Raw genomic sequence first — 52,026 nt, forward strand, 5'->3', positions numbered from 1 at the left:
AGTTGTAGTGAAGACTTTTTGACCCCTTCTATTGAAAATACTAAATTTAGATCCAGCAACTGCGGAAGTTGGGCTAGAAGCCGTAGAGCACTTTTGGCACTTGGGGCATATTCTGCTTCTCCCAAACTCGTGATTTATCGGATACATGATTTTTGGGATAGCCACTGACGCCCACTTCTTCCGGCGTTTTGCGACTTTGCCTTTTGGCGCCCTCACCCCGAATTTGCGCAAAACTTATTTGGCTTGATATTCGTGCATCTGCGATTGCCCTTCCCGGACAGTTTAGAGGGATAATTTCGATCGCTCTGAAACATTCATTCAGCTCGTGCCATCGTGAGTTTTCCTTCAAATTTTGGCATTCTGATTCCACTGACAATCAAAAAGATCAAATCGCTTCGGATTGACGCACATGCGGCAAATTTTGCAGAAGTCTGGCCCGCAACCCGATGAGAGTTAGTCCCACAACTTCATTGGAGGTTGCATCGTAACGGAGAATCACCCCCCTCGCCAATGTCAATGCCCAGAGCGGGTTGAGGCTTGCCAAGAGAGAGATAAAGAACATCCGATTCTTCATCATAATCCCAATCGACGGCTGTGGGTTTTTCCAAAATCTTTACCGCTTCCATAGAACTTTCCTCCGTGCTGAAGGTCGACCCGTCAAATAGGCCGTCACAATGAAACCGTCCGATGTCCCGATCTCCCGATAGGCAACCGCGAAATACTTGCGCGTCAACGGCGTCTATGAATAGAAACGAATGGCATGCAATTCACCGAAATCACCCGCTGGTATCATCTCGGGTTCCGCCACTGTTTCTAATACATGGTTCTTCTGGTCCAGCATTTCCACGTGACGATCAACGATATGTTGCCACCGCTCGTCCGTCAAACGGATTGGAACACCGTTGTGCGAATACACGATCAGCATCTTACCCGCCCAGGTATAACGCTCTGCTCAGCATTCCGGCTTCAATCAAGCATTTTTTCCGCCGACACCACGGTTCCCGTCTTGCCTTGCCAGGCCTCTTCAAACGCGTCGATCGAAGTGATCACCACGCGCCGGCCGCCGCCTTCCAGGAAATTGATCGCCCCGCGCATCTTCGGACCCATGCTGCCCGCCGGAAAATGGCCTTCGGCGTAATAGCGCTTCAGCTCGGCCAGCGTGATGCCATCGAGCCATTGTTCATTCGGTTGGCGGTAGTTGATCGCAACCTTCTCGATGGGCGTCAGAATCGCCAGCTCGTCCGCGCCAATGTCCTTGGCCAGCACCGCTGCGGCCAGGTCCTTGTCGATCACGGCGTTGATGCCTTCCAGCAGCTCTGGGCGTTCGTGTTGATCATAGTAAACCGGAATGCCGCCGCCGCCCGCAGCAATCACGATGTGCCCGAGATGCACCAGCTCGCGGATGACCTTGCGCTCGACAATTGCCACCGGTTCGGGGGAAGGCACCACCCGGCGCCAGCCGCGACCAAGATCTTCCTTCATTTGCCAGCCGTAACGTTCGCGCAGCTCCGGCACTTGCTCCGCGGTGTAAACCGGCCCGACGAATTTGCTCGGCTGCTTGATGGAGGGGTCATCCGGATTCACCACCACCTGCGTCACCACAGTCACGACGTCCCGCTGCAGGCCGTGCCGGTGCAGCATGTTTTGCAGCGATTGCTGAATCATGTAGCCCATGCCGCCTTGCAGATCGGCGACGATCACACCCAGCGGCAAGGGGGGCACGAGATGGCGCGAGGTTTCGACGCGAATGAGCGCATTGCCGACTTGCGGGCCGTTGCCATGCACGATCACGACGCGATACCCTTCCGCAATCAAGCGCACCAGGCTCTTGAGGCTGCGGCGCGTGTTGGCAAACTGCTGGTAGATGTTGCCGTCTTCAAACTCGCGCGTGATCGCGTTGCCGCCAATGGCGATGACCATGCACTTTTCATTCATAGCTCAGGCGAACCGCTGCAAGACCTCGGCGAGCGTCGGCCGGCCGATTTCCTGCAATTCATAGGTGACGCGCGTGCTGGGCTTGTTGATCTGCAACAGTTGCCGCAAGTCAATCGGCGTCGCGATGATCACACTGTCGCAGTCCGTGGCATTGATAGTGGCTTCGAGATCGCGAATCTGCTGGTCGCCATAGCCCATGGCCGGCAACAAGGTCCCGATACCCGGATAGCGCCGGAAGGTTTCGACCAGACTGCCCTTCAGGAAGGGCCGGGGATCGACCAGCTCCTTTGCGCCGAAGCGCCGGGCCGCCACGATACCGGCGCCCAGCGTCATCTCGCCGTGCGTCAGCGTGGGGCCGTCTTCGATGCACAACACACGTTGATTCCGAATGACCTCCGGCTGCGCCACGGTGATGGGCGAAGCGGCATCCACAATGATGGCCGCGGGATTGTGCTCGCGCACCGCCTGCCGCACCCGCTCGATGTTCTCCGGCGTTGCCGAAACCTCCTTGTTGATGACGACCACATCCGCCATGCGCAAATTCGTCTCACCGGGATGATAGCGGGTTTCATGGCCGGGCCGCAACGGATCCACCACGACGACGTGCAAACTGGGCTTGAAAAAAGGCGTGTCATTGTTGCCGCCGTCCCACAACACGATATCAGCCTCCTGCTCGGCACGGGCCAGAATCGCGGCATAATCGACGCCGGCATAAACGATCGTGCCCATGTTCAAATGCGGCTCATATTCCTCCCGCTCTTCGATCGTGCAGTTGTGCGCCGCCAGATCCGCGAGGCTGGCGAAGCGCTGCACGGCCTGGGCGGCGAGGTCGCCGTAGGGCATCGGATGCCGCACCGCCACCAGTTTCTTGCCGAACCCGCGCAGGATCTGCGCGACCCGCCGCGTGGTTTGGCTCTTGCCGCTGCCGGTGCGCACCGCGCAAATGGCGATCACCGGTTTGGCGGAAGGCAGCATCGTCGCGCCTGTGCCCAGCAGCGTGAAAGAAGCGCCCACGGCATTAACTAGACTCGCCTGGTGCATCACATATTCGTGGGAAATATCGCTGTAAGAAAAAACCACTTCATCGATGCGTTCGCGACGGATCAAATCCACCAGCTCACTCTCCGGATGGATGGGGATGCCTTGCGGATAGAGCTTGCCGGCCAGGGCCGCCGGATAGCGCCGGCCGTCGATGTTGGGAATTTGCGTTGCAGTAAAAGCCACGACTTCATGAGATTCGCGCTCACGGTACGTGACATTGAAATTGTGGAAGTCGCGTCCCGCAGCTCCCATAATCAGCACTCGGGTTCTCGCCATGATGAAATTCCTTCTGTGGTTGCCGTCACTGTTCAGCCCGGTTCACCTCGCGCAACGTGAACAGATGAGATTCGGGATCAAAATGAACGCGGGCAATATAGCGGAAAATGACGTGATTTGCAAGCTTGGGAGACGATCGGACGAAGGCAGCAAGGCCGGCAGCGTCGCGAAAATTCCAATTTTGCATTTGGAACCGCGCTCTTGCAAAGCTCTGCCACAATCGCAGCCGCCGCGTGATCACTGCGCCGTCTCATTCTCTCCTGTTGCACCGCCTGCAAGCACTTTCAAAATACCGGATTTGTATGAGGGACGATCGCCATGCGCCGTTGCCGTCGAACCAGCCGAAACACAAACGCCGGCCTCGCTGTTTTTCGCGACCGAAGAGGAGTTTGCGACGTGATGCGAGGAGGACACCAAAGCCGATTGCACCGATGTAGAGATCATTGTCATGTCGCCGGAATCAACGTGGACCAGCAGGCAGGAAACGTGGTTTGCCACCTTGTTTGATTTGTTTGCCTCCCAGAACGGCCTGGGCTGGGGGTTTGCCGTCGGAAACGTGCAAGTTCGTTTGCGCCCCGGCCTGCGGCGCAATCCTGACGCGATCTTTTTTGAAAAATCCCGCAATCATCTCATCCACGAAACCCACTTCGAGGGCGCGCCCGATGTGCTGGCGGAGTTCGTTTCCCTGGCAAGCACGCTTCACGATTGGCATGAGCAATAGCTCGAATGCGAGGCCGCCGGCGTGCGGGAGTATTGGATCAGCGATCGGCAAGAACAGCGGGTGGCGGTTTATTCACTGGGTGAGGATCGGCGCTATCATCCGATTGCGCCGCTGGCAGGCAAGATTCATTCGGTGGCCGTGCCGGGCTTTTGAAGCAAGCGCGAATGGCTGCGGCAGGGTCCTGAGTTTGACACGTAGGCGAGGGCAAAAGAGATGGGCATTCTTGCTTGAATTATCTTCTTCCTTTCTCCGGCTTTCAAAATTCCCACTGCGCCGACAACCGGATCTCCTCCCCGTTTGATTTCACCCCCAGCGCCGGAACATAGGCTGCGGCCTGCTTGGGCTGCTCCAACCGTGAGTTGTGACGATTGGCCAGCCAGGCCGCATGAATGCCGCTGATGATGTGATTGGCGATGATGCCGGCAATCACCAATTCGCCGCGATTGAAAGCGCGCTCGCTGCGCAAACGCGTGCGGTCAAAGCGTGCGCGCTCGGCTTCGGAATCCCAGCGCCAATAGTGGGTGGCCGGATCATACAGCGAAGCCACGTCACGGCGCTGCAAACGGGACTGGTTGTAATCTTCCAGGCTGGCGTAATTGCCAACATCGACGAAATATTTGTCGCTCTTTCCTGCGGCCTTCACCTGCGCATGCTCCACCGCCAGCAGGCGATAATCATCCCGGAGCCAATTGCCGTACACGTTGAATGAGATCACGCCAATCCAGAGCGTCACATCGGCGACGAAGTAATTCCGTGCGGCCGTGCGCGCGCCCACGACCTTCTGCCCCCAGCCGGGAATCAGCGCGGAACGCAAAAACGCGCTGCCAATCCCGATGCGCTTGCCCGTCGCCTCTGGCGGCGTGGCTGCGTCCGCAGCGGCCAGATGCGCTTCTTGCCCGGGCACCGCCGCGGCCCGCGGAGAAGTGTGAGTATCTTGCGCTAAAGCCCAACCGGGGCCAAGCAACATCGCCGCAACAAGAATTCGATTGAGATTCATTGGATTTCGTCTTTCGCAACGGAATTCACCAACGCCTACCACACCACGCGCACCGCCAGCACCGGCATCAATTCATCGTGGTGTTTCTTCAATTTCATGCCGAACGAAGTGCCCTTGGTCTGCGCCTGATTGAATTTGTGCGCCGAATAGGCTGCTTCGACCATGCTCACCAAGTGGTTGACCATGACTACGCTCGAAGAAAGCGTAGCCTTGCGGAATTGATCATTGGCCAGACGCCGCATGGTGGTGTAAGCCAGGCGGTTTTGCGAATCGCGCTGCAGAATTTCGCCGCTGATGCTGTCATCCCAACCGGCATTGAATTGATCGTATTTGCCGATATTCTCATAGTACGTCTGGTTCTTCGTATCCGGCAGATAGTGACTGAAATTCTCGCGTTCCTTCTGCTTTTCACACTCGCGATCGCTGGGGCTGCAGCCGAAGGCGCGGTCAATCGAGGCCCAATATTCGCTTTCACTCCAATGCTGATCCGCGAAGCGCTCGAACTGGTCAGTTTTCCTGTTGCCGCTGCTGTTGTATTTGGCATAGGCCGCCCACGCGCCCACTTCCACTCCCAGAAACAAAAGCCCTTTGAGATAGGAACGATTGTAGACCTGGCCCGCACCGGGAAGAACGGCCGAAAAAATCGCCGCGCGCGCCACCGATCGGCGCACGGCCGCCGGCTTCTCTTCCTGAAACATGGCGTGCAGCGCGAGATCAGGCGTATGATTGCTCCAGACCAGATCCTGCTGGGCAGCCTGACACCAGGCCGCGAGCGGAAATTCCAACGTAGCCACGGCGGTGGCATCGGTTGCCGGTTGCGCGTGACTGGCGGCGGCAAGGGCGCCGATCAGCAAGAACAGCCGCCAGATAGACTTCGAGTTGCGCATATGAAGTATCCTGTAGTCGAATGGGTGAAGCAAACGGTGTCGTCGAGCGAGATTTGATGATGCCCTTGGCATTGCCCGGCCTCGGCACCGCCGAGGTTGGGACATTCCCGGACGAACGCTAATTGTCCAGGAAATCGAAGGCGACCGTCAGGTAATAGCGCCATTCCTTGCCGTAAGTGAGAGGAGCATAGCCCTCGCGGCGCAGAACGAATTTGTCGAAACCATATGCGGCATCGAACGAAACCCGCGTCGGAAAGCCGTAGAACGAAAACATCTCCGAGCGCAATTGCAGATTGACGCTGTCGTGCAGTTTGTCGCTGAAACCCTTGGTCTTGGAAAATGCGCCGCCGTAATCGTACGACACGGCGAAGTAGATTTTGTCGAGATAAAGATGCAGCAACGACAAATCGAGATGGCGAAACAACGGAAAGCGATAGGTCAGGCGACCGTGCAGCAAATAGCGGCCTTCCATGCTGTAGTAAGGATAGCCGCGCACACCATCCAGGCCGCCGGCAAAAAAGTAGAAGAAGCTGTTCACGTCTCGATCCAGCCAGCCGCCGCGGCCATACAGCGTCAGGCCCGTGCGCCCGGGCAACGGCAGACGCTCGGTCCAATCCAACTCAACGCGATGCACGTTGTGCGGCTCATAGTTTTCGACGAACGTGCCATAATCCGTCAACGTAAAAGCTTTTTCGGGATCGGAATTGATGAAGTCGTTGAACTCGCGCGTGTAGCGCAATTCAACCTCGCGGCCCATGCGGGGATTGATTTCGCCGTCCACCGCGCGCACCCGCTGGTGAAAAGAATGACGAAAAGCCAGGGCTTTGCCTTGATAATAGGTGTATCCGAAGCTCTGCTTCAGGCCGCGATCGACGAACGAGATCTTGGCATTGTAGCGGCTGTAAATGAAACTGAGCTGGGAATGATGCTGGCTGTTCCACGCCCGCCGCGTGCCCAGATCGACTTCAGTCAAATTGTAAAGAAATCCGTAACCGTCGGCGCCGGCGTGGCGGACTTGATTATAGGCTTCGAGAAACAACTGCGGCCCGAGCTTGTAATAGTCCACCAGCAGAAAAAGGTCATAGTCCTTGTCGCGATTGATCGCCGCGCCGCCAATGAAGCTGAGGTTATCGAGCATTTCACTGGAGTAGAAATAGCTGCCCAGCTTCACCGTGCCATAATCCATCATCACGCGCGGCAGAACTGCAATGGCCGAGTAGTGATCCTGGTAAGGCTTGGCTTCGAAATTGGGAATCTGCTTGTCGTCATAGGCGCCGTGCTTAATACCGCTCAAGTTGAGATGCGCAAGATCACCGTTGACCGCGGCCAGTTGTATGTTCTTGCCGGGAGAAGGCAGATACTGTGTGACCTCGGGCGGCACCGGCTGTGGTGTTTTGAGATGCGCGATTTTGTAGCCCTCGGCCACAAACGTACTAAACACCAATTCGCCGTTGCCGTTGACGGAAGGCATGAACGCACCGCCCACCACATTTGTCAGCGGCGTGACGTGTTGGGTGGCGAGATCATAGCTGTAGAGGTTGAATATGCCGGTCACATCCCAACTGAAATAGATCTTCTGGCCGTCGGGACTGAACACCGCGTCGCGCGCATCGCTGGGCTTGGCGCCCGATGATTCACCCATGATCGCATGTCGCAAGTTGACCGGAGTGATTTCGCCGCTCGCGACGTCGTAAAGCTGCAAATTGCGACCGCGCGCATGCGAATAGGAATACAAAAGCTGCCGGCCGTCCGGCGACCATTGCGGCGTGTAGGCTTGTTCCTGGGTCTTGTGAGAGGTGATGAGCTTGAGTCGATCGGCCGCGATATCATAGAGCGCAATGTTTTGACTGCCGTCACCATTGACCACACAAGCAAGCATTTTGCCGTCGGGCGACCAACTTGGACTGTGTGCGCGCGCGGCATGCGTCAGGCGCTTTTCTTTTTTATTCTTGATGTCGTAGAGATACAAATCATACAGGACCGAGTGATGCGGATTTTTTCCAGATTTGCGCGAGTAGCCGAGCTGGGCGCCGTCAGGCGACCAGGAAAAAGCGTAATGCACACCGGCCTTGATCAATCTATCCTTGCCGTCAACGCCCTCACGCAACACCAACGAGGTCTGGCCCAAATAATCCGCGCCGACATTGCTGAGATAAGCCAGTTTGCTGCCGTCCGGCGACCAGCGCGGGTAGAAGTTGCCCGAGCCTTTGGCCTGCACCCATTCGCCGGTTACGGTATGCCCCTGAATCTCGCGCAATTGCTGCGCATAGGCTTCCTGCAGGTGTTGCTTCCACTCGTCATAAATTTGATCGCCGCTTTTGCCGGTGGCTTTTTTGATGGCGCTGTCAAACGAAAAACGCAACGGGCTGCGCATGTTGGCGGCAATCTGCTGCAAGGAAGCCTCGCCGTAGTCCCTTGCGATGTAACCCGCCAACGAATAGCCCTGATTGTAAACCCGCTCGCTGCCAATGCTGTTTTTTCCGAAGACGTTCATTTCGGAATAGGTCAGCAGCTTGTTTTCCACCACCGCGGTGCGCAGCAGCATGTCGCGATGTGCGTCCCACAAATCATATTCCAGCTCGGGGCGCTGATGCTGCGCCACGCCTTCCGCGAACCAGGGCGGCATCACGGTGAAAGGCAGCGGGTAGGAGAGAATGCGATTGGGGTAGCCGTAAAGCACATCCGGGCGCTTTTCGTCCTCGTACCCGAGCCACTGCACATAGGCCGCCGGAATATGCCGCGTGATTTTGCGCGCCGCGCCCAGCGAAATCATATGCGTGTATTCGTGCGTGATGACGTTGCGCAGCCAACTGTGCGTACCGCGCAATTCAAAATCCATCGCGCTCGCCCAGATTTCGACTTTGTTGTCGAGATAGTAGGCCGCGCCGTTGGAAAAATCATCATAGTCTTTGATGATGAAATGCACCTTACCGTCAGGCTCATAGCCGTACAGCGAGGTAATCGGTGTGTAAATCTCCTCGGCGATCTTGGCCGTGAGTTTTCCGGTTTGCTCGGCGCCGTCGTGAAAATGGACGAAGAAGTGTTCGGTTTCGATGGTGTTCCATTTCAGCTCGGGATGGGTCCAGCGCGGCTCGTCCTGGGCGTGAGCAAAGGTTGCGAACACTGCCATAACGCCAACTGCGGCGATGGCAGAACATTTTTGCAAACGATTCACGGCAATCGCCTCATGTTGAAATCTGAATCCGCATTGCTGCCAAATCTCATTTCCATATCTCTGTTTAGCAGTTCCAGCGCTATTTCACCACTGCAATTTTGATCACCTTCATCACCTTCTCGGTTTCGCCCTGGGCTTCGACTTTCGCCAGATATACGCCGCTTTGCACGCCCTCGAGCTGCCATTCCACCTCATTGTCGGCTTGCGCCAGTCCCGGACCTTCAAGCTCAGTCACCAAATCGCCGGCGGTATCAAAGATCGAGATTTTCACTTTCGCGGTGCCGTTCAGGCGATAGCGAATACGCGTGGAACCCTCGCGCGCCGGATTGGGGTAATTGTAAACCGATTGTTCCGGCATCAGCTTGCCTTCTGCAATCACCGGTGTTTCGCGCGCCGGATTGAGGCTAGTTTGCGCAGCATCGCGGTGATACATCAGCCAATCCGCTTGCCCACTGCTTTCGGGCATGCGCCACACATGCACAAAACCGCTACCGGAAGCGCCGACGAGTTCGAGCTTGCCGTCATTGTCGAGATCACCGGCCGCAAGAGAGCCGTGACCCGGCCCCGGCAGCGCCAGCGGAAATCCTTCCACCAAAGAGCCATTACCGCGATAGGCATAAACGTTGCCGTCAACGCCAGGCACGATTATTTCCCGCCCGCCGCCGCCATCCACATCTGCGATGATGGGCGATATCAAATCCTGCGCTGCATTGGCAGTTTTCTGTTGTGCGCCAATTTTGCGAGGAAAATTCTCGGTGAGCACGCCGTTGTAGTTCACGGCAAACAGTTGATTCCCGGCAGCCAGCACAACTTCCTTGCGGCCGTCGCGATTGAGGTCGCCAATCGCCAGTCCGCCAATAGCGTCGCCGAAATCCAACACAACTTGCTCAGCGCCTTGATTGGTCGGAAAAAACAACCGGCCATCCTGCTCCGCAACCAAACCTTCGATTTGGCCATCATTGTCGACATCAGCAATTGCAAATGCGCCGTTGGGCGCCGGCCCGCGCGAGAGCGGCAACGGTGGGTTACTGAAAACTGCAACGCCCTCCTCGCTCAAGATAGCCGAACCATTATCCAGGGCCACCAGCAAACCATTTCCCAGCAGAGAAAGACCCCGCACCGGCCGTTGCAGCGCGGTTTGCCAACGCAATTCCCCGGCGCCGGTAAATGAGAAAACCGTGCCGGCTTCATTGCCGCAAAAAATATTCTTCGTCTCTGCACGCACAACCACGTTTGACTGGGTTGCGCCCACCTCAACCTGCCAGGCCAAATCCGCACGGCCATTGCCATCGTCATCTTTTGCCTGCCAGACCTGGAGTTTCCCCTCTTGCAACAAGGCAATGATTTCCGCGCGGCCGTCGCCAACCACGTCGGCAAGCGCGGGCGGAGAAGCCAACGGCCCGCCCTCAACAAAGGTTGCGCGCGGAATCTGCGCCGTCAAACCGTTGGGTTGGGTGACGGTTGCCACGTCACCGTTTGCGATGACTTTGCTGCCGTCCGCCTGCCACGCGAATATCTCTCCGGAAACAGTTGCCGCGACAATGTCCGTTCTGCCATCGCCGGAGAGATCCGCCAGCATGGGCGAAAGCACCACAGCCGCACTGCCTCCGGCATATTGCGGAAAGTTCGGCACGGCAAATTGATTGCGCAGGGAGAATGTCATCACCGGCGCAATATCGGAAAAATTTGTGATCACAATGCCGGTATTCGAGCCGTTGTTCGCGGCAGTGCTCGGAATGGTTTTGGGGCCAAAACTCACCGGCTCATCGGGCCGCAAATATTCCGTGATCACCGGGTTCTTCGACCACCAGGCGTCTTCGGGCAAACCCAGCTCGCTGCCGGAGCCGGGATCGAGAAAGCCATAAAAACGCCCGATGTCCTGCGCGCCGTCAGCTTCTTCGAGATCGACGCCGCGGTGATCAGCGTCGGCATTGACGCGGTTGCTGGCGTAATTCGCGCGAATGATGCTTTCATCAATATGCCAAATCAAAATGCCGGGGCCGGGCAAGGCGCGGTTGTTTTGATCAACGGTGTACGGCAAACCGAAATCGTATTCATCGACTTGCGTAATCACGCTGATGGCCTGCTCCGCGGCAAAATCATTCTCGCGAAATTGAATGCGCACGCCGTTGACGTCGCGTCCGGAGGCAATACGATCGCCGTTGACGTCGCGCGAGCGGTTTTCCAATAGAAAGTATTCGCTGTCGGTGATCGGGATTTTGTAGATCTTATTGGGATTGTGGGCCAACGCTGCCGCGATTTCAAAATTCTCGCCGCTGGTGATGACAATTGGCTCTTCCCAGCCGAGAAAAACCTTGGACCAGGCCTCGGGCTGCGCCGGAATCAAGCCTTGATAGTTGTTCGAGCCTTGATCCATCAAGCCAAATTGCCCAATGCCGGAGGCGCCGGTTTCGGTATTGAATAGATTTGGCAAACCGAGCTGATAGCCAAACATCAACGTCGAGGTGCCGAGCAAGCCGAACTCGATCAAGCCGCTGCCGGCAATCTCGCGCGATTGGGTTTCCGGCAGCAGAATGCCATCTTCGACAAAGAATGTTCCGTTTTGCACCGCGATGCCGCGATAGCCCGGATCGTTGTTGCCCAGGTCTTTGCGCAAATCATTCAGGTTCAAAAAGGCGCTGGAAATGTCATTGGGGGTATTGTCGATCTCTTCGTCGAAATCCTCGCCGATGCCGGCGTGAAAAACGATGAAGCTGTCGAAGCGCGAGAAATCCACCCCGCCGGCAGCATCGGCAGCGTTAATGGCGTCGCGCAGCAGCTCGGCCAGGCGGCGGTCGCGCTCGGCGCTGTCGCGGCCCGGGCCATAATACTTCATCTCCTGCGCAAGCTGATAGCCGGCGTTGTCATCGTTCGGCCACACTTCGAACGTCAGCGTGACCTTGCCCTGCGAGACGTTTTTGTAGTAGTTCGCCAGGGCGGTGAGCTGGGCGGCGAAATAGGCGCGATTGTGCGGCGGCGGATCAATGGTCTTGTTGGGATCCGCCGCGAGCATGAAGCCGCCATCGCCGGTGGTTTGCTCGCTGGCATCGCGCTGAAACTCGACGCGCAGGGCGAGAATGGCGAGCGTATCTGGCAACACGGCTGCTGTGAAAGCGGAAGAGGATTTTGCGAGAAGCGCTGATTGCAGCAGGCGCTGACTGGGCTGGCTGGCGCGATAATGCGGGCGCAAACGCGCACGCGGGGATTGCCAGCCGGTCGAATTTGCCTCAGGTGCGGAGCTGGCAAAACTCAACCAGGGTAACAACAGCAAAACCGACAGAGCGGATCCGAACAGGCGATTTGGCATAGGTGATTCGAACGGGCGGTCAAAGTTCACAGGCGAGAGAAGAGCATTGATGGATTCTGGCATCGCTGGAGTGATGGAACGTCAGGGCAGTCAACCGGCAACGCCGCAATTCCCAACCGCGCCGACCTTCCATCAATCCAACGATTCCACGCTCCCCGCGGTTTTACAGGCCAATGCCGAGCGAGATGCGCATGGTGTTGCTCAACGGGTGGCCTTCACCGGCGGAGATGTAACCGAAGTCCAGACCCAAACTGGAGTATTTCAAGCCCGCACCGAACGAAACATATTTCACGCGACCGACTCGGTCATAATGATACCCGGTGCGCAAGGCGACGAAGTTGTTGTACCAATACTCCGCGCCGACATTGTAGATGATGTGCTTCAACTCATCCTTGAGCGGCTCGTCGGTCCAGGCCGTGACCAGGGCTTTGAACACGGGATCAGCGCCGCCCTCCGGATTGGGCGCCACCAGCAGGCGGTCGAATTCGGTGGCAATCGTCAGGCTGTTGAATTCCTGCTTGATCAGATGATAGCTGAAACCCAGGCGCAGGTTGGTGGGCAGCGGGTCCGCTTGCGCGGCATCGATGTAGCTGATCTTCGGCCCGACATTGGTCAGGTTCACGCCGAAGTTGAAGCGGTCGAAGAAAAGATTGCGATGCAGGTAGCCCAGATCGACCGCAAATGCCGTGGCGCGGCCATCGCCCTGCTCCGCGCCGGCGCCGCGCGGCGCCAGGTTGCTGTAGATGAATTTCAGCGTCACACCGGCGGCACTATTGGCTGAAAGCTTGGTGCCGTAGGAGCCCGCCAGTGCCAGCTCATAGCTGCTGAATTCACCCAGCGGGTCGGGGCTGGTTTCACCGGTGATAATTTGGGTGCCCAGGTTGATGAACGTGAGCGACAGGCCGGCAGTGCCGACATTTCCCATTGGGCGCACGACGGTGGCATAGTCATAATACAAATCACTCGCGAGCTCCGGCAGCCAGTTGGAATGCATCAGCGCGAGCTGGGATTTCTCCTGAAAAGCCAAGCCCGCCGGATTCCAGTACGTGGCAGTGGCATCATCGGCGATCGAAACGAAAGATTCGCCCATGCCGGCGGCGCGCGCTCCCGGCGCAATCAACAGAAACAAGACACCGCTGCTGCCCGGCCCCTGCGCCAAAGCGAGTGACCCGGGAAGCAGCAAGGCACACAGGCTGAAAAGCATGATCGTCTTTTTCATAATCAAAATCTCCTGACTTGGAAGATGAAACTGGTTTGGCAAATTCTATAAACAAAAAAACCGAAAACGCGGGCGTCACGACGCAGCCCTCAGGGTGTCTTTGCTGACTTATTCGCCGCCCATTCTGCGATTCGGCTAGAAGTCAGGCACCCAGCGTTTCGGTTCCAATCAGCCGCCACCGAACACTCGCTTCGTCGGGATTCAACTACGCTTGTTTCAAATGAGAAGACTGCAAATTCCTTCATTGAATCCCGTAGCGAACGTCGAATAGGCTGGCTCCAAGAAATTGAACAGGTCAGGTAATGAGTTGTTTCGATTTCTGAACGGCGCAAAAGTAGAAATTTGGGCAGTGATTGTCAAGGGCTTTTTTGGTGGCGGCAGCGGCCGCATTGCCCTCTGCCGGCGGCCTGGTTTGGCCAGGCACGGCAGCCTGCGCCATGCGGGCCCGCTTTCCCCCCTGGCAAATCACGAGTCTATACCTGCACTGCGGCGCGGCTGCAGAGACAGGGGAATCGGGGTCAGGACGATGCCGCTTGGCCAGCGCGGGTGGCAGACCGGCATGCCCCTCCACTGCTGGAATCCGGGGGCGTGGGCATGAGGCGGGGCTGGTGGCCCTGCCCTCTCGCTTCAGGCGATCAGTTTCTCATAGTCCGAGGCCGCGAGCAGAGCCTGACGCTCCCCGGGGTTGGAAGTTTTCAATTTGATCATCCAACCCTCGCCGTAGCAGTCTTGATTGATCAGCTCCGGCTTTTCCGTCAGGGCGGGATTGACCTCCAGCACGGTGCCGCTGAGCGGGGCAAACAAGTCCGAAACTGCCTTGACCGCCTCGACGGTGCCGAAGGGCTGCATCTGCGTGGTCGTGGCGCCCACGGCCGGCAACTCAACGTAAACGATGTCGCCCAACTGGCCCTGCGCATAGTCGGTAATTCCAATGGTGGCGACTTCACCTTCGATCTTGACCCACTCATGCTCTTTGGTGTAGAGTAGATTCGTTGGGATAGCCATGGGTTGCTCCTCGCCGGATGAGATTATTTGGACTTGGCAGTCGCCGCCGTGCGGCTAAAGAAGTTTTCCACGAACTTGACATTGAGGCTGCCGGATTGAAAAACGGCGTCTGCCATGACTTTTTGATGGAAGGGAATGGTGGTGGCAATGCCTTCGACGACGAATTCTTCCAGGGCGCGCTCCATGCGCTCGATGGCCTCCGCGCGCGATTTGCCATGGGCGATCAACTTGGCGATCAGGGAATCATAGAACGGCGGGATCATGTAGCCGGCATAGGCATGGGTGTCGACGCGGATGCCGATGCCGCCGGGCACGTGCCAGGTGACGATGCGCCCCGGGGACGGGCGAAATTCCTTGTCCGGGTCCTCCGCGTTGATGCGGCACTCAATCGCGTGGCCGCGCATTTTGAAATTGGGGTTGAGATTGTCGATTTTTTCCCCGCGCGCCACTCGAATCTGCTCCTTGACCAAATCGAGGCCGAACACCGATTCCGTCACCGGATGCTCGACCTGGATGCGCGTGTTCATTTCCATGAAGTAGAACTTGCCGTTGTCGAACAGAAACTCGATGGTGCCGGCATTCTCATAATTGACACTCTTGGCCCCGCGCACCGCCGCCTCGCACATTTGCTGGCGCAATTCCTCGGTAAGCGCGGGCGAGGGCGCTTCTTCGATGAGTTTCTGATGCTTGCGCTGAATGGAGCATTCGCGTTCGCCCAGCGCCACCACATTGCCGTGGGAATCGCCGATGAGCTGGATCTCGATGTGACGCGGCTGCTCGAAATACTTTTCCACATAGACCGCGGGGTTGCCGAAGGCCGCGCCGGCCTCCGACTGCGCCTGGTCGAAGGAGCGCGCCAGCTCGCTTTTTTCGCGCACCACGCGCATGCCGCGCCCGCCGCCGCCGGCGGAGGCTTTGACGATGATGGGATAACCAAACTCCTCCGCAAAGGCCAGCGCTGCTTCGGCATTGGGCAGAATGCCGTCGCTGCCCGGAATGGTCGGCACGCCCGCCCGGCGCATGGTTTCCTTGGCCAGCGCCTTGTCGCCCATGGCGTTGATCATTTCGGGGGTTGGGCCGATGAAGCGAATGTTGCAGGAGGCACAGATTTCGGCAAAGTGGGCGTTTTCGGCGAGGAAGCCATAGCCGGGGTGAATCGCGTCCGCGTTGGTCACCTCCGCGGCGCTGATCAGGCGCGGAATATTGAGGTAGCTTTCCTTGCTGGGTCCGGCGCCGATGCAAACGGCCTCATCGGCAAAGCGCACGTGCAGCGAGTCTGCGTCTGCTTCGGAATACACCGCCACCGTCTTGATGCTCAGTTCCTTGCAGGCACGGATGATGCGGAGCGCAATCTCGCCGCGATTCGCGATCAGAACTTTTTTCAAAGTTTTTCGACCCGGAAAAGAGGTTGGTTGTACTCGACCGGCTGACCGTTTTCCACGAAAATCTCGACGATGCGGCAGGCAAACTCCGCCTCGATCTCATTCATGAGTTTCATCGCTTCGATAATGCACAAGACGTGGCCCTTGGAGATGGTGTCGCCGGTGTTGACATAAGGCTCGGCATCAGGCGCGGGCGAGCGGTAGAAGGTGCCCACCATCGGTGATTTGATCTCGATGAGGTTCTTCTGGCTGGCGGGTGCCGGCGTGCTGCCGGCTGGCGGCTCCTGCCCTGCTGCCGGCGAGAGGGCACCAGGAGCCGGCACGGGCTGCCGCAGGGATTGATCCGGCACGAAGAAGTGGCCGGCAGCCATGGGCAGGGGCGCATGCGCATTGCCGGGATACTTTGAAATCCGAACCTTGCTGCCGCGCTGGGTGACTTCCAAGTCCACGATGCCGCTGGTTTCAACGATCTTCACCAGTTCTCTGATTTCATCCAAATTCATACCGCCTCCAGATGATTTCGATGTGGCGGTTAAGCCATTCTCTTCCTCGCTCGCAGCGCCGTCGGGCAACTTGCGTCCGGCCGGCAGGCTATTCCGGTCTGATGATGCTTTCTTGGCAGATTTTTTTTGCACGTTCATGAGTTTTTCCAGCCCGATCATTGGTTGAAGATGAGGCCTGCACCCGCCCTCGGCAAGCCCGGGTCGCGATGAGACCGATTCCGGCAAAAACGCAATTGGTGCGCCCTGGCCTGCGCCAGAGGAAGCGTGGTGTGCTGCGCGGCAAGGCACTCCCAAATGCAAAGCAGGCAGCGACACCCGTGTCACATTCGCCTCGCGATCCCTCTTACAAAACAGGCGCAAAATATAACCGAACTTTTCTGAAAGTCAAATAGAAATCTTGGTGGCGGCAGGCCGCATTGGCTCATAAATATTGTTACCGAAGGTTTTTTGAAATGGCGTCGTTGCCTCATAATATGTGTTACCCAATCGTGGAGCCATACTATGAGCAAGAAGTCAATTCACGAGTACGTGCAGGCTATCCTGGAGCGCTATCGCCGTGCCGGTCGCAACACCAAAAAAGCCCTGCTCGATGAGTTTTGTCAGATTTGTGGTTTTCATCGGAAACATGCCATTCGACGGCTCAATCAAGCGCTTCGTTCACGCAGTGGTGTTCAAAGTCGGCGGCGTCACAACCATGTCGGGCGGCCCGCCAAATATAATCACCCTGAAGTGCTGGAGGTGTTGATGCGCATCTGGCGCGCGATGAATTTGCCGTGCGCCAAACGCCTGCACGCCGCTTTATCGCTCTGGGTGCCAGCTTATGTCCAACACTTCGGCATTCGGCTCTCCAAAGGCGTTTTAGCGCTTTTGACGAGCATTTCGCCGGCGACGATCGACCGACTCTTAGCACCGCAACGCCCAAAGTACCAGCGCTTGGGTTTGGCCACCACCAAACCGGGTTCACTGCTGAAGAAGCACATCCCCATCAAAACCAATCAATGGGATGAAACCCGGCCGGGATTCTTGGAGGCCGACACCGTGGCCCATTGCGGCTCCACCACGGCAGGAATGTTTGTTTTTACTGTGAATATCGTCGATATCGCCACCGGCTGGACCGAGCAACGCGCGGTCTGGGGTAAAGGCGAACGCGATGTGCTGGCGGCACTTCAAAGCATCGAAGCAACCTTGCCTTTTCCCATCCGAGGCTTTGATTGTGACAATGGCTCGGAGTTCTTAAATCATCACCTGCTCAAATATTTCACGCAGCGCAAAAATCCTGTGTCGCTGACCCGCTCTCGACCGTATCACAAAAACGATAATGCCCATATCGAAGAAAAAAACTGGACTCAGATCCGACAATACCTCGGTTATGCACGCTTTGATCAGCCCGAAATTACCGCGTTGCTGAATGATCTCTATTGCCACGAATGGCGTTTATTCTTAAACTTCTTCATCCCCTCGGTCAAACTCCTGGAGAAAACACGGAAAGGATCAAAAATCATCAAAAAACATGATGCTCCGAAAACCCCACTCGCGCGGGTACTCGGCGCAACCGAAATCAACAAAAAGACCAAAGGACGGCTCCAAGCACAATACCAACTCTCCAACCCGTTTCACTTACAAGAGCAGATGAAAACAAAGATCAAAAGCATTTTCACTGTCGTTCACCAAAAGACAACAGCAAAAGAACAATAAATCAAAATCACCCCAGTTCTCACAAATTTGGGTAACATTTAATTTTGAGGCAACGGGGGAAGGCGGTTCGTTGCAGACGGCGCAACGGATGAGTCTCGCAAGGTACCCGGGGCTGCGCCCCCACTTCGCAGGATCTCCGCGCCGCTCTCCGTTCTACACTCGCCTCACACCGGATAACAGGTGTCTACTCCCCGCCTTCCACGATTTTGATTTCTTCTTCGCTGAGGCCGTACAATTCATAAACAACTTGGTCGATTTGTTTGTCGGTGGCCTCGATTTGGCGCTGCAGGGCGGTTTTGTCGTGGCCGATTTTGACGGCGGCGAGTTGTTGGTGCAGGCCGAGCATGCGTTCGACCAACACGTCAAATGATCACAGAGTTTCGATCTCTTTGATCAGAGCAGGCAAATTTGGTTGCTCAAAACTCATCGCCGGCGCGGGAATACGATGATGCTTTATGTCAGGTGGAATATGCTTATGATGGGGATGCGTGCTTTGCAGCGTGGAATCGTTGGGGTGTGGCTGCGAATCATACCAATAGAGTTTGTGCTCGCCCTGCCAAACTTCATAACCGTACCAGTCGATAGCTATGGGAAGACGCTGATACACAACTCGTTCACGAATCACCAGTCGGATATCGTTATCGAAATGCAACTCTCCGGTCACGCGCGCAAGCGTTGAGCCCTGACGAATAAGGGTAACGTTTGAATTCCGCACGGCAGGGTAATTTTCGGCAAGCGTGTATAAAAAAAGCTCGTAATCTTCAAGTGTGCGAAACGGATCGTTCATGCTGCTGCCACCCGAATCAGCCCCGCCAAACTCGGCGCTTGTCGTTGCAGCCTTTGCACTTCGTTGCGATATTCGGCTTGGCGCGCCAGCCAGGTACGGTAAATGCTGGCCCACTCGCCAAAATCGAGAACCCAGGCTTCCTCCTCCGGCTCTTCGCCGCTTTGATACGCAGCGTAAAGCGTTTCCGAGCGAATGCCGTATTTGCGCTCGAATCGCAGCAGCTCCTCCTCCAGCGCATGAATATCGGCCAAGATTTCCTGCAAGCTCATGATGTGCCTCCATCATTTGGATGAAGCAAAATACGAATCTCACGGAGACAAGGCAAGCAATTGTTTATTCCCCGTCTTCGACGATTCTGTCTTCTTCTCTGAAATGCCTGGCATTGCTCCAGCATCAGCGCGCCCTACCGCCGGCAAACCGCTTGCTTTTGACTTCCCGGCGGACTACTTTTCTCGCCCGTTTGCCCTGTCAATTGAGAAGGCCGCGTGCGGTTGAAATGTGATCGCCCGGGAAAGGAATTGCCACCGTGTACAAGATCATGCTGCTGCTGTCCTTCCTGCGCCGCTCGCCGCGCTGCATCGAGCTGGCCCTGCAGATTGCCGCCGAGCGCAAAGCCGAGTTGGTGGTGCTGTTCGTGCTCGACGCGGAAATTCCCCGCATCGTCTCACGCAAGCTCACCGAAGAAGGCTGGATCGGCGGCAAGCCCTCCGAACAGTTTCTCGCTGCCCTGCATCAGGAATACCTCGAGCAAGCGCAAGAGAAAATTCGCGAAGTGGAAGACGCGGCCCAAGCCAAGGGCATTCGCGTGCGCTCCTTTATTCGCCGCGGCAACTGGGTGGAAGAAGCGCTGGCTTTGCTCGCCAGCGAAAAAATCGACCGGATCATCGTCACCCGCCGCAAACGCTCGCGCCTCTCGCGCTTTCTCTTCGGCTCGGCGGTGTCGGACTTAATGGCGCGCGCGCCCTGCCCGGTGGCAGTGATCGATGAAGAATGAGCCGCGGCCGGCCTCCGCGCCGGCCGGCCTCCCGTCTTGCCCCTGATGATTTGGTTCTCTGAACGGATCAGAACGGTACGGCCAATCATGTCAATGACTCCCGACATTCCTCGCACGCTCGACGGCATCTTCAAACCGCGCTCGGTGGCGGTGATCGGCGCCTCGCGGCGCCTCGACTCGATCGGGCGCGCTTTGTTCGACAAGCTCCTGCGCGCGGATTTCAACGGCCCGGTTTATCCCGTGCATCCGCGCGCGGAATACGTCGGCGGCGTGAAAGCTTATCCTTCCTTGCATGAAGTTCCGGGCCCGGTGGATTTGGCGGTGATCGTGGTGCCGCGGCCCGAAGTGTTGGCCGCGGCCCGGCACTGCGGCGAAAAGGGCGTGAAGGGCTTGATCGTGATCACCGCCGGTTTCAAGGAAATCGGGCCCGAAGGCGCAGCGCAGGAGCAGGAGTTGCTCACCATTGTGCGGCGTTACGGCATGCGCATGATCGGCCCCAACTGCATGGGCGTGATCTGCACCGATCCCGGCATTCGCCTGGACGCGACCTTTGCCGGAACCTATCCCGAGCGCGGCAACATTGCCTTTGCCTCGCAAAGCGGGGCGCTGGGCGTGACCATTCTCGACTACGCCGCCAGCCTGAATCTCGGCGTGTCGATGTTCGCCTCCATCGGCAACAAAGCCGACATCAGCGGCAATGATTTGCTGGAATATTGGCGGGACGACGATTCCATCAATGTCATCTTGATGTACCTGGAAAGCTTTGGCCGGCCGAGCAAGTTCGTGCAGCTCGCGCGCGAAGTGACGCGCACCAAGCCCATCGTCGTGGTGAAGGCGGGCCGCACGGAAAGCGGCGCGCGCGCGGTCAGCTCCCACACCGGCGCGATCACCGGCTCCGATGCCGCCTTTGACGCGCTGTTTGCGCAATGCTGCGTGTTGCGCGCCAATTCCATCGAAGAGATGTTCGACTTTGCCATGGGGCTGGCCAATCAGCCGCTGCCGGCGGGCAACCGCGTCGCCATCATCACCAACGCCGGCGGCCCGGCGATCATGGCCACCGATGCCTGCGAGAACCTCGGCTTGCGCCTCGCCAGCTTGAGCGCGGCCACCCAGGCCAGGCTGCGCGAGAAATTGCTGCCCGAAGCCAGCGTGCGCAATCCCGTTGATTTGTTGCCGGCGGCCGGCGAGCAGGATTTCACCTTTGCGCTCGAACAGGTATTGCGTGAGGAAGAAGTGGATGCCGCCCTCGTCATTTTTGTGCCGCCGCTGGTAACGGGTGTGTTCGAAGTCACGCGCGGCATTGCGCAGGTGGCGGGCAGCTTCAACAAGCCGGTGGTGGGCTGCCTGATGGGCATGCGCGGCGTGGCCACGGGATTCGCCGAGCTGAAGCGCAATCGCATTCCCGCGTTTCCGTTTCCGGAATCCGCGGTGCGCTGCCTGGCGGCCATGGCGCGCTACGCGAGCTGGCGCCGCAGTCCGGTCACGGTGGCGCCGCGTTTTCCGGTGAAGCAAGCCGCGGTGCAGGAAATTGTGCAGCAGGCGCGCCGTGAGCGGCGCGAGCATCTGCACGACAGCGAGGCGTTTCGCGTGCTGCAGGCCTATGGCATTCCGGCAGCGGGCGTGGCGCCCTGCCGCGATTGGGAGGCGGTGCAGCAGGCCGCTTTGCAGCTCGGCTACCCCGTGGTTTTGAAACTCTCCAGCAGCGAAGTGCTGCACAAAACCGAAGTGAAGGGCGTGCGCCTGAACTTGCGCACGCGCGACGAATTGGCCGCGGCGTTTCTCGACTTGCAGGCCCAGGTGAGCGCACTCGGCCTGGCCAAAGAGCAGACGCGGTTTTTGGTGCAGCGCATGTTGACCGGCGGCCGCGAGGTGCTGTTCGGCATTCATGCCGTGCCGAACTTCGGCGCGGTGCTGGCCTTTGGCCTGGGCGGCATCTATGTCGAAGCGTTGAAGGATATCATTCTGCGCGCGGTGCCGTTGAGTGTGGAAGATGCGCAGGCGATGGTGCAGGGCATTCGCGGCGCGGCGATTCTGCAGGGCGTGCGCGGCGAGGCGCCGGTGGCCTTCGCCCGGCTTTCCGAGGTTTTGCTGCGGCTGTCGCAACTCGCCGAGGATTTTCCCGAGCTTGCCGAAATGGATATCAACCCGTTTCTGGCATTCCCGGAGGCGGAAAAATGCGCGGCCGTCGATGTGCGAATGCGAATCAAGCTGGATTAGTACTACAACGTCGGGTCGAATTCTATTGCACCGACACATAGCCCCAAGGGGCGAAAGGTAGCAGCGCAGGGCAATGCCCTTGGAAAGAAAGCTGTAATCAGGAAAAATCACCATGCCCTTCGAGGCGCCATAGAACCACGTCAGGCATACCGCCCCTCAGGTCTAAATGTGACCAATCGTATCAGTTCCCCGGCCGCTGCCCGTGGGCGATGACATGCGACCCCGTCGGGGTCAAGCTGGCCTTCTATGACGATGAGAGTGTATACTTGACGTTGTAGTCAGTTCTTGAAACGAAATCGCGGCTTGAGAAATAAGAAAGTCTCTTCAGCGGATGGAAACAGCCAACTGATAAAGAGTTTTTTCATCTGCTGGATTGTTTTCAATCCGTTGACGATTTCCTTTGAGCCGTGGAGTGCGCTGAGAATTCGGCGCGTCTTTTCGGCAGGATCGATGGGCTTGAGTGGTTGAAGTCCAGATTCTGTTCGTCCTGATCATCCGGCAAAAAAAATCTCCCGGACTGGTGTTTGATGAGGGAAATGTTGAGTCCAGTTCATGCCTGAGCTTCCTGAAGTCGAAACCGTGCGGCGCGGTTTGCAGGCCGCGTTGATCAACAAGAAAATCACTGCGGTGAAGGTTCGCGAAACTCGGCTGCGCGTGCCGGTGTCACCCGGCCGCTTGCGCCGTTGGATCGCCGGTCAGCGGGTGGTGGAGGTCACGCGCCGCGCGAAATACCTCCTGTGCCGCATGCAGAATGAGGCGCACCTGATCATTCACCTCGGCATGAGCGGCCGCGTGTTGTGGTGTCCGGCCGCGCGCAGGCTGGACAAGCACGATCATCTGCGTTTCATTCTGGATGACGGCAAGGAACTGCGTTTTCGCGACCCGCGGCGTTTTGGTTTGGTGGAGGCGGTGGCTCCGGGCAAGCTCGCCGGCTGCGCGCATTTGCAGCATCTCGGCCTCGAGCCGCTCTCGCCGCAATTCCAGCCCGAGCTGCTGCATCAACAAACGCGCGGGCTGGCGCGGCCGATCAAAAACTATTTGATGGATGCGAACAAGATCGTGGGAGTCGGCAACATCTATGCGAATGAAGCCCTGTTTCGCGCCGGCATCCGGCCGCAGCGGCCCACCGGCAAGCTGAAGCTGGAAGACTGGCGCCGGCTGGCGGCGGCGGTGCGGGCAACCCTCGAACTTGCCATCGCCAACGGTGGCACAACGCTCAGTGATTTCTACAACAGCAATGGCGAGGTGGGCTACTTCCAGCAGCATTTGAAAGTGTACAGCCGCGCCGGCGAAGCCTGCCTGACTTGCGGCGCGACCATCAAGCGGATGGTGCACGTGGGACGCAGCTCGTTCTTCTGTCCGCGCTGCCAAGAGTGAAGGCGGGAGCCAATCGACCCGCAGGCACGGCGCGGCCGCGCCTGCGGGCGTGTGATTTCACTTCACGCGCTGAGCGCGCCGCCGAGAACCTTCCAGAATTCCGAATCCATCTCCCCTTCGTGGCGGCAATAGCGCGCAATGATCGAAGTCATCTTGCCGTGATTGCGAGTCGCCGGATCGAAGCGCAGCGCCTTGCGGTACACGTCGATCGCCCGCTCATCCTGGCGATCCAGCGCCGAATAGATGTTGGCCAGCGTGAGGTAGAGTTTGAAATCCTCGGGCCGGCGCTTGAGTTTGCGTTCGCAGACTTTTGCCGCCCGCGCATAGTCGCCCTGCCAGATGAACAGGCGCAGGCGAAACGTGCTGGAATAGGTGGCGCCGGTGAGGAGAATCACGACGGTCAACAGGGCGATCACCGTCTGATGCAACACATTGCGCGCCGGCAACAGGCTCAGATCATCCTGCGCCTCAATCTCCCTCTGGCGCAGAGGCTGCGCCGGAGCGACGGGCGCTGGCGCGGGGCCCGCAGGCGAAATCGCCGGCTGGGATTCCGTTGCTGAAGCGGCAGTGGATTGACGCCATGATGCCGCGGCAAGCAGCCCCGCATGTGCCGCCGCAACGGTCGCGCGCTCGCTGCCGTAACTTGCTGCGATTTCGTTCGTCAATGTGACCGGTTGAATTGCCACGGGCAGGCCGCCTGCATCCGGCCGCCTCGCGCTGAGGACTGCAGACTGCGGGGGCATTGTCACTGACGCTCCCGATTCCTGAGCGTCGGCGCTGCGCAGCATGAGGAGCAGGCCCAGGGCCGGCAGCCACGCTGCTTGCGGTAGAATTCTTCTCACGGTTTGTCCTTTCGTCCTGAAGTTGTTTGGCTGGCAATGAAAACGGCGCACCCGGTGTTTGAATGTGTGAGCGGCCTCGTGCAAAGCGAGGTGCCGGAGGTATGCAAGCGGCCCACGATGATTTTGGGGGAGTGGGGTCCTGGCAAGGTGATCGTTTGAGAGGTGCACATGCCGCGTGCAAGCGACAGCAGAAAAGATGCCACGAACAAGGTGCCGTGAAACCCTTTATTTTCGCATCTCAAATGCATGGCCGGCGGTGGCTGCAATCTCCGTGGAGGTAATTGAAATACAATTTTGCGAGGCGCCCCCGGTCGAACGATGCTGTAATTCCGGCACCGGTTCGCCAGTTCATTAGCACTACAACGTCAAGCATACACCCTCATCGTTACAGAAGGCCAGCTTGATCCCAACGGGGTCGCATGTAATAGCCCACGGGCGACGCCCTGGGAATCGATAAAATCTGTTGCGCATAGCCCTGCAGGGGCGGCATTCCTCTCTGGCGCCCCGCATGGGGCTTGGTGATATCTCATGATTACCGATCTCCCAGGGCGTTGCCCTTCGCTGCTACATTTCGCCCCCATTGGGGCTATTTGTCTGCGCACTAGAATTTGACTTAACGTTGTCGTATTTGCGCGCCAGAAATATCACAACACCGATGGTTCCAGAAGATCATATATTTCGTATTCATTCGATCATCCGCGGATTCAAAACGGAAAGGAAATGATGGCCGACAACGTCTCCGGCCCGCATCAGGGCCAGCCGGTGCGCACGCTGGGCGCGCCGCTCGCGCGCGCCCATGCCGCCATGATCATGCTGCATGGCCGCGGTGCCACTGCGGAAAGCATTCTCCTCCTGGCTGAGGAGTTTCAGCATCCGGATTTCGCCTATCTTGCCCCGCAAGCCGCGGCATACACTTGGTATCCCAATCGCTTTCTCGCGCCGCTGGCGAGCAACGAGCCCTGGCTTTCCTCGGCGCTGGCTGCGGTGGCTGACACCTTTGTGATGGTGGCTGCCGCCGGCATTCCCGCAACCCGCACGCTGCTGCTGGGTTTTTCGCAGGGCGCCTGTCTGGCATTGGAATACGCGGCGCGCCATGCCCGGCGTTATGGCGGCGTGGTGGGGCTGAGTGGCGGCCTGATCGGCGCTGACGATGACCCGCGCCACGATCACGGCGATTTTGCCGGCACGCCGATCTTCCTCGGTTGTGGCGAAATGGATTTTCACATTCCCCGCAGCCGCGTCGAAAAAAGTGAGAAAATTCTTACAGCGCTCGGCGCCGCGGTCACAATGCGCCTATATCCCAACATGGACCACACCGTAAACCAGGACGAGATCGGGTTGGTGCGGGCGATGATGCAGGCCCTTCTGCTGCCGGCTTGACCGCGAGCAGAGCCGGCATGCTCTCCCGCGCGATCCGCCCGCAGCGGTTGGTTTTCTCATCCGTTGGCGATTTTCTCAGAGGGGCTTCAGAATCGACGCTGTGAAAAGCCTGGCGCAGCGCCGACTGGTACAGCGTTTTTTTTGAATCGCATGCTCAATACTTCGACGCCAAGTTGAATTCTATAGCACAGACAAATAGCCCCAAGGGGCGCAATGCAAAAGCGAAGGGCAACGCCCTGGAAAATCGGTAATCATGAGATATCGCCAAGCCCCATGGGGCGCCATGGAACAAGGTCTGGAATGCCGCCCCTCGGGCTATGTGCGATTGATTTTATCGGTTCCCAGGGCGCTGCCCGTGGGCTATCACACGCGACCCCGTCGGGGCCAAGCTGGCCTTCTGGAGAAAACGTTTGGACTTAACGTTGTAGTATCAACCGCCGCCGTTACAGGACGGTCGTCAAAATGGAGACGGCATCATGAATCTCGATCACCCGCAGGGCAATGGGCAAGTCACCTTCGCCAGCCGGAGCGCGGCGAATGTGGAGGAGGCACCCGCCTTCCCATTCCAATCCTTTCTCAGTCTCAAACCGCTCATCGATCTGTGGCGCCAATACGCCGCTGACGCCAATCCGGTCAAGTCCGCCGCTGCCCGGCAAATGCTGGCGGAATTGTTGAAAGCGCCGGCGCTGATTCAGTCCGCGGTGGAATTGGAGGCGATTGCCAGGCACAAAGCGCTGGTGGAGCAGCTTTTCAGCATCGTCTTTCCGCATGCCTATTGGGAAACCATGCCCGCCGCGGCGGCCGTGCCCTTCGAGGCCAGGCCCTTTCACCTGACGCCGGCGATCAAGCTGCTCAACCTCTTCAGCGAAAACGGCGGCTTCAATCGCGGCTTGAACATCGAACCGGCGCCGCTGATGCTCGGCCGCATCCTCAACGCCTATTCCCACATTCTGCGGCGATTCTACGACGTCGAAACCCAGTTTGAGCATCCGCTGGTGTTCACCACGTCCGATCCTAAAACCGGCTTGGCGCGCTACTATCAGATCAACCTCGATCTGCGCTTCGTGGAAATCAAAAAAGTCGGCGAGCCGGCGCCGCTGTCGGCGGAGGAAATCCGCAAGCTGCTCGCCAATCCCACGGTGCTGGAGGCATGGTATGAATTGATTCCGCCGGCGTGCTTCGAGTTTCATGGCTTTGCGGTTTTTACCGCCAGCGACGTGACCGATCAGCAATTGTTGTCTTCGCTCAAGAATGACCTACTCGAAAAGAACGCGTTGGTGGAGCCGGCGCGTCTGCAGCGTGTCCAGGAAAAGCTGCGTGCGCTGCTGCGGCGTCCGGGTTTGCAACTCGGCCTGGCCGGGATTCCGGGGGCGCCCAGCATGTTGCGCGAACACGGCCGCAAGATCGGCGAGAGTTTCATTCTGCACGACGCTTGCCGGCAGCAGAGCGCCACCTTTGCCGGCTCGCTTTACGATCATGCCCTGCAGCACGATGAAATCGTGATCGTCGAGAATCTCGAGGCCTACCCGGCGGCGACCGGCGTCGAGCGCGCCCTCCGGCAGCAGGGGATCCGGAACATCTTCGTCGCCCCGCTGCAGTATGAAGACAAGCTCGTCGGCTTGTTCGAGCTGGGCTCTGCGCAGCCCGGCGACATCAATGCCATGAATGCCTTCAAGCTGCACGAGGTGTTTCCGCTTTTTGCCGTTGCCGTCAAGCGCAGTCTGGATGAGCTTAACGATCGCGTCGAAGCCGTCATCAAGGAGAACTGCACTGCCATTCATCCCGCGGTGGAGTGGCGCTTTCGCGCGGCGGCGCTCGAATATCTGCAAAACCGCCAGGCCGGTTTGCCGGAGGAAATGGAGCCGATCGTTTTCAATGAGGTGTATCCGCTCTATGGCCTCTCCGACGTGCGCGGCTCGACGCGCCGGCGCCAGGAGGCCATCCGCGCCGATTTGACCGAACAACTGCAGCTTGCGCGCCAGGCCATCGGCGCCGCGCGCGCCGAGCGGCCGTTGCCGTTTCTGGCGCAACTCGAGAATCGCCTGGATCAGCAATTGGAAAGAATCGCCCGCGGCATGAACTCGGGCGAGGAACTGAGCATGCTCGAGTTCCTCCGCCACGAGATCGAGCCCTGTTTCGAGCCGTTGCAGGAGTTCTCCGCGGCGGTGGGCGAACGCATCGCGGCGTATCGCGCGGCGCTCGATCCCGGCCTTGGCTTCGTCTATCGCCAGCGCCGGGATTTCGAAGGCAGCATCACCCAGCTCAATGAAATCATCTGCAGCTTCATCGAGGCCCAGCAGGAAAAGGCGCAAGCCATCTTTCCGCATTACTTCGAAAAATACAAAAGCGACGGCGTTGACCACGGCCTCTACCTGGGCGCGTCTTTGGTGGAGAAGGGCGGCTTCGATCCGCTCTATCTCAAGAACATCCGCCTGTGGCAGCTTCTGCTCATGTGCGGCGTGGCGCGCCTGGCCGAAGCCGAAAAGCCGAAGCTCAACGTGCCGCTGGAGATGGCCCATCTCATTCTGGTGCAAAACGCGCCGCTGGCCATCCGCTTTCGTTACGATGAAAAGAAGTTCGACGTGGACGGCGCCTACAACGTGCGTTATGCCATCATGAAGAAGCGCATCGACAAGGCCTTGATCCGGGGCACGCGCGAGCGGCTGACGCAACCGGGGCGGCTTGCGATCATCTACACCCAGCCGCGCGAAGCGGCCGAGTATCGCGAATACCTCGACTATCTGCATACCATCGGCGAAGTGACCGGCGCGGTGGAAGAGTCTGATTTGGAGGATCTCGAGGGCTTGCACGGCTTGCGCGCGCTGCGCGTGCAGGTGCGGTTGGCGCCGGCCCTGTCGCCTGCGCCGGCCGCAGAGCAACCCCAGCCCGCTGCCGAGGCACCGGCAGGCGAGGTGGAAATCGGCGCTTGACTTTACTGGGCGATCTTTCTACTTTTTCGGCGCCACGTTCTGTTGGCGCGCATGTTCTCCAATGGTTGGAAGCTGCCGGCGGTTACAGGCGCCTGCGTCAGGCGTTGGCAGCTTTTCGCCACTGGAGATTTTTTTTGCCCGGGCGTCGCGCCGGAAACCGGACCGCGGCAACCGGCGGGCCGGTTTACTTCAGCCGGGAAGGCCAAGCATGTCTGCGCAAAATCCACAAGCCAAGGTCACGATTCTCGATCTGCACGAGAAAAAAACGCGCGGCGAGAAAATCGTGATGCTGACCGCCTATGACTACACCTCGGCGCTGCTGGTCGATCAAGCGGGCGTGGAGGTCATTCTGGTGGGCGATTCGCTCGGTATGGTGATGTTGGGCTACGACAGCACCGTGGCCGTGACCATGACCGAGATGCTGCACCATTGCCGGGCGGTGGCACGCGGCGCGCGCCGCGCCTTCAAGATCGGCGACATGCCGTTCGGCTCCTATGAAGCCTCGCCGGCGGAAGCGGTGCGCAATGCCGCGCGCTTCCTGAAGGACGGCCTGATGGAGGCGGTCAAGCTCGAAGGCGGTCTGGAGATGGCGCCCGCGGTCAAAGCCATCGTGGCCGCCGGCATTCCGGTGATGGGGCACATCGGCCTGACGCCGCAATCGCTGTCCAAATTCGGCGGCTATCGCGTGCAGGGAAAAACCGCGGAAAGCGCCTTCGAGCTGCTGCAGGATGCGCTCATTCTGCAGGATGCCGGCTGTTTCGCCATCGTGCTCGAAGCGATTCCCGCCCCGCTGGCCGCGTTGATCACTGCGCGGCTGGAGATCCCGGCGATTGGCATCGGCGCGGGCGCGGACTGTGACGGCCAGGTGCTGGTCTATCACGATCTGCTCGGCTTGTTCGAAGGCTGGCAGCCGCGTTTCGTCAAACGCTACGCGCAAGCCGGCAACCTCATTCGCGCCGCGCTGCTGCGCTACCGCGAGGAGGTGAGCAACCGCAGCTTTCCCGGCGCCGAGCACACGTATCAAATGCCGCCGGCCGAGATGGCCAGGTTGGAGGAAATGATCAACAACGCGGAAGCGCAGTAGCAGCGATGCGGGTTGCAGTCATCGGCATCGGCGCATTGGGCAGCCTGTTCGCGGCGCGGTTTCATTCGCAGTGCGATTTGGTCATGTGCGGCGACTGGCCGGAGCAAGTGCAGGCCGTGCGCCGCGACGGCTTGACGTTGATCGACCGGCACCAGCGCGCCAGTTTGCAACGCGTGCGCATTGCCAATGAAGTGCGCGAAGTCGGCCGTGTCGACCTGGCTTTCGTTTTGGTGAAGAGTTACAAGACCGGGCAGGCGGCGGCCCTGGCGGAGCAGATTCTTTCGGCGGAGGGATTGGCGGTAACGCTGCAAAACGGGCTGGGTCACGCGGAAATCCTGCAGGCGGTGCTGTCGCCGCGCCGGGTGATCTTGGGCAGCACTGCTCAAGGCGCCACGCTGGTGCGTCCGGGCGTGGTGCGCCATGCCGGCGAGGGCCCGACATATCTGGCGCGGCCGGCGGCGTGGACGCCCGCGTTTGAACGATTGCTGCAGCTCTTCGAGCATGCGCAGATGGAGGTGCAGGTCATCGCGGAGGTCAACCGTGTGCTGTGGAGCAAGCTCGTTATCAGCGCCGGCATCAATCCGCTGACCGCGTTGTTGCGCCAGCCCAACGGCTATCTGGTGGAAAACGAGCCGGCGCGCGGCCTGATGCTGGAAGCCGTGGCCGAGGCTGCGCGTGTGGCGCGCACGCAAGGCGTGGCGCTCGATCCTGCCGAAGCCGGCGCGCAGGCGCTGGCAGTGGCGCGGGCCACGGCCGGCAATCAATCTTCGATGCTGCAGGATGTGCTGCGCGGCGCGCCCACGGAAGTCGAGGCGATTACCGGCATGATCGTGGCCTGCGGCGCGCCCGCCGGCCTGGCCACGCCGGTCAATGCCCTGCTGCTGCGCTTGCTGCGCACCGGCGCACAACAAATCGACATTGGCGCACTGGTTCGCTTGAGAGAACATGATCGTCACCTCTGAAATTGCCCGCGTGCGCGCGGTGCGCTGGGAAAATCCGCCTTTGCGCTGGGGCTTCGTGCCCACCATGGGCTACTTGCATGAAGGCCATCTCGCGCTCGTGCGGCGCGCCCGCGCCGAGAACGACAGAGTCGCGGTCAGCATTTTCGTCAATCCTATGCAGTTCGGCCCGCGTGAAGACTTGAGCACGTACCCGCGCGCACTCGCGCGCGATCTTGACCTGCTTGCGGGGGTGCCGGCTGATCTCGTGCTTACGCCGGGCGAAGCGGAGATGTATCCTGCCGGATTTCAAACGGTCGTCACCGTGCAGCACGTCGCGCAGCCATTGGAGGGAAGTTCACGGCCCACGCATTTTCAGGGCGTGGCTACGGTGGTGGCGAAGCTGTTCAACATTGTCCAGCCGGCGCGCGCCTATTTCGGCCAGAAAGATGCGCAACAAACCGTGGTGGTGCGCCGGATGGCGCAAGATCTCAATTTCAATCTGGAAGTCATCGTGTGCCCGACCGTGCGGGAAGCGGATGGCCTGGCCATGAGCTCGCGCAATGCCTATCTCTCGCCGGAAGAACGCCGCGCCGCCCCGGTGCTCGCGCGCGCGCTCACCGCGGCGCAGGAGGCCTGGCGCGCCGGCGAACGCCGGGCCGAAGCGTTGCGGCAATTGCTGCGCGACACCATCGCGACGGAGAAACTCGCGCGGGTGGATTATGTGAGCGTGGCCGACCCCATGACTTTGGCAGAGCTTGAAACCATCAGCGGCCCGGCGCTGCTCTCGCTGGCAGTCTTTTTCGGCAAGACCAGATTGATTGACAATCTGCAGGTGGCGGCAGATTAACACGCTGTTGCTTGGCGAGGTGCATGAACGTCTTGAGACAAACTTTGATCGTCATTCAACCAAGCCGGAAAGGCCGGACGCAAACGTGAAACCCATGTCGCTTCAAATTGCCTGGCGCGCTGCCGTGCCTGCTTTGGTTCTATTGCTGGGATGTAGCATGGAAAGAATCTCGCAAACGGAAGTTTTGTTCAAGGCCTATGCTCAGCCGGCAGCGCCCGGCGCCGCGGTGATGGTCATTCACAACGGCAAGCCGGTTTTAGTGCGGGCTTACGGTCTCGCCAATCTTGCGGAGAAATTGCCGGTGCTGCCTGCCACCAATTTCCGGCTGGCCTCGGTGACGAAGCAATTCACCGCCATGAGCATCATGATGCTGGTCGAACGCGGCAAACTGGACTACGAGCGCACGCTCGCCGGCCTCTTTCCGGATTTTCCGGAATACGGCCGCGCTGTGACCATTCGTCATCTGCTGCAGCACACCTCCGGCTTGATCGACTACGAAGATCTCCTGCCCGACACCGCCACGGTGCAGGTGCTCGACCGCAAGGTACTCGCGCTCATGCAGGCGCAGGACTCGACTTACTTTCCGCCGGGCACGCAGTATCGCTACAGCAATTCCGGCTATGCCGTGCTGGCGATGGTGGTCGAACGAGTCACCGGCATGCGCTTCGCCGAATTCCTGCGCGCCAACATCTTTGCGCCGCTGGGCATGAACAACACCGTGGCCTTCGAAAATGGGGTGTCGAGCGTCAAGCATCGCGCCCTGGGTTATCGCGAGGAAAACGGCGCGTTCGTTCTCAAGGACCAGAGCCTGACCAGTGCCGTGCTCGGCGACGGCGGCATCTATTCCTCCATCGAAGATCTGTTCAAATGGGATCAGGCGCTCTACACCGAGAGACTGGTCAGTGCCGCCACTTTGCAGCAGGCGTTCACGCCCGGCGTTCTCGCTGACGGCCGGCCGCTCGACTACGGCCTCGGCTGGCGCTTGCAGGAATATCGCGGCCATCGCCGCGTGCAGCACACCGGCAGCACCTCCGGTTTTCGCAACGTCATCCAACGCTATCCCGACGACAAATTCAGCGTGATCATTCTTACCAACCGCGCCGAGCCGGAGGTCGAAGAGTTGGCCACGCAGCTCACCGACATCTTCTTGTTTGGAAAATGACATGCCGGCAGCCTCACCGCAGCAGTCAATTGGAAAATCCCGCCCTGCCAAATCCTTGTGGCTGGCTTTGCTGAGCCTGAGCCTGTTGCACACCGGCTCTGCCGGCGCGACCTCCGGCGAGGAAACCAGGAATCACAAAAAGTCCGGGGAGAAACAACAATTGGTCACCGCCAACCTCGGCGAAGCGGCTGCCGTACCGGCGCCGGATTCGCTCGCGCGCCTGCCCGCCGCGCTCGAATTCGAATTGCAGGATCAACACGGCATCTCCCGCAGTTGCCGGTTTCCCGCGAGCAAGATTCGCGTGGTGACCTTCGCCGACCAGAAAGGCACGGCGCGCATCGAAGGCTGGGTGCGGCCGCTTTACCAGCGCTATCGCGACCGCATCGAGATTCACGGCGTGGCGATGCTGTCGGCGGTGCCGGTGCTCGCGCGCGGCCTGGTGAGCGGCATCATCAAAGCGAGTGTCGCCTATCCGGTGTTGTTGGATTGGGACGGCCGCGTCACGCAACACTACAATCAAGAGCGCGATGCTTTCCGGCTGGTGGTGATTGACGAAGCGGGCCGCGTGCACTGCAGCCTGGCCGGCGCCGCCAACAAAACCAGATTGCAGGCGCTGTTCGCGAGCCTGGATGCGCTGCTGGTTGCGGCGCCGGCGCCGCATGATCGAGACGGGAGCCATGCAGGAACAAGTCATTCTGGTCGATGAGAACGATCGCGCGCTCGGCATCGCCGAGAAGCTGATCGCCCACCGTGAAGGCCGGCTGCATCGCGCCTTTTCGATCTTCATCTTCAATGCGAGTGGCGAGATGCTGCTGCAACGCCGTGCGCTGCAGAAATATCATTCTGCTGGTTTGTGGACCAACGCCTGCTGCAGCCATCCGCGGCCGGGCGAATCACTGGCCCGGGCGACGCGGCGGCGGCTGCGCGAGGAAATGGGCTTTGAATGCCCGCTGCATCCGGCGTTTCAATTCATCTACCGGGCGGAACTCGAACACGGCTTGATCGAGCACGAATACGATCACGTTTTCATCGGCGATCATTCCGGCGAACTCCAGCCCGATCCCCGCGAAGTCATGGATCACCGCTGGCTGAGCCTGCCCGCCCTCGCACAGGAACTGCAAACTTCGCCGGAAAACTACACCGTCTGGTTTCGCATTGCCGCGCCGCGCGCCGTGCGTTCGCGCGGCTTGCCGGGATTTGCCGACATTGCCTGAAAACCCGCCATGATCGCCAGACCCAATTTTCACGTCACCCTCTGCCGATTGCTCAGAACGCTTGCCCCCGCCGCTCATGCCGGTGCCGCATTATCCGCCGTGGCGATGTGCGGCCTGCTGGCCGCCTGCGAACGCAAGCCGCCGGCAAAGGACATCAGCTCGATGCCCGGTCGCGCCGCCACCTGGGCCGGCACGGAAGCATGCCGGCCATGCCATTTCGAGCTGTATCAGGGCTTCAAGCACACCGGCATGGGTCGCAGCTTTGGCCGCATTGATTCCGCGTTGGTGGCGCCGCTGGTGGCGGCCGCCGGTGTCGTGCATGAGCCGCAGTCGGATTTCTCCTATTCCGTGCGCATGGCCGGCGGCCGGCTGTTCATACGTGAATTCCGGCAGGATGAGGCCGGCCGCCTTCACTTTGAGCAGGAGCGGCCCGCCGCCTATCAAATCGGCAGCGGCAATCACACCTTGAGCTTCATCGAGAACCGCAACGGCTACCTGTTTGAAATGCCGCTGACCTACTATGCGCTGCGAAAGCTGTGGGACATGAGTCCGGGCTATCGTGCGAACAACTGGCGCTTCGACCGGCCGATCAGCGCGACGTGCATGAACTGCCATAACGCGCCGACCGCAGTCACGCCGCAAACCGAGAATCACTTTGCGCAGGTGCCGCTGAGCATCGGCTGTGAGAATTGCCACGGCCCGGCGAGTGAGCATGTGGCAATCGCGCGGCAAGGCCATTTTTCGACGGAGGGTGTGCTCAATCCCCTCAATCTGAGTCGCGACCTGCAGATGGACATTTGCCAGCGCTGCCACCTCGAAGGCTTGAGCGTGTGGCACGACCACGTCACCCCGGAGCAAGTGCAGATCGGCCGGCCGCTGACGGCATTCAAAGCCGTGTTTGCCCAGGGCGGCGCGCATGAGAGTGAGCACGAATTCGGCATTGCATCGCAGGCTGACCGGCTGCGCCAGAGCGCGTGCTTCCAGAAGAGCGGCACGCTCACCTGCACCACCTGCCATGATCCGCACGAAAGTCCGCGCGTTTCCGGCCGGGAGGAATTCAACGACACCTGCCGCGGCTGCCACAATTCGCCGGGTGAAGTGCAGTGCGGCATGGCTGCCGCGCCGGCGCAGGATTGTGTCGGCTGCCACATGAAAGCCGGCGGCACGCGCGACATTCCGCACGTTCATTTCACCGATCATTACATTCGCAAACTGCCGGCTGCCGCCGATGCGGCCAATCGATCCAACCTGCCCGCGGTGCCGCCGCTGCTGCCGATGTTGCAGGCCGGCGAGCCCGCGGAGCAACTCATGCAACGAGGGCTGGCTTATTTTCAATTTCATCAAACCATGATTGCCGCGCCGGCCTATTTGGACAGCGCGATTGCTTTGCTCACCGCTGCCAAGCGACAACAGGCACAGCGCCAGGACGGTGAAGATGATTACGCGCTCGGCGGCGCCTATTTTCTCAAAGGCCAGCTTGCGCTCGCGGAAGCCGCACTGCGGGAAGCGGTGCGCCGCAATCCCAAGCACGGCCGCGCTTATTACGTTCTGGGAAATGTGCTGCTGCCGGCGCAGCGTCACGAGGAAGCGCTGCAGGCCTTTGCCCTGGGGCAGCAAGCCCAGCCGCTCTTTCTGGAAAATTATCTCGGACTGGCGCAGGCGCAAATGGCCTCCGGCAGTTTCGATGCCGCCGCCGCCAATTTGGCGCAGGTCATCGTGCAGGACTCGCTGTCCTTTCCCGAGGCCTTCTACTATTATGGCCAGATCGCGCACAACCGCCGGGAGTTTGCAGCGGCGCGCAGCTTCTATCGCCGGGCGCTGGCGCGCAATCCCGACATGATCCTGGCGTGGCTGAACACCGGCGCGACACACGTCTTCGAACAGAACTGGCGCGCGGCAATCGCCTGTTTTGACGCCATCCTGCAGCGCTTGCCCGACCACGTGCCGGCGTTGATGAACAAGGCCGTGTGCTTGAGGAATCTGGGCGAGAACAAGGCGGCCCGGACGATCGTAAACCGCGTGCTCACCCTCGAACCTCACAATCAAAACGCGCAGAATCTCCTGGCTGAACTGGCGGCGCGCTGAGCCGCGGCGCCGTTCCAGCCTTGGGTCTGCCTTTTCATAAACCGGAAATGAAGCGGGATCGAGTGAACGTCTCTCTGTCAAGCGACAGAAACGGATGCCAAATGAATGCACAGACCATGCTGTTGCTGCTTCTGTTTGCCGGTTGGATGAGCGCCTGCCGGGCGCAGTCTCCAGCGGCGCCGGTGCATGTGCCGCAGTGGGCGCAGGGCGCTGTGTGGTATCAAATCTTTCCGGAACGCTTCCGCAACGGCGATCCCGGCAATGACCCGACCGTCTCGCGCAGCCTCGGCCACAACCGGGCCGCGGAGTGGCAACTCTCGCCGTGGACTTCGAATTGGTACAAGCTGCAGCCCTGGGAACGCCGGCACAGCAGCGACTTCTACGCCGAGAACGTGTTCAATCGCATGTACGGCGGCGATCTCGCCGGCGTCATCGCCAAGCTCGATTATCTCGCCGATCTCGGCGTCACCGCGCTTTACTTCACTCCGATCTTCGAATCGCCCTCCTCGCACAAATACGACGCCAGCACCTGGCATCACATCGAAGCGGATTTCGGCCACAACCGCGACGCTGATCTTGCACTCATGCGCGCCGAGAAAAAAGACACCACGGCCTGGGCCTGGTCGAGCGCCGACAGCGTCTTTCTCGAATTAATCAAGCAGGCGCATGCCCGTGGCTTGCGGGTGGTGATCGATGGCGCCTTCAATCATGTCGGCCGCGAATTCTGGGCGTTTCAGGACGTGATCGCACAGCAAGCCAAATCGAAATACGCGGAGTGGTTCACCGTCGAGAGGTGGGACGATCCCGCCACCGCCGCGGACGAGATGAAATACGATTGCTGGTGGGACGTTTGGACCCTGCCGGAATTCCGCGAAGATGAGAACGGCTTGCCGGCGGGAGTGAAGGCGTATGCCTGGGCCATCACCCGGCGCTGGATGGATCCCAACGGCGACGGCAATCCCGCCGACGGCGTGGACGGCTGGCGCCTCGATGCCACCAAAGATGTGACCCCGGCCTTTTGGCGCGAATGGTGCGCCTACACCCGCCAGCTCAATCCCGAAGTCTATCTTTCCGCGGAAATTTGGGACGAGGCGCCGCATTGGATCAGCAACGAGATGTTCAACTCGGTGATGAATTATCCGCTCGCGTATGCGGTGATGAAATTCTTCATCAATCAGCAGCGCGCGACGCTGTCGCCGCCGCAGTTTCAGGAAGAATTGGCGCGCCTGCTCAAGCTCTATCCCGAAAGCGTGAGTTTGGGTTTGATGAACCTGGTGAACACGCACGATACCGATCGCCTCGCCAGCATGATCTGCAATCCGGACTTGGATTATGATCAGCGACGCTCGCCGCGCTACAATCCCAACTATGATCCCACCCAACCCGGCGCGGCCGCGGTGCAGGTGCAGAAGATGATCGTGGCGTTTCAAGCGACGTTCCCCGGCTCACCGTTGCTCTTCTATGGCGATGAAGCCGGCATGTGGGGCGCCGACGATCCCGATTGCCGCAAGCCGATGGTGTGGCCGGAATTCGAGTATGAGCCGGAAACTTATAAGGCCATCGGCCGGCAGGCGCCGGCGGCGGCGGTGCAGTTCGATCATGATCTGCACCGGCACTATCGCGCGCTGCTGCGCTTGCGGCGCGAGCATCCGGCTTTGCGCCTCGGCGCGTGGCAGCCACTGCCGGCGGAGGAGGCGCAAGGGTTGTGGGGTTTTGCGCGGCAGACGCAGGGTGACACCGTGCTGGCTTACTTCAATCTCGGGCAGCAGGAACAAACCCTCACGCTGCCGGCCGCTGCCACCACGTGGCAGGACGTTCTGCAAAACAAAATCACCGCCACTGCGGGCGGCGGCAGCAGCCTTGCGCTGCCGGCCAAAACCGCGGCCGTTCTGGTGCGCAAGAATTGAATTGCAGCCGGCATCGTTTCACCACGCCTGAGTGTTTGCCGCCAGTCTCACCACTCAATGCCTCAGTTACCGGGGGCGTCATATTGATCAGCAACGGTTGCACCGTTGCTTTTGGCGCCTGGAGCCGGGCATGGAGATGCCGCGGCACAGCCGTGGCGGATCATCCCCACCAATAACTGAGGCATTACCTCGCCACCGGCCATTTTGCGGCTTGCCTTCCCGGGCATTTTTGCCTATCTTTTCACATGATTATCTGCTCGGATTTTGACGGCACCATTGCACAAAACGATGTCGGCAGTTTGTTGGCCCGCACTTTCGGCGACCCGGTGGTCTGTCAACGTTGCGTCGCCTCCTGGAAAAGCGGCGAGATCAGCTCGCGGGAATGCCAGGAGCAAGAGCTGGCCACGGTGCGGGTAACGCCCGCCGCGCTGGCGGAACTCTGCGCGCAGCAGGCATTGAGTCCCGGGTTTGCAGAATTCGTCGCGCTGTGCCGTGGCCGCGGCTGGCCGCTGATCGTGCTGAGCGACGGCTTCGATTTCTACATCCGGCAGATCCTCGCCCGCCATGGTTTGGAACTCCCGCTCGTGAGCAACCATCTGCATTTCATTCCCCCTGATCGTGTGGCTGCCGACTTTCCCTATTGGCAGCACACCTGCGGCCGCTGCGGCAATTGCAAGGGCTATCACGTGCGCCGCTTGCGCCGGCCGGGCGAGCAAATGGTCTATATCGGCGACGGCTATTCCGATCGCTGTGGCGCCGCCGAGGCCGAGCTGATTTTTGCCAAACATGATCTGGCCGAGTGGTGCCAGACGAACCGGGCGGCCTATCACGCCTACGAAGATTTCCATGCGATTGCCAGGGTGTTAGCACAACGATCATGACAATTCTGCGCGACTTTCCCATTCTCAAAACCATCGGTGAATTTGCCGACCGGCAGGGCTGTGCCGTTTATTTGGTGGGCGGCTTTGTGCGCGACTATCTTTTGCGGCGGCTGAACGAAGAGGCGAATCGCAATGAAATGGATTTCGTCATTGTCGGCAACGGCATTCAATTCGCCACGGCCCTGGCGCGCCACCTGAAAGCGCCCAAGCCCACAGTGTTTCAGAAATTCGGCACCGCCATGCTGCACTGGCAGGAGCGCCGGCTGGAGTTCGTGGGCGCGCGCAAGGAAAGCTATCGCGGCGACTCGCGCAAACCGGAGGTAGCGCCGGCGGATTTGCCCGCGGATCTCGCCCGCCGCGATTTCACCATCAACGCGATGGCGGTTGGGTTGCACGCCGCCGAGGCCGGCCGGCTGATCGATCCCCACGACGGCCGCCGCGCCCTCGCCGAAAAAGTAATTCGCACGCCGCTCGAGCCGCAGGCCACGTTCAACGATGATCCGCTGCGCATTCTGCGCGGTATTCGCTTCGCGACGCAACTGCAGTTCAGCGTTGCGCCCGGCACGTTTGCGGCGATGCAGGCGATGCGCGAGCGGCTGCGCATCATTTCCCAGGAGCGTATCACCGAGGAGCTGCTCAAGATCATGGCCGCGCCCAAGCCCTCCCTCGGTTTCAACCTGCTCGACCAGGCGGGCGTGCTCGAGATCGTTCTGCCGGAGCTGCTGGAGCTGAAGGGCGTGGAGGAATATGCCGGCTATCAGCACAAGGACGTGTTCAATCACACACTGATGGTGTTGAATAATCTCTGCCGCGTTTCAGAAAAGATGCCGCTGCGGCTGGCGGCGTTGTTGCACGACATTGCCAAGCCGCGCACCAAGGAATTCAAGCCCGGCAAAGGCTGGACCTTTCACGGCCATGAGGAAGTCGGCGGCCGCATGATCCCTGCAATTTTCCGCCGCCTGAAACTGCCGATGGAATGGGCCGCCTACGTGCAAAAGCTCACCCGCTTGCATCTCCGGCCGATCGCGTTGACCGAGGAAGCCTGCACCGATTCGGCCTACCGGCGCTTGTTGTTTCAAGCAGGCGAAGATTTGGAGGATTTGCTGACGCTGTGCCGGTCGGACATCACTTCCGGCAACCCGCAACGCCGCAAGCAGCATCTCGAGAATTTTGACTTCGTGGTGCAACGCCTGCAGGAAGTCGAAGAGAAGGATCGCATGCGTGCGTTTCAATCGCCGGTGCGAGGCGAGGAGATCATGGCCCTGTGCGGCCTCGCACCCGGGCCGCTGGTGGGCAAGTTGAAGACCGCCATCGAAGAGGCGATTCTCGATGGCCTCATTCCCAATGAGCATGATGCGGCCCGCGCTTATCTGTTGCAGATCAAGGATCAAATCCTGGCGGACAGCAATCGGACGGATGGAAAACATCCGGAAACTTTTGATTGAATCGTCCGTCTCAATCCGTTGTTTTTGAACCTCAAAGCTGCCAGAGGGAGGAAAAATGAATTATGCTGATGCCGGCGTGAATGCCCCCGTTTCCCCGAAACCCCTGGGGGTTTTTGAACGCTTCATTGGGGTGTTTACCTCGCCTGCGGCGACGATGCGGGACATCGCCGCGCATCCCACGTGGCTCCCGCCCATGATCATTGCGGTGCTGGTCGCTCTGGTGTTTTCCATTTTTTCACAGGACTTAATCCTCGAACGCCAGCGCACCGAGGTCAGAAAGCGCAATCCCGAAATGACCGAACAACAGCTCGCCGTGATGGAGAAGATGACCAAGATCTCCACGCCCATCATGGCGGTGGTGATGACCCCGATCGTCTATCTGCTGATCGGCGGCGTTTTGCTGTTCACCGGCAACGTCCTGCTGGGCGGCGAGGCCAAATTCAAGACCCTTTTTGCCACGGCCTCGTGGAGCGGCGTGATCTCGGTCTTGAGCACGCTCATCAACGCGCCGGTGATGAAAGCGCGCGGCGTGTTGGAGAGCGCAACCAGTCTGGCGTTTTTGCTGCCGCCGGAGGACAACCAGACCCCGCTCTATTTTTTGCTGTCGCAGATTGATTTGTTCACCCTCTGGTGGGTGGTCGTGCTCGGCTTCGGATTCGCCGCCGCCTACAAACTCACCACCCAGAAAAGCATGACCGTGCTGTTCATTTGGTGGGCCGCGCTGGCGGCGGTCGGATTCGGTGTCAAAATGATGTTCCGTTGAACGAAGAAACGAAGGAGAGTTGCGGTGATCATGAAACAAAAATTGGCGTTACTCTGCGGCGCACTGCTGGCGCTGGTGACCGCGGGCTGGGCGCAAAACGGCAAACCCATGACGCTGCAGGAGTGCATCACCGTGGCCCTGCGCGGCAACTCGGCATTGTTGAATTCCGAGCGCCGGTACCGCATCGCCGGCACGGACGTGCAGCGCGCGCGCGCCGGAATCCTGCCTGCGATGGACCTGTCGCTGTCCTCGGGCCGCTTCCGGCAGGGCTCTCGCACCCGGTTAGGAGACGTGCTGGTTGGGTTTGATCCGGTCACCGGCCAGGCCGTTTACGAGCGCCGCACTTTGACGCAGGCCGGATTCAGCACGCCCGATCACTCCGCCCAAATTTCATTGTCCGTGCCGCTGTTTGATTTCGGCGCGAATTGGAACCGCATCCGGCAGGCGGGAGCCGCCGAGGATGCCAGCGCCAAAACTTACGCCTCGTCCCGGCAGAACACGATCCTGACCGTGCACCAGCGTTACTTTGGCTACCTGAAGGAGCGCCAGCTTCTGGCGGTCTACGAAGATGCCGTGAAGCTGAGTGAAGAGCAGCTCAAGCGCACCGAAAGCATGTACGAGATCGGCTCGGTGGCGCAGGGCGACGTCTTTCGCCAGCGCACGCAGCTCGGCAACGATCGCATTAATCTCATCACCCAGCAGAATCAGGTGCGCAATGCCCGCTCGCTGTTGAATGTCGCCATGGGCCGGCCGCCGGAGGCGGAGTTGGAAATCGTCGATATGGAGACCCTGCCGGAAGCGCGCGAATACACGCTGGACGAGGTGCTCAAGGTGGCGGTCGATAAAAATCCCGATCTGCAGAGCTACAAGTTTCAAATGCGCAGCGCGGAAATCGGCAAAAGCCTCGCGCGCTCCACCTTCCTGCCGAGCTTCTCTTTTTCCGGCGGTTATCGCCGCAGCCACAATGAATTCGAACGCGTCTATTCCGGCTTCGACAAGAACTGGAACGCCTCGGCCGGCATCGACATGCGTTTGAACCTGTTCAACGGCTTTTCGGACAAAGCCACGCTCGAACGCGAAAGCTTGAACTATCGCATCGCCGAAGAGGACTACACCGACCGCCTGCGCAACATCCGGCTGGAAGCCGAGCAGGCGTTGCTCAGCCTGCAGGCTTGGAAGGAAATCACCGCGATCAACTCGGACAACCTGAACTCGGCGCAGGAGGATCTGCGCCTGGCGCAGGAGCGCTATCGCGTGGGCGCCGGCACGCTGCTGGACATCATCAACGCCCAGACCAACCTGACGCGCGCGCGCGGCACGCTGGTGCGGGCGAAATATGACAGCATGATTGCTTATGCCCAGTTGAAGAACAGCATGGGCACGCTGGAGCAGTAACTGCCGGCCCGGCGCCGGTAAAGCGGTGCGTGTGACGCCGCCGGTCCGTCCTGGGCCGGCGGTGCCGGGCGCCAGTCAGCCGCTCAAAGAAGTTCCCTCTGTGAGAAGGAAGCCGTTATGTCGAAACGTACGAAACTGCTGATCGGCCTCGCCGGCATCGTCCTGGTCGGGGCCGTGGTGTTCTTCAATTTGCGGCGCGGGCGTGGCGATGAAACCGAGGTGCAGACGGAAAAAGCCAGACGCTCGGACGTGATTCAAACCGTCTCCGGCTCCGGCAAAGTGAAGCCGGTCATCGAAGTCAAAATCTCGGCGAATGTCTCCGCCGAAATCGTCAAGCTGCACGTGCAGGAAGGCGAGGCAGTGAAGAAAGGCCAGGTGCTGGTCGAGCTGGATCGCACGCGCTATCTCGCGGCGCTGGATCGCGCCCGCTCGGCGGTAAAATCGGCCGAAGCCAATCTGGTGAAGGCACGCAGCGATTATCAGCGGGCGCAGGAGTTGTTCGCGCGCAGCCTCTTTTCGCAGGCCGAGCTGGAAGGCGTGAAAGCCTCGCTCACGCTGGCGGAAAGCAGTGTGGAAGAGTCGCGTGCGGCCCTCAATCAAGCCCAGGACGATCTTTCCAAGACCACGCTGACTGCGCCGATCGACGGCACCGTCATCCAACTCAACAAGGAAGTCGGTGAGATTGCGCTGGGCTCGCAATTCACTTCCGATGTCATTATGACCGTCGGCGATCTTTCTGAGATGGAAATGATCGCACAGATCGACGAGAATGACGTGGTGCTGATCGACGTCGGCGATCAGGCCAAGCTGGAGGTCGATGCCCTGCCCGACCATCCGCTGCCCTGTGCCGTCACCAAAATCGCCAATTCCGCCACCACCACCGGCCGCGGCACGCAGGAAGAAATCACCAATTTCGACGTGACTGTGAAGATCTCGGAGAATCATCCCAAGCTGCGGCCCGGCATGTCGGCGACGGTGGACATTCAAACCGATATTCGCCCGAACGCGCTCAACATTCCTCTGCAGTGCGTCACCGTGCGGCCGAAGAGTGACTTGAAAGACACCACGCTGGCCTACATCGAAAGCCGGGCAGCACGCAAGGAGCGCGAGGAAAAAAGCAAAGTGCGGGAGATTTCCTCCAATGAGGAGGCGCAGAAGGAGCCGGCGGCTGCCGCCAAGAAGGACTTGATCGAAGTGGCGTTCGTGGTGCGTGAGGGCAAAGCCGTCATGGTGCCGGTGATCACCGGCATCAGCGATGACACTCACGTCGAAGTGTTGAGCGGTCTGCAGGAAAACGATGAAGTCATCACCGGACCGTATCGCATCTTGTCACGCCTGCTCAAGGACGGCGACCGCGTGAAAGTCAAGAAGGAAGAAGCCCGGCAGAAAGACGGGAAGAAGGAACAATCGTGAGGCGTTGCCGGCAAGCACGCAGCAGGCGCGAAGCCGGAGGCCAGAAATCGGGAGATTGACCATGCTTATCGATGTGCAACAACTCGTCAAGACCTACGCCATCGGCGAGATTCAAGTCAATGCCCTGCGTGGCGTGGACGTGCAGATCGGCGAGAATGAATACGTCGCCATCATGGGCCCTTCCGGCTCGGGCAAATCCACGCTGATGAACATTCTCGGGTGCCTGGACACGCCCACCGACGGCCGCTACCAATTCGGCGGCGAGGACGTGCACAAGATGGACGATGACCAGTTGGCCGAGATTCGCAACCGCCGCATCGGCTTCGTCTTTCAGACCTTCAACCTGCTGCCGCGCGCCACCGCGTTGCACAACGTCGAGCTGCCGTTGGTTTATGCCGGCGTGTCGGCGGCCAAACGCCGCGCCCAGGCGAAAACCGCGCTCGAGCGCGTCGGTCTGGCCGATCGCATGAATCACAAACCCAACGAGCTTTCCGGCGGCCAGCGCCAGCGCGTCGCCATCGCCCGCGCCCTGGTGAACAATCCTTCGATCATCCTGGCGGATGAGCCGACCGGCAATCTCGACACCGTCACCGGCGATGAGATCATGACCATCTTTTCCGAATTGCACCGCCAGGGCAACACCATCATCCTGGTGACGCATGAGGAATACATCGCCGAGCATGCGCGCCGCATCATTCGCTTGCGTGACGGCCGCATCGAGTCCGATGCCTTTATTTCGCGTGCCAACTGAGGCTGCATCGGCCGTGATATCGTGAAGTTGTGGGCTGCGCCACCCGGCGGAGCAACCGCCGCGGTGCGCGCGAGCGAAAGCAGCAGAATCATGCTCCCCATTTTCTCCGACCTGTGGGAAGGCACCAAGATCGCCCTGCAGGCGTTGCGCGCCAACAAGCTGCGCTTCCTGCTGACGACGCTGGGCATCGTGATCGGCGTGATGACCGTGATCACGATCGTGGCGTTGATCCAGGGCATCAATCAAGCCTTCTATGAAGAAATTTCTTCCATCGGCACCGACACTCTTTACATTCAAAAATTCGCCTGGGTCAACAACAATGAAGAAGACTGGGTGCGCTTTCGCAACCGCAAGGATATCACCCTGCGCGAATACGAGGCGGTGGTGAAACATGCCACGTTGGTGAAGGCGGTCACGCCCAGCATCTACACCCGCGCCGCCGTCAGGTACAAGGACAACGGGATCACTGGCGTGTTGATCGCCGGCACCAATGACAACTACATGGTGACCAGTAACACTGCGCCGGAACGGGGCCGCTTCATTTCCACGCAGGACGTCGACTACCGCCGCAACGTCTGCGTGCTGGGTGCCGAAGTTGCCGAGAAGCTCTTCGGCCGCGCCGATCCCCTCGGCGAGCGCATCAGCATCGGCGGCCGGCGCTTTCGCGTTGTCGGCGTGCTCGCCGAGCGCGGCAAGATTTTCGGTTTCAATCCCAACGTGCTGGTGGTGATTCCCTTCGGCACTTTCGAGAACGCCTTCGGCCATCGCCGCTCGGTCGAGATTCAAGTGAAAGTCAACCATCCTGCCCTGCTCGACGCCGCCCAGGACGAGCTCACCGGCATCCTGCGCCGCGTGCGCAAAGTGCCACCCCACAAAGAAGACGACTTCGCCATCAACCGGCAGAGTCTGCTGACCAATCTCTACAACAGCCTCACCGCCGGGCTGTGGGGGCTGGCCATCGGCGTCGGCTCGATCTCGCTGCTGGTGGGCGGCATCGGCATTATGAACATCATGCTGGTGTCGGTGACGGAGCGCACGCGCGAAATCGGCATTCGCAAGGCCATCGGCGCGAAGCGGCGCGACATTCTCTGGCAGTTTCTGGTGGAGACCATGATCATTTGCAGCCTGGGCGTCGTGCTCGGCATTCTCGCGGCGGTCGGCGTGGCGTTTGCCGTCAAGCAGGCTTTCTCGTTCCCGGTGGTGTTCACGCCCTGGATCATCCTGCTCGGCTTGGGGTTCGTGGTGACCATTGGCCTGTTCTTCGGCATCTATCCGGCCAGCAAGGCCGCGCGGCTGAACCCGACGGAGGCGCTGCGCTATGAATAAACCTGAACGCGCGGGCGAGGGCGCCGGAGCGGCGTGCGGCGCGCAGGAGTGTTTGCCATGATCTTCAGTGAAAACCTCGACATTGCGCTGAATGCCATTCGCGCCAACAAGCTGCGTTCCTCGCTCACCCTGCTGGGCGTCATCATCGGCGTCATGACCATCATCGGCATGCAGTCGATCGTGGGCGGCTTTCAGCGGGATTTGGAGCGGCAGCTCACCGTGCTGGGCGCGAATACCTTTCAGATTCAAAAATTTCCACCGCTCATCACCAGCCGCGAGCAGTGGCTGCGCTATCAAAACCGCAAGGACCTGCGCGCAGACGAGCTGGAGGCGGTGATGGAACACGCCTCGCTCGCCCGCAGCGTCAGCGGCGAACACATGCAGTTCGGCGCGGTGATCCGCTATCGCGACCGCAAGACCACGCCCACCGTCATCGTGGTCGGCGCCACCAGCGAATACCTCGACAATAACGGCTACCTGCTGCGCACCGGCCGCTTTCTCAACCCGACCGACGAGCAGTACACCAGCCACATCGCCATCCTGGGCAGTGATCTGGTCAGCCGCCTCTTTCCCTTCGAAGATCCGGTGGGCAGCGAAATCCGCATCGATGCGGAGCGCTTCCTGATCGTGGGCACGCTCGAAGAAAAGGGCCGGGTGTTCGGCAACAGCCAGGACAATCTCGTTATCATTCCGCTCAGCACTTTCGAAACGATCTACGGCGCCAAGCGCTCGATGTCGATTCAAATTCAGGCGGCCAGCCCGTCGCAGTACGACGCCACGGTCGAGCAAGTGACCGGCATTCTGCGCGCCGTGCGCAAAGTGCTGCCCGGGGAAGACAACGATTTCGAAATCTTCTCCAGCGGCTCGCTCATCGAAACCGCCAACAAGCTCACCAGCGTGGCCGCCTGGGCCGGCCTGGTGATTGCCGGCATTTCGCTGCTGGTCGCCGGGGTCGGCATCATGAACATCATGCTGGTGTCGGTCACCGAGCGCACCCGCGAGATCGGCGTCCGCAAAGCCATCGGCGCCAAGCGCCGCGCGATCCTGCTGCAGTTTCTCATCGAAGCCATCGTGCTGTGCGAGATCGGCGGCGTGCTCGGCATCGTGCTCGGCATCGGCGTGGGCCAGTTGATCAAAGCCGTCTTCGATTTGGCGGTGATTCTGCCCCTCGGCGCGATTTTTCTCGCGTTGATCTTCTGCTCGCTGGTGGGCCTGTTCTTCGGCATCTATCCCGCGGCCAAAGCCGCACGCCTCGATCCCATCGAAGCGCTGCGCTACGAGTAAGCGCCGCGGCTGCTGCCGGCGCCGGCAGACAGCGGCCGCAGTGCAGCAAACCCACGGGTGACTCGCAACGAGTCGCGCGTGGGTTTGCTGTTTTTGATCAAATCGCGCGAGCGGATAATCCTTCGCCTGCCGTTGTTTTTCCCCATGCTGTCATCCCGCGAGGATCCTGTGAAGGCCCCGGCACACCGCCGGGTCATTCGCGGGATTCTTGCTGAATGACACGTCCACGCCGTTGCGCCGTTCCCGACCCGCCAAGCCTTCTGCGTTCGGCTAACATGACTCAGCGATAGTGATTCTTCTGGCTCGCGACGCGGCTGCGATAGAACTCCGCCAGGCCGTCACGCGGATTGCGGCACAGGTAAACTTGCACGCCGTTCTCGCGGAAATAGCGGTTGTTCACCTGGCCCGCCAGCTCGATGTTCGCGAAGTGGGGAAGGAGATCTTCGCCCAATTCATCATTCACGTAGATCAGCGTGCGGAGCGCGGCGCTGTCGGGCGCCCAGAGCACGAACGATTCATTGAAGCTCACCGGCTCCGGCAGGCCGCTTTTTTTTCCGTAAAATTTGATCGCGCCGGCTTGACCGTAGTTTTCGGCGTAAATGGCGGTATGCGCCTTTTCCGCTGCGCTCAAACCGTCGTACGTCCGGATGACGATCTCCGCCAGCTCGCGCCAGCCGGTCATATCCGCATAATCCTGCGGCAACTCGTGCACCCGGCCGTCTTCCCACACCAGCGCGCCTTCCATGCCATAGGCCCGGCTCGCCTGCGCATACGCCGCCATTTGCTCCAGCGACAGCAACGGCAGGCTGTAGGGCAGGCCGGGCAGGAAGAGTAGAATCATCAACGCCAACAGCGCCGGCCGCAATACGCGCCCGCGCCGCGCACCCAGCCTTTCGAACGCAACCCCGCCGGCCGCAAACAACAGCGGATACGCGCCCAGCGTGTAGTAGGCTTTGCCGCTCAGCGCCATCAAGATCAGAATCACCAACACGCAGGTCAGGCCCAGGGCGCGCCACTCCCGTGCCGCCGGCGCAAAGAGCAGATAGAACAATCCCGCCAGCCACAGCGGCACGGCATGCAGATTCATGAGCAACTGCTGCAGCAGGAAGCCCACGGGTTCGACATGCACCAACTGCGTGCGCCGCAATTCCGCCATATGCCCGATCACCGGCCAATTGTGGCTGTGCTGCCAGAGCAGGTTGGGCAGAATGATCAGCGTGCCCAACACCACCCCGGCAACAAAGTGTTTTGACCGGATGAGATTTCTCTGTGGCGTGAGCAGCAAAGCCAGCAACGCCGCGAGCACGAAGAACACGATGGCATACTTGTTCAAAAAGGCCAGGCCCCAGGTGAGGCCCAGCCAGATCCAATACCGCGGATTCTGCGTCTTGATGAGTTTGACCATGAGATAGCCGCTGAGCAGCCAGGCGAACTGATCGAACGAAACCGGCATCAAGAACGTGTTGCTGCGCAGAAAGGCCGGTGAAATCAGAAAGGCGGTGCACGCCAGCACCAGCGCCCACGTGCCGCCGCCGAGTTCTTTCACCAGCAGCGCAATGATGACGATCGTGAGGGCGCCGGTGAGCGCGGGAAAAAAGCCCGCGGCAAAGGCGTTGTGGCCGAGCAGCCACAGCGCCACCTTGCCGATCATCGGCGTGAGCGGCGGCACCGAGACGTAGCCCCACGCGGGATGATCCGCCAGGGCCAGATAGAGATAAACATCACGGTGCAGCTCATAATTGGTGTTCGTCAAAAAATGCAGCGCGAGTTTGATCAGCGCCAGCGCCAGGACGAGAATTCCCTCCGGCACGAATTTCAGTTTCGACTGGCTCATTTTTCATCCCTGTGTTTGATGCGATCGGAAGGCGACCCACCCGGCTGGTGCCGCGCCGGGCGCCCGCAAAGAGGCTGGCGCATGATACGCAATTTTTGCGCTGGTGTTGGGCAAAATGTCACGAGCGGGATTCTGGCGGGGAGGAACGGCCGGCGGTTGCGCCGGACCGGCTCCGCGGTGATGACGCTGTGCTGATTCGTGACGGCACCGCGTGAGAGGCCTTTTTTCCATGGAGAATTGGGTTGGCTTGAATGCGCTCGGCAGTTTCAAGTTGGTTGCTTCCAGATCGGCTCGCTGCAAAAGCATTCTCGCCTGCGCGGAGTGTTCTTTCGACCTGTGTTTATGCTGGTCTCGTGACGATTCTGCAAGTCTCCGGCGCCTCCCAGTTTGGCCAAAAGCATTCACGCCGGCACGCAAAGCCGCAAAGGTTTGCCAGGATTTCCCAATCATGACTCGAATCATTTCTTTGCGCGCCTGTGCATCTTCGCACTGAACGCGTTTTGATGACGAGGAAAACAAACACTCACCGCCGAGACGCGGAGAGCGCCGAGAAAAGCATTGATGAAAAAGAACTCCGCGAACTCGGCGTCTTCGCGAGCGCCGTTGCCTTCCTTGGTTCCGGATGGTGCGGATTGGCGTGAAATGCAAACCTTCACGAGCAACTGCTCGCGCGCTCACTGCGGCGGCTGCACCACGCCCGCCTGCCACAGCATGAAGGCATAATCCAGCGCAATTTCGCGCAGCCGGTCGTAGCGTCCCGAAGCGCCGCCGTGCCCGGCGCCCATGTTGGTCACGAGCAGCAGGGGATTTTGATCCGTCTTCAAGCTGCGCATCCTGGCGACGTATTTCGCCGGCTCCCAATACATCACCTGGCTGTCATTGAACGAAGTTTTCACCAGCATGGCCGGATAGCGCCGCGCTGACAGGTTGGTGTATGGGCAATATTGCTTGAGGTATTGATATTCCTCCGGCTGGCGCGGATTGCCCCATTCTTCGAACTCCGTGACCGTGAGCGGCAGGCTCTCATCGAGCATGGTGTTGATCACATCCACGAACGGCACGTGGCTGACCACGGCTTTGAACAGCTCCGGCCGCAGATTGGTCACCGCGCCCAGCAACAATCCGCCCGCGCTGCCGCCCTCGATGATCAAACCTTGCGCTGCGGTGTATTGCTGCGCGATGAGATACTCGGCGCAGGCAATGAAATCGGTGAAGGTGTTCATCTTGTTCAGCATGCGGCCCTGATCGTGCCAGGCCTTCCCCATCTCACCGCCGCCGCGAATGTGGGCAATGGCCACCGCAAAGCCGCGGTCGAGCAGGCTCACGCGGTTCGAGTTGAAGCCGGCGTCATAGGAAAAGCCGTACGCGCCGTAGCCGTTGAGCAGCAGCGGCGCGCGGCCGTTCTTGCGGAATCCCTTTTTGTAAACAAGGGAAATCGGAATGCGCGCGCCGTCACGCGCGGTGGCCGACAGCCGCTCGCAGAGGTATTGATTTTTGTCATAGCCGCCCAGCACCTCGGTTTGTTTGAGCAGCGTGCTGCGTCGCGTGTTCATGTCGTAATCATACACCGAGCTGGGCGTGATCAGCGATTGATAGTTGTAGCGCAGCGTCGCGGTGTTCCACACCCGGTTGGTGGCGGCATAGGCGCTGTACACCGGCTCCGGGAAAGCCAGATAATGGCTCGCGCCGGTGCGCAGGTCGGTGATGCGAATCTGCTCCAGCCCGTTTTTGCGTTCGGAGAGCACGTAATGATCGGCGAAGCAATCGATGCTTTCCAACATCACCTCAGGCCGGTGCGGCACGATTTCCTGCCAGTTCTCCGGGCTGGGATCGCTCACCGGCGCGCTCACCAGCCGGAAGTTGCGGCCGGTGTCATTCACGCGAATGAAAAACCGCTCGCCGTGATGCTCGACCTCGAACTGGCGCTCGGCCTGGCGCGGCAGCAACATCTGCCACTCGCTCTGCGGCGCCGCCGCGGGAATGAAACGCGCCTCAGTGGAAGTCAGACTGGCGGAGTAAACGATCAAACAAGCCTGGCTGCGCGTGCGGCTGCCCCACAGGCTGAAGCGTTCGTCCTGCTCTTCATACAACAATTCCGGTTGCGCGCCGAGGCGGTGGCGATAAAGGCGGTAGGGCCGCTTGGCCGCGTCTTTGGTGACGTAGAACAGCGTTTGGTTGTCCGCCGCCCAGAAGACTGAGCCGACGTCGCGGGCGCGATCGGGCAGCAGCGCGCCGGTGCGCAGGTCTTTGATCTGCAAATCGTAAACGCGGAACCCGGTGGTGTCGGTGGAAAATGCCAGCAGATTGCCGTCCTCGCTCACTGCATAGGCGCCGAGTCCCATGAACACCTTGCCCTCGGCGAGCTGGTTGAGGTCGAGCGTGATTTCTTCCGGCGCCGCGAGCGCGCCGGCTTTGCGGCAGTAGATGGGATATTGCCGGCCCTGCTCGGTGCGGCTGTAGTAGAAGTAGTTGCCTTCGCGATAGGGCACGGAGAGATCGGTTTCCTTGATGCGGCCGAGCATTTCTTGATACAGTTTTTCCTGCAGCGGCTGGGTGAAGGCCAGCACTTGCGCGGCATAGGCGTTCTCGGCTTCGAGGTATTGCACCACGGCGGGATTCTGCTTTTCCCGCAGCCAGAAATATTCGTCCACGCGCCGGTCCTGGTGGAGGGTATCGACTTTGGGTTGCTTGGCGGCCACCGGCGGCGCGGGTTGCGCCGTTGCGCCGCCGACCAGCATGAGCGCCGCCGCGCAGGCGATCGCCATGCCGGCCTCGATGAAAAACCGGCTGGGGAATTCCATCATGTTCCACCTCCTCGGTAAGGGATTGTTGTTCGAATCAGCCGCCGTGAGTACGCGGATGAGCTTTTCAAACTTGGAATAGAATTCTAACCTTCCACCAACAGATAGATTAAGGCCAACTGATGGAAAGGCTTTTATCAGTTGGGTTGTTTCTATCGGTTGGCAAATTTTTGTGCTGCCCGAAGGGCCAAGTTCTCAGCTTGTCAGAAAACTTGCGTAGGCG

At 59.7% G+C, this 52,026-nt stretch carries 42 protein-coding genes and 1 pseudogene; 24 read left to right on the plus strand and 19 right to left on the minus strand.

Annotated features, from left to right (window positions below; translation table 11 throughout):
- Positions 1 to 467: 467 nt before the first annotated feature.
- The 4 genes from L6R21_15875 to L6R21_15890 form a co-directional block, all read right to left on the minus strand.
- A complete protein-coding gene (locus tag L6R21_15875) occupies positions 468 to 626 on the minus strand; it encodes a hypothetical protein (protein ID MCK6560672.1) in 159 nt (52 codons plus the stop codon).
- A 113-nt stretch (positions 627 to 739) separates the two neighbouring features.
- Positions 740 to 925 carry a hypothetical protein gene (locus L6R21_15880; GenBank protein ID MCK6560673.1) on the minus strand — a complete coding sequence of 62 codons (186 nt, stop codon included), beginning with the start codon at positions 923 to 925 and terminating at the stop codon, positions 740 to 742.
- Between the two features lie 41 nt (positions 926 to 966).
- On the minus strand, positions 967 to 1,920 hold the full coding sequence (arcC, locus tag L6R21_15885) for a carbamate kinase (protein MCK6560674.1): 954 nt from the start codon (positions 1,918 to 1,920) through the stop codon (positions 967 to 969).
- An 18-nt stretch (positions 1,921 to 1,938) separates the two neighbouring features.
- Positions 1,939 to 3,252: a cyclic 2,3-diphosphoglycerate synthase gene (locus L6R21_15890; protein MCK6560675.1), complete on the minus strand. Its 1,314-nt coding sequence runs from the start codon at positions 3,250 to 3,252 to the stop codon at positions 1,939 to 1,941.
- 19 nt (positions 3,253 to 3,271) lie between these two features.
- Here L6R21_15890 and L6R21_15895 point away from each other — a divergent pair, with 19 nt between their 5' ends.
- Together L6R21_15895 and L6R21_15900 are read left to right on the plus strand one after the other, a co-directional pair.
- The gene (locus L6R21_15895; protein MCK6560676.1) at positions 3,272 to 3,652 is read left to right on the plus strand and encodes a hypothetical protein; all 381 of its coding nucleotides are present in this window, start codon (positions 3,272 to 3,274) and stop codon (positions 3,650 to 3,652) included.
- Positions 3,653 to 3,700: 48 nt separating this feature from the next.
- Positions 3,701 to 4,126 (plus strand): annotated as a pseudogene (locus L6R21_15900) (Uma2 family endonuclease).
- Positions 4,127 to 4,229: 103 nt separating this feature from the next.
- Here L6R21_15900 and L6R21_15905 read toward each other — a convergent pair.
- From L6R21_15905 to accB, 8 genes are all read right to left on the minus strand, one after another.
- Positions 4,230 to 4,970, minus strand: a complete 741-nt coding sequence (locus L6R21_15905) for a hypothetical protein (protein ID MCK6560677.1) — start codon at positions 4,968 to 4,970, stop codon at positions 4,230 to 4,232.
- A gap of 35 nt (positions 4,971 to 5,005) precedes the next feature.
- Positions 5,006 to 5,857 (minus strand): DUF5683 domain-containing protein, encoded by an 852-nt coding sequence (locus L6R21_15910; protein ID MCK6560678.1) that lies wholly within the window; start codon positions 5,855 to 5,857, stop codon positions 5,006 to 5,008.
- Positions 5,858 to 5,975: 118 nt separating this feature from the next.
- A complete protein-coding gene (locus L6R21_15915; protein MCK6560679.1) occupies positions 5,976 to 8,987 on the minus strand; it encodes a DPP IV N-terminal domain-containing protein in 3,012 nt (1,003 codons plus the stop codon).
- Positions 8,988 to 9,111: 124 nt separating this feature from the next.
- Positions 9,112 to 12,129, minus strand: a complete 3,018-nt coding sequence (locus L6R21_15920) for a T9SS type A sorting domain-containing protein (protein ID MCK6560680.1) — start codon at positions 12,127 to 12,129, stop codon at positions 9,112 to 9,114.
- A gap of 373 nt (positions 12,130 to 12,502) precedes the next feature.
- Complete coding sequence (locus L6R21_15925; GenBank protein ID MCK6560681.1) at positions 12,503 to 13,558, minus strand: PorV/PorQ family protein; 1,056 nt, start codon at positions 13,556 to 13,558, stop codon at positions 12,503 to 12,505.
- A 627-nt stretch (positions 13,559 to 14,185) separates the two neighbouring features.
- Positions 14,186 to 14,563, minus strand: coding sequence for a glycine cleavage system protein GcvH (gene gcvH, locus L6R21_15930; GenBank protein MCK6560682.1), 378 nt, complete (start codon positions 14,561 to 14,563; stop codon positions 14,186 to 14,188).
- A gap of 23 nt (positions 14,564 to 14,586) precedes the next feature.
- Entirely contained in the window at positions 14,587 to 15,948 is a 1,362-nt protein-coding gene (gene accC, locus L6R21_15935; protein ID MCK6560683.1) for an acetyl-CoA carboxylase biotin carboxylase subunit, read from the minus strand.
- Complete coding sequence (gene accB / locus L6R21_15940; protein ID MCK6560684.1) at positions 15,945 to 16,448, minus strand: acetyl-CoA carboxylase biotin carboxyl carrier protein; 504 nt, start codon at positions 16,446 to 16,448, stop codon at positions 15,945 to 15,947. Before accB ends, accC begins: the two co-directional genes overlap by 4 nt.
- A 501-nt stretch (positions 16,449 to 16,949) precedes the next feature.
- Between accB and L6R21_15945 the strand changes: the two genes are divergently transcribed.
- Positions 16,950 to 18,143 carry an integrase gene (locus tag L6R21_15945; GenBank protein ID MCK6560685.1) on the plus strand — a complete coding sequence of 398 codons (1,194 nt, stop codon included), beginning with the start codon at positions 16,950 to 16,952 and terminating at the stop codon, positions 18,141 to 18,143.
- Between the two features lie 184 nt (positions 18,144 to 18,327).
- Here L6R21_15945 and L6R21_15950 read toward each other — a convergent pair whose 3' ends face one another.
- The 3 genes from L6R21_15950 to L6R21_15960 are packed head-to-tail and all read right to left on the minus strand — an operon-like array spanning position 18,328 to position 19,199.
- Positions 18,328 to 18,504 (minus strand): hypothetical protein, encoded by a 177-nt coding sequence (locus L6R21_15950; GenBank protein MCK6560686.1) that lies wholly within the window; start codon positions 18,502 to 18,504, stop codon positions 18,328 to 18,330.
- Between the two features lie 9 nt (positions 18,505 to 18,513).
- Positions 18,514 to 18,930, minus strand: a complete 417-nt coding sequence (locus L6R21_15955) for a DUF6516 family protein (protein MCK6560687.1) — start codon at positions 18,928 to 18,930, stop codon at positions 18,514 to 18,516.
- A complete protein-coding gene (locus L6R21_15960) occupies positions 18,927 to 19,199 on the minus strand; it encodes a hypothetical protein (protein ID MCK6560688.1) in 273 nt (90 codons plus the stop codon). Before L6R21_15960 ends, L6R21_15955 begins: the two co-directional genes overlap by 4 nt.
- Positions 19,200 to 19,456: 257 nt before the next feature.
- Here L6R21_15960 and L6R21_15965 point away from each other — a divergent pair, with 257 nt between their 5' ends.
- From L6R21_15965 to mutM, 3 genes are all read left to right on the plus strand, one after another.
- The gene (locus L6R21_15965) at positions 19,457 to 19,924 is read left to right on the plus strand and encodes a universal stress protein (protein MCK6560689.1); all 468 of its coding nucleotides are present in this window, start codon (positions 19,457 to 19,459) and stop codon (positions 19,922 to 19,924) included.
- A gap of 87 nt (positions 19,925 to 20,011) precedes the next feature.
- Positions 20,012 to 22,141, plus strand: a complete 2,130-nt coding sequence (locus L6R21_15970; protein ID MCK6560690.1) for an acetate--CoA ligase family protein — start codon at positions 20,012 to 20,014, stop codon at positions 22,139 to 22,141.
- A 552-nt stretch (positions 22,142 to 22,693) separates the two neighbouring features.
- Entirely contained in the window at positions 22,694 to 23,518 is an 825-nt protein-coding gene (gene mutM / locus L6R21_15975) for a bifunctional DNA-formamidopyrimidine glycosylase/DNA-(apurinic or apyrimidinic site) lyase (protein ID MCK6560691.1), read from the plus strand.
- Positions 23,519 to 23,580: 62 nt separating this feature from the next.
- Here mutM and L6R21_15980 read toward each other — a convergent pair whose 3' ends face one another.
- Complete coding sequence (locus L6R21_15980) at positions 23,581 to 24,204, minus strand: hypothetical protein (GenBank protein ID MCK6560692.1); 624 nt, start codon at positions 24,202 to 24,204, stop codon at positions 23,581 to 23,583.
- 876 nt (positions 24,205 to 25,080) lie between these two features.
- Between L6R21_15980 and L6R21_15985 the strand changes: the two genes are divergently transcribed.
- The 18 genes from L6R21_15985 (at position 25,081) to L6R21_16070 (ending at position 47,168) form a co-directional block, all read left to right on the plus strand.
- Positions 25,081 to 25,740, plus strand: a complete 660-nt coding sequence (locus L6R21_15985; GenBank protein ID MCK6560693.1) for an alpha/beta hydrolase — start codon at positions 25,081 to 25,083, stop codon at positions 25,738 to 25,740.
- A 476-nt stretch (positions 25,741 to 26,216) separates the two neighbouring features.
- Complete coding sequence (locus L6R21_15990; GenBank protein MCK6560694.1) at positions 26,217 to 28,670, plus strand: GAF domain-containing protein; 2,454 nt, start codon at positions 26,217 to 26,219, stop codon at positions 28,668 to 28,670.
- A gap of 208 nt (positions 28,671 to 28,878) precedes the next feature.
- The gene (panB, locus tag L6R21_15995; protein ID MCK6560695.1) at positions 28,879 to 29,754 is read left to right on the plus strand and encodes a 3-methyl-2-oxobutanoate hydroxymethyltransferase; all 876 of its coding nucleotides are present in this window, start codon (positions 28,879 to 28,881) and stop codon (positions 29,752 to 29,754) included.
- Between the two features lie 5 nt (positions 29,755 to 29,759).
- Positions 29,760 to 30,716: a 2-dehydropantoate 2-reductase gene (locus tag L6R21_16000; GenBank protein MCK6560696.1), complete on the plus strand. Its 957-nt coding sequence runs from the start codon at positions 29,760 to 29,762 to the stop codon at positions 30,714 to 30,716.
- Positions 30,700 to 31,542 carry a pantoate--beta-alanine ligase gene (gene panC, locus L6R21_16005; protein ID MCK6560697.1) on the plus strand — a complete coding sequence of 281 codons (843 nt, stop codon included), beginning with the start codon at positions 30,700 to 30,702 and terminating at the stop codon, positions 31,540 to 31,542. The genes L6R21_16000 and panC overlap by 17 nt, the downstream gene beginning before the upstream one ends.
- A gap of 157 nt (positions 31,543 to 31,699) precedes the next feature.
- The gene (locus tag L6R21_16010) at positions 31,700 to 32,704 is read left to right on the plus strand and encodes a beta-lactamase family protein (protein MCK6560698.1); all 1,005 of its coding nucleotides are present in this window, start codon (positions 31,700 to 31,702) and stop codon (positions 32,702 to 32,704) included.
- A gap of 1 nt (position 32,705) precedes the next feature.
- Positions 32,706 to 33,410, plus strand: a complete 705-nt coding sequence (locus L6R21_16015; GenBank protein ID MCK6560699.1) for a hypothetical protein — start codon at positions 32,706 to 32,708, stop codon at positions 33,408 to 33,410.
- Positions 33,364 to 33,918 (plus strand): isopentenyl-diphosphate Delta-isomerase, encoded by a 555-nt coding sequence (gene idi, locus L6R21_16020; GenBank protein MCK6560700.1) that lies wholly within the window; start codon positions 33,364 to 33,366, stop codon positions 33,916 to 33,918. Before L6R21_16015 ends, idi begins: the two co-directional genes overlap by 47 nt.
- A 9-nt stretch (positions 33,919 to 33,927) precedes the next feature.
- Entirely contained in the window at positions 33,928 to 36,003 is a 2,076-nt protein-coding gene (locus L6R21_16025) for a tetratricopeptide repeat protein (GenBank protein MCK6560701.1), read from the plus strand.
- 101 nt (positions 36,004 to 36,104) lie between these two features.
- Positions 36,105 to 37,910: a DUF3459 domain-containing protein gene (locus L6R21_16030; GenBank protein ID MCK6560702.1), complete on the plus strand. Its 1,806-nt coding sequence runs from the start codon at positions 36,105 to 36,107 to the stop codon at positions 37,908 to 37,910.
- Between the two features lie 245 nt (positions 37,911 to 38,155).
- The gene (locus L6R21_16035) at positions 38,156 to 38,791 is read left to right on the plus strand and encodes an MtnX-like HAD-IB family phosphatase (protein MCK6560703.1); all 636 of its coding nucleotides are present in this window, start codon (positions 38,156 to 38,158) and stop codon (positions 38,789 to 38,791) included.
- The gene (locus L6R21_16040; protein MCK6560704.1) at positions 38,788 to 40,236 is read left to right on the plus strand and encodes a CCA tRNA nucleotidyltransferase; all 1,449 of its coding nucleotides are present in this window, start codon (positions 38,788 to 38,790) and stop codon (positions 40,234 to 40,236) included. The genes L6R21_16035 and L6R21_16040 overlap by 4 nt, the downstream gene beginning before the upstream one ends.
- A gap of 55 nt (positions 40,237 to 40,291) precedes the next feature.
- Complete coding sequence (locus tag L6R21_16045; GenBank protein MCK6560705.1) at positions 40,292 to 40,999, plus strand: YIP1 family protein; 708 nt, start codon at positions 40,292 to 40,294, stop codon at positions 40,997 to 40,999.
- Between the two features lie 30 nt (positions 41,000 to 41,029).
- Positions 41,030 to 42,394: a TolC family protein gene (locus tag L6R21_16050; GenBank protein ID MCK6560706.1), complete on the plus strand. Its 1,365-nt coding sequence runs from the start codon at positions 41,030 to 41,032 to the stop codon at positions 42,392 to 42,394.
- 117 nt (positions 42,395 to 42,511) lie between these two features.
- Positions 42,512 to 43,807 carry an efflux RND transporter periplasmic adaptor subunit gene (locus L6R21_16055; GenBank protein MCK6560707.1) on the plus strand — a complete coding sequence of 432 codons (1,296 nt, stop codon included), beginning with the start codon at positions 42,512 to 42,514 and terminating at the stop codon, positions 43,805 to 43,807.
- A 61-nt stretch (positions 43,808 to 43,868) separates the two neighbouring features.
- Positions 43,869 to 44,558, plus strand: a complete 690-nt coding sequence (locus L6R21_16060) for an ABC transporter ATP-binding protein (protein MCK6560708.1) — start codon at positions 43,869 to 43,871, stop codon at positions 44,556 to 44,558.
- A gap of 90 nt (positions 44,559 to 44,648) precedes the next feature.
- Positions 44,649 to 45,884: an ABC transporter permease gene (locus L6R21_16065; GenBank protein MCK6560709.1), complete on the plus strand. Its 1,236-nt coding sequence runs from the start codon at positions 44,649 to 44,651 to the stop codon at positions 45,882 to 45,884.
- 57 nt (positions 45,885 to 45,941) lie between these two features.
- On the plus strand, positions 45,942 to 47,168 hold the full coding sequence (locus L6R21_16070) for an ABC transporter permease (GenBank protein ID MCK6560710.1): 1,227 nt from the start codon (positions 45,942 to 45,944) through the stop codon (positions 47,166 to 47,168).
- Here L6R21_16070 and L6R21_16075 read toward each other — a convergent pair.
- The 3 genes from L6R21_16075 to L6R21_16085 all read right to left on the minus strand — a co-directional run bounded on the left by L6R21_16075 (position 47,159) and on the right by L6R21_16085 (position 51,806).
- Positions 47,159 to 47,314, minus strand: a complete 156-nt coding sequence (locus L6R21_16075) for a hypothetical protein (GenBank protein MCK6560711.1) — start codon at positions 47,312 to 47,314, stop codon at positions 47,159 to 47,161. The genes L6R21_16070 and L6R21_16075 overlap by 10 nt on opposite strands.
- Before the next feature lie 134 nt (positions 47,315 to 47,448).
- Positions 47,449 to 49,002: a glycosyltransferase family 39 protein gene (locus L6R21_16080; protein ID MCK6560712.1), complete on the minus strand. Its 1,554-nt coding sequence runs from the start codon at positions 49,000 to 49,002 to the stop codon at positions 47,449 to 47,451.
- Positions 49,003 to 49,676: 674 nt separating this feature from the next.
- Positions 49,677 to 51,806, minus strand: a complete 2,130-nt coding sequence (locus tag L6R21_16085) for a S9 family peptidase (GenBank protein MCK6560713.1) — start codon at positions 51,804 to 51,806, stop codon at positions 49,677 to 49,679.
- Positions 51,807 to 52,026 lie beyond the last annotated feature (220 nt).

It is taken from the genome of bacterium, from assembly GCA_023150945.1.
Taxonomy (GTDB): domain Bacteria; phylum Zhuqueibacterota; class Zhuqueibacteria; order Zhuqueibacterales; family Zhuqueibacteraceae; genus Coneutiohabitans.

Bases quoted from the DNA above. Each gene is read 5' to 3' on its own strand.
- L6R21_15880 (MCK6560673.1), bottom strand. From the start codon at position 925: ATGCTGATCGTGTATTCGCACAACGGTGTTCCAATCCGTTTGACGGAC.
- L6R21_16035 (MCK6560703.1), top strand. From the start codon at position 38,156: ATGATTATCTGCTCGGATTTTGACGGCACCATTGCACAAAACGATGTC.
- L6R21_16000 (MCK6560696.1), top strand. From the start codon at position 29,760: ATGCGGGTTGCAGTCATCGGCATCGGCGCATTGGGCAGCCTGTTCGCG.
- panB (MCK6560695.1), top strand. From the start codon at position 28,879: ATGTCTGCGCAAAATCCACAAGCCAAGGTCACGATTCTCGATCTGCAC.
- L6R21_16015 (MCK6560699.1), top strand. From the start codon at position 32,706: ATGCCGGCAGCCTCACCGCAGCAGTCAATTGGAAAATCCCGCCCTGCC.
- L6R21_16085 (MCK6560713.1), bottom strand. From the start codon at position 51,806: ATGATGGAATTCCCCAGCCGGTTTTTCATCGAGGCCGGCATGGCGATC.
- L6R21_15955 (MCK6560687.1), bottom strand. From the start codon at position 18,930: ATGAACGATCCGTTTCGCACACTTGAAGATTACGAGCTTTTTTTATAC.
- arcC (MCK6560674.1), bottom strand. From the start codon at position 1,920: ATGGTCATCGCCATTGGCGGCAACGCGATCACGCGCGAGTTTGAAGAC.
- mutM (MCK6560691.1), top strand. From the start codon at position 22,694: ATGCCTGAGCTTCCTGAAGTCGAAACCGTGCGGCGCGGTTTGCAGGCC.
- L6R21_16050 (MCK6560706.1), top strand. From the start codon at position 41,030: ATGAAACAAAAATTGGCGTTACTCTGCGGCGCACTGCTGGCGCTGGTG.
- L6R21_15925 (MCK6560681.1), bottom strand. From the start codon at position 13,558: ATGAAAAAGACGATCATGCTTTTCAGCCTGTGTGCCTTGCTGCTTCCC.
- L6R21_16060 (MCK6560708.1), top strand. From the start codon at position 43,869: ATGCTTATCGATGTGCAACAACTCGTCAAGACCTACGCCATCGGCGAG.
- L6R21_15970 (MCK6560690.1), top strand. From the start codon at position 20,012: ATGTCAATGACTCCCGACATTCCTCGCACGCTCGACGGCATCTTCAAA.
- panC (MCK6560697.1), top strand. From the start codon at position 30,700: ATGATCGTCACCTCTGAAATTGCCCGCGTGCGCGCGGTGCGCTGGGAA.
- L6R21_15910 (MCK6560678.1), bottom strand. From the start codon at position 5,857: ATGCGCAACTCGAAGTCTATCTGGCGGCTGTTCTTGCTGATCGGCGCC.
- L6R21_16040 (MCK6560704.1), top strand. From the start codon at position 38,788: ATGACAATTCTGCGCGACTTTCCCATTCTCAAAACCATCGGTGAATTT.
- L6R21_15945 (MCK6560685.1), top strand. From the start codon at position 16,950: ATGAGCAAGAAGTCAATTCACGAGTACGTGCAGGCTATCCTGGAGCGC.
- L6R21_16075 (MCK6560711.1), bottom strand. From the start codon at position 47,314: ATGGGGAAAAACAACGGCAGGCGAAGGATTATCCGCTCGCGCGATTTG.
- L6R21_16010 (MCK6560698.1), top strand. From the start codon at position 31,700: ATGGAAAGAATCTCGCAAACGGAAGTTTTGTTCAAGGCCTATGCTCAG.
- idi (MCK6560700.1), top strand. From the start codon at position 33,364: ATGATCGAGACGGGAGCCATGCAGGAACAAGTCATTCTGGTCGATGAG.
- L6R21_15905 (MCK6560677.1), bottom strand. From the start codon at position 4,970: ATGAATCTCAATCGAATTCTTGTTGCGGCGATGTTGCTTGGCCCCGGT.
- L6R21_16030 (MCK6560702.1), top strand. From the start codon at position 36,105: ATGAATGCACAGACCATGCTGTTGCTGCTTCTGTTTGCCGGTTGGATG.
- L6R21_16025 (MCK6560701.1), top strand. From the start codon at position 33,928: ATGATCGCCAGACCCAATTTTCACGTCACCCTCTGCCGATTGCTCAGA.
- L6R21_16080 (MCK6560712.1), bottom strand. From the start codon at position 49,002: ATGAGCCAGTCGAAACTGAAATTCGTGCCGGAGGGAATTCTCGTCCTG.
- L6R21_16045 (MCK6560705.1), top strand. From the start codon at position 40,292: ATGAATTATGCTGATGCCGGCGTGAATGCCCCCGTTTCCCCGAAACCC.
- L6R21_16070 (MCK6560710.1), top strand. From the start codon at position 45,942: ATGATCTTCAGTGAAAACCTCGACATTGCGCTGAATGCCATTCGCGCC.
- gcvH (MCK6560682.1), bottom strand. From the start codon at position 14,563: ATGGCTATCCCAACGAATCTACTCTACACCAAAGAGCATGAGTGGGTC.
- L6R21_15985 (MCK6560693.1), top strand. From the start codon at position 25,081: ATGATGGCCGACAACGTCTCCGGCCCGCATCAGGGCCAGCCGGTGCGC.
- L6R21_15990 (MCK6560694.1), top strand. From the start codon at position 26,217: ATGAATCTCGATCACCCGCAGGGCAATGGGCAAGTCACCTTCGCCAGC.
- accB (MCK6560684.1), bottom strand. From the start codon at position 16,448: ATGAATTTGGATGAAATCAGAGAACTGGTGAAGATCGTTGAAACCAGC.
- L6R21_15915 (MCK6560679.1), bottom strand. From the start codon at position 8,987: ATGGCAGTGTTCGCAACCTTTGCTCACGCCCAGGACGAGCCGCGCTGG.
- L6R21_16055 (MCK6560707.1), top strand. From the start codon at position 42,512: ATGTCGAAACGTACGAAACTGCTGATCGGCCTCGCCGGCATCGTCCTG.
- L6R21_15875 (MCK6560672.1), bottom strand. From the start codon at position 626: ATGGAAGCGGTAAAGATTTTGGAAAAACCCACAGCCGTCGATTGGGAT.
- L6R21_15960 (MCK6560688.1), bottom strand. From the start codon at position 19,199: ATGAGCTTGCAGGAAATCTTGGCCGATATTCATGCGCTGGAGGAGGAG.
- L6R21_16065 (MCK6560709.1), top strand. From the start codon at position 44,649: ATGCTCCCCATTTTCTCCGACCTGTGGGAAGGCACCAAGATCGCCCTG.
- L6R21_15890 (MCK6560675.1), bottom strand. From the start codon at position 3,252: ATGGCGAGAACCCGAGTGCTGATTATGGGAGCTGCGGGACGCGACTTC.